This is a genomic window from Streptomyces sp. NPDC090022, from assembly GCF_044748145.1.
Taxonomy (GTDB): domain Bacteria; phylum Actinomycetota; class Actinomycetes; order Streptomycetales; family Streptomycetaceae; genus Streptomyces.
Genome location: NZ_JBIVFN010000004.1, coordinates 54,585 through 110,287, shown reverse-complemented (window position 1 = coordinate 110,287; position 55,703 = coordinate 54,585). Strand labels below are relative to the sequence as shown.

The 55,703-nt window shown below is 73.5% G+C and carries 52 protein-coding genes and 1 riboswitch (2 of these 53 cut by a window edge); of the genes, 29 read left to right on the top strand and 23 right to left on the bottom strand.

The window, feature by feature from the left end; translation table 11 throughout:
* Positions 1–1,029, top strand: the 3' portion of a protein-coding gene (locus ACIPXB_RS10920; RefSeq protein WP_401447408.1) for an amidohydrolase family protein. Its footprint begins 126 nt before the window's first position; the window shows 1,029 of its 1,155 coding nt (coding positions 127–1,155); the start codon falls outside the window, past its left edge; the stop codon is at positions 1,027–1,029.
* 33 nt (positions 1,030–1,062) lie between these two features.
* On the opposite strand, the gene ACIPXB_RS10915 is transcribed toward ACIPXB_RS10920, so the two are convergent.
* The 4 genes from ACIPXB_RS10915 to ACIPXB_RS10900 form a co-directional block, all read right to left on the bottom strand.
* Positions 1,063–2,022, bottom strand: a complete 960-nt coding sequence (locus ACIPXB_RS10915) for a heme A synthase (protein ID WP_401447406.1) — start codon at positions 2,020–2,022, stop codon at positions 1,063–1,065.
* A gap of 33 nt (positions 2,023–2,055) precedes the next feature.
* The gene (locus ACIPXB_RS10910; protein ID WP_401447404.1) at positions 2,056–3,204 is read right to left on the bottom strand and encodes a hypothetical protein; all 1,149 of its coding nucleotides are present in this window, start codon (positions 3,202–3,204) and stop codon (positions 2,056–2,058) included.
* A gap of 72 nt (positions 3,205–3,276) precedes the next feature.
* A complete protein-coding gene (locus ACIPXB_RS10905) occupies positions 3,277–4,044 on the bottom strand; it encodes an ABC transporter permease (protein ID WP_401447401.1) in 768 nt (255 codons plus the stop codon).
* Complete coding sequence (locus ACIPXB_RS10900) at positions 4,041–4,967, bottom strand: ABC transporter ATP-binding protein (protein WP_401447398.1); 927 nt, start codon at positions 4,965–4,967, stop codon at positions 4,041–4,043. Before ACIPXB_RS10900 ends, ACIPXB_RS10905 begins: the two co-directional genes overlap by 4 nt.
* Positions 4,968–5,306: 339 nt before the next feature.
* On the opposite strand from ACIPXB_RS10900, the gene ACIPXB_RS10895 reads away from it, so the two are divergent.
* From ACIPXB_RS10895 to ACIPXB_RS10850, 10 genes are all read left to right on the top strand, one after another.
* The gene (locus tag ACIPXB_RS10895; protein ID WP_401447396.1) at positions 5,307–6,065 is read left to right on the top strand and encodes a helix-turn-helix transcriptional regulator; all 759 of its coding nucleotides are present in this window, start codon (positions 5,307–5,309) and stop codon (positions 6,063–6,065) included.
* Positions 6,062–7,477 (top strand): Fe-S cluster assembly protein SufB, encoded by a 1,416-nt coding sequence (gene sufB, locus ACIPXB_RS10890; RefSeq protein WP_401447394.1) that lies wholly within the window; start codon positions 6,062–6,064, stop codon positions 7,475–7,477. The genes ACIPXB_RS10895 and sufB overlap by 4 nt, the downstream gene beginning before the upstream one ends.
* Before the next feature lie 75 nt (positions 7,478–7,552).
* Positions 7,553–8,731: a Fe-S cluster assembly protein SufD gene (gene sufD, locus ACIPXB_RS10885; RefSeq protein WP_401447392.1), complete on the top strand. Its 1,179-nt coding sequence runs from the start codon at positions 7,553–7,555 to the stop codon at positions 8,729–8,731.
* On the top strand, positions 8,731–9,048 hold the full coding sequence (locus tag ACIPXB_RS10880) for a bifunctional 3-phenylpropionate/cinnamic acid dioxygenase ferredoxin subunit (RefSeq protein WP_401447390.1): 318 nt from the start codon (positions 8,731–8,733) through the stop codon (positions 9,046–9,048). The genes sufD and ACIPXB_RS10880 overlap by 1 nt, the downstream gene beginning before the upstream one ends.
* A 7-nt stretch (positions 9,049–9,055) precedes the next feature.
* The gene (gene sufC, locus ACIPXB_RS10875) at positions 9,056–9,820 is read left to right on the top strand and encodes a Fe-S cluster assembly ATPase SufC (RefSeq protein ID WP_401447388.1); all 765 of its coding nucleotides are present in this window, start codon (positions 9,056–9,058) and stop codon (positions 9,818–9,820) included.
* Entirely contained in the window at positions 9,817–11,073 is a 1,257-nt protein-coding gene (locus ACIPXB_RS10870) for a cysteine desulfurase (protein WP_401447386.1), read from the top strand. Before sufC ends, ACIPXB_RS10870 begins: the two co-directional genes overlap by 4 nt.
* 27 nt (positions 11,074–11,100) lie before the next feature.
* The gene (gene sufU / locus ACIPXB_RS10865) at positions 11,101–11,562 is read left to right on the top strand and encodes a Fe-S cluster assembly sulfur transfer protein SufU (protein ID WP_401447384.1); all 462 of its coding nucleotides are present in this window, start codon (positions 11,101–11,103) and stop codon (positions 11,560–11,562) included.
* Positions 11,559–11,930 carry a metal-sulfur cluster assembly factor gene (locus ACIPXB_RS10860; RefSeq protein WP_401447382.1) on the top strand — a complete coding sequence of 124 codons (372 nt, stop codon included), beginning with the start codon at positions 11,559–11,561 and terminating at the stop codon, positions 11,928–11,930. The genes sufU and ACIPXB_RS10860 overlap by 4 nt, the downstream gene beginning before the upstream one ends.
* A 114-nt stretch (positions 11,931–12,044) precedes the next feature.
* Positions 12,045–12,365: a DMT family transporter gene (locus ACIPXB_RS10855; RefSeq protein ID WP_401447380.1), complete on the top strand. Its 321-nt coding sequence runs from the start codon at positions 12,045–12,047 to the stop codon at positions 12,363–12,365.
* Positions 12,365–12,919 (top strand): TetR/AcrR family transcriptional regulator, encoded by a 555-nt coding sequence (locus ACIPXB_RS10850; RefSeq protein ID WP_401447378.1) that lies wholly within the window; start codon positions 12,365–12,367, stop codon positions 12,917–12,919. Before ACIPXB_RS10855 ends, ACIPXB_RS10850 begins: the two co-directional genes overlap by 1 nt.
* A 3-nt stretch (positions 12,920–12,922) precedes the next feature.
* On the opposite strand, the gene ACIPXB_RS10845 is transcribed toward ACIPXB_RS10850, so the two are convergent.
* Complete coding sequence (locus ACIPXB_RS10845; protein WP_401447376.1) at positions 12,923–13,810, bottom strand: winged helix-turn-helix transcriptional regulator; 888 nt, start codon at positions 13,808–13,810, stop codon at positions 12,923–12,925.
* A 94-nt stretch (positions 13,811–13,904) separates the two neighbouring features.
* On the opposite strand from ACIPXB_RS10845, the gene ACIPXB_RS10840 reads away from it, so the two are divergent.
* Positions 13,905–15,131, top strand: coding sequence for an MFS transporter (locus tag ACIPXB_RS10840; RefSeq protein WP_401448237.1), 1,227 nt, complete (start codon positions 13,905–13,907; stop codon positions 15,129–15,131).
* A 9-nt stretch (positions 15,132–15,140) separates the two neighbouring features.
* Positions 15,141–16,121, top strand: a complete 981-nt coding sequence (gene dapD / locus ACIPXB_RS10835) for a 2,3,4,5-tetrahydropyridine-2,6-dicarboxylate N-succinyltransferase (protein ID WP_401447374.1) — start codon at positions 15,141–15,143, stop codon at positions 16,119–16,121.
* 120 nt (positions 16,122–16,241) lie between these two features.
* Here the strand turns inward: dapD and ACIPXB_RS10830 are convergent, their stop codons facing one another.
* Both ACIPXB_RS10830 and ACIPXB_RS10825 read right to left on the bottom strand, forming a co-directional pair.
* Positions 16,242–16,499, bottom strand: a complete 258-nt coding sequence (locus ACIPXB_RS10830) for a hypothetical protein (protein WP_401447372.1) — start codon at positions 16,497–16,499, stop codon at positions 16,242–16,244.
* 213 nt (positions 16,500–16,712) lie between these two features.
* Entirely contained in the window at positions 16,713–18,557 is a 1,845-nt protein-coding gene (locus ACIPXB_RS10825) for an endonuclease/exonuclease/phosphatase family protein (protein ID WP_401447369.1), read from the bottom strand.
* 202 nt (positions 18,558–18,759) lie between these two features.
* Between ACIPXB_RS10825 and ACIPXB_RS10820 the strand changes: the two genes are divergently transcribed.
* Both ACIPXB_RS10820 and ACIPXB_RS10815 read left to right on the top strand, forming a co-directional pair.
* Positions 18,760–20,316, top strand: a complete 1,557-nt coding sequence (locus ACIPXB_RS10820) for a hypothetical protein (protein WP_401447367.1) — start codon at positions 18,760–18,762, stop codon at positions 20,314–20,316.
* Between the two features lie 147 nt (positions 20,317–20,463).
* Complete coding sequence (locus tag ACIPXB_RS10815; RefSeq protein WP_401447365.1) at positions 20,464–21,906, top strand: alkaline phosphatase PhoX; 1,443 nt, start codon at positions 20,464–20,466, stop codon at positions 21,904–21,906.
* Between the two features lie 30 nt (positions 21,907–21,936).
* On the opposite strand, the gene ACIPXB_RS10810 is transcribed toward ACIPXB_RS10815, so the two are convergent.
* From ACIPXB_RS10810 to ACIPXB_RS10795, 4 genes are all read right to left on the bottom strand, one after another.
* Positions 21,937–22,122 (bottom strand): hypothetical protein, encoded by a 186-nt coding sequence (locus ACIPXB_RS10810; RefSeq protein WP_401447363.1) that lies wholly within the window; start codon positions 22,120–22,122, stop codon positions 21,937–21,939.
* 103 nt (positions 22,123–22,225) lie between these two features.
* The gene (locus ACIPXB_RS10805) at positions 22,226–23,422 is read right to left on the bottom strand and encodes a TerD family protein (protein ID WP_401447360.1); all 1,197 of its coding nucleotides are present in this window, start codon (positions 23,420–23,422) and stop codon (positions 22,226–22,228) included.
* A 61-nt stretch (positions 23,423–23,483) separates the two neighbouring features.
* The gene (locus ACIPXB_RS10800; protein ID WP_401447357.1) at positions 23,484–23,711 is read right to left on the bottom strand and encodes a hypothetical protein; all 228 of its coding nucleotides are present in this window, start codon (positions 23,709–23,711) and stop codon (positions 23,484–23,486) included.
* Positions 23,712–23,885: 174 nt separating this feature from the next.
* Positions 23,886–25,409: an aldehyde dehydrogenase (NADP(+)) gene (locus ACIPXB_RS10795; RefSeq protein ID WP_401447354.1), complete on the bottom strand. Its 1,524-nt coding sequence runs from the start codon at positions 25,407–25,409 to the stop codon at positions 23,886–23,888.
* A gap of 126 nt (positions 25,410–25,535) precedes the next feature.
* Between ACIPXB_RS10795 and ACIPXB_RS10790 the strand changes: the two genes are divergently transcribed.
* The 7 genes from ACIPXB_RS10790 to ACIPXB_RS10760 all read left to right on the top strand — a co-directional run bounded on the left by ACIPXB_RS10790 (position 25,536) and on the right by ACIPXB_RS10760 (position 33,241).
* Positions 25,536–26,438: an IclR family transcriptional regulator gene (locus tag ACIPXB_RS10790; protein WP_401447351.1), complete on the top strand. Its 903-nt coding sequence runs from the start codon at positions 25,536–25,538 to the stop codon at positions 26,436–26,438.
* Between the two features lie 97 nt (positions 26,439–26,535).
* Positions 26,536–27,654, top strand: a complete 1,119-nt coding sequence (locus ACIPXB_RS10785) for a hypothetical protein (protein WP_401447348.1) — start codon at positions 26,536–26,538, stop codon at positions 27,652–27,654.
* 65 nt (positions 27,655–27,719) lie between these two features.
* Positions 27,720–28,961: a sensor histidine kinase gene (locus ACIPXB_RS10780; protein ID WP_401448235.1), complete on the top strand. Its 1,242-nt coding sequence runs from the start codon at positions 27,720–27,722 to the stop codon at positions 28,959–28,961.
* The gene (locus ACIPXB_RS10775) at positions 28,958–29,623 is read left to right on the top strand and encodes a response regulator (RefSeq protein ID WP_401447346.1); all 666 of its coding nucleotides are present in this window, start codon (positions 28,958–28,960) and stop codon (positions 29,621–29,623) included. Before ACIPXB_RS10780 ends, ACIPXB_RS10775 begins: the two co-directional genes overlap by 4 nt.
* Before the next feature lie 62 nt (positions 29,624–29,685).
* Positions 29,686–31,137, top strand: coding sequence for a peptidoglycan D,D-transpeptidase FtsI family protein (locus ACIPXB_RS10770; RefSeq protein WP_401447343.1), 1,452 nt, complete (start codon positions 29,686–29,688; stop codon positions 31,135–31,137).
* A gap of 241 nt (positions 31,138–31,378) precedes the next feature.
* A complete protein-coding gene (locus ACIPXB_RS10765) occupies positions 31,379–32,086 on the top strand; it encodes a DsbA family oxidoreductase (RefSeq protein WP_401447342.1) in 708 nt (235 codons plus the stop codon).
* Between the two features lie 102 nt (positions 32,087–32,188).
* Positions 32,189–33,241 (top strand): aminotransferase class V-fold PLP-dependent enzyme, encoded by a 1,053-nt coding sequence (locus ACIPXB_RS10760; protein WP_401447340.1) that lies wholly within the window; start codon positions 32,189–32,191, stop codon positions 33,239–33,241.
* Here ACIPXB_RS10760 and ACIPXB_RS10755 read toward each other — a convergent pair.
* Positions 33,238–34,371, bottom strand: coding sequence for a pyridoxal-phosphate-dependent aminotransferase family protein (locus ACIPXB_RS10755; RefSeq protein ID WP_401447338.1), 1,134 nt, complete (start codon positions 34,369–34,371; stop codon positions 33,238–33,240). The genes ACIPXB_RS10760 and ACIPXB_RS10755 overlap by 4 nt on opposite strands.
* A gap of 53 nt (positions 34,372–34,424) precedes the next feature.
* On the opposite strand from ACIPXB_RS10755, the gene ACIPXB_RS10750 reads away from it, so the two are divergent.
* Positions 34,425–35,510, top strand: coding sequence for an amidohydrolase family protein (locus ACIPXB_RS10750; protein WP_401447336.1), 1,086 nt, complete (start codon positions 34,425–34,427; stop codon positions 35,508–35,510).
* Positions 35,511–35,807: 297 nt separating this feature from the next.
* The gene (locus ACIPXB_RS10745) at positions 35,808–36,773 is read left to right on the top strand and encodes an SCO1860 family LAETG-anchored protein (RefSeq protein WP_401447333.1); all 966 of its coding nucleotides are present in this window, start codon (positions 35,808–35,810) and stop codon (positions 36,771–36,773) included.
* A gap of 88 nt (positions 36,774–36,861) precedes the next feature.
* Here the strand turns inward: ACIPXB_RS10745 and ACIPXB_RS10740 are convergent, their stop codons facing one another.
* The 9 genes from ACIPXB_RS10740 to ACIPXB_RS10700 all read right to left on the bottom strand — a co-directional run bounded on the left by ACIPXB_RS10740 (position 36,862) and on the right by ACIPXB_RS10700 (position 48,515).
* Entirely contained in the window at positions 36,862–38,079 is a 1,218-nt protein-coding gene (locus ACIPXB_RS10740; protein ID WP_401447330.1) for a CapA family protein, read from the bottom strand.
* Positions 38,080–38,299: 220 nt separating this feature from the next.
* A complete protein-coding gene (cobC, locus tag ACIPXB_RS10735; RefSeq protein WP_401447327.1) occupies positions 38,300–39,748 on the bottom strand; it encodes an Rv2231c family pyridoxal phosphate-dependent protein CobC in 1,449 nt (482 codons plus the stop codon).
* A 97-nt stretch (positions 39,749–39,845) separates the two neighbouring features.
* Positions 39,846–41,258, bottom strand: a complete 1,413-nt coding sequence (locus ACIPXB_RS10730; protein WP_401447325.1) for a cobyrinate a,c-diamide synthase — start codon at positions 41,256–41,258, stop codon at positions 39,846–39,848.
* Between the two features lie 5 nt (positions 41,259–41,263).
* Positions 41,264–41,863, bottom strand: coding sequence for a cob(I)yrinic acid a,c-diamide adenosyltransferase (cobO, locus tag ACIPXB_RS10725; RefSeq protein WP_401447323.1), 600 nt, complete (start codon positions 41,861–41,863; stop codon positions 41,264–41,266).
* Positions 41,863–44,004: a putative cobaltochelatase gene (locus ACIPXB_RS10720; protein ID WP_401447320.1), complete on the bottom strand. Its 2,142-nt coding sequence runs from the start codon at positions 44,002–44,004 to the stop codon at positions 41,863–41,865. Before ACIPXB_RS10720 ends, cobO begins: the two co-directional genes overlap by 1 nt.
* Before the next feature lie 187 nt (positions 44,005–44,191).
* Positions 44,192–45,730, bottom strand: coding sequence for a cobyric acid synthase (locus ACIPXB_RS10715; RefSeq protein WP_401447317.1), 1,539 nt, complete (start codon positions 45,728–45,730; stop codon positions 44,192–44,194).
* Positions 45,727–46,692, bottom strand: a complete 966-nt coding sequence (locus tag ACIPXB_RS10710) for a cobalamin biosynthesis protein (protein WP_401447315.1) — start codon at positions 46,690–46,692, stop codon at positions 45,727–45,729. The genes ACIPXB_RS10715 and ACIPXB_RS10710 overlap by 4 nt, the downstream gene beginning before the upstream one ends.
* Before the next feature lie 56 nt (positions 46,693–46,748).
* Positions 46,749–46,860, bottom strand: a riboswitch (cobalamin riboswitch).
* Positions 46,861–46,998: 138 nt separating this feature from the next.
* A complete protein-coding gene (locus ACIPXB_RS10705; RefSeq protein ID WP_401447313.1) occupies positions 46,999–47,220 on the bottom strand; it encodes a hypothetical protein in 222 nt (73 codons plus the stop codon).
* A gap of 29 nt (positions 47,221–47,249) precedes the next feature.
* Positions 47,250–48,515, bottom strand: a complete 1,266-nt coding sequence (locus tag ACIPXB_RS10700; protein ID WP_401447311.1) for an anion permease — start codon at positions 48,513–48,515, stop codon at positions 47,250–47,252.
* Between the two features lie 349 nt (positions 48,516–48,864).
* Between ACIPXB_RS10700 and ACIPXB_RS10695 the strand changes: the two genes are divergently transcribed.
* Positions 48,865–49,995 (top strand): alpha/beta hydrolase family protein, encoded by a 1,131-nt coding sequence (locus ACIPXB_RS10695; RefSeq protein ID WP_401447308.1) that lies wholly within the window; start codon positions 48,865–48,867, stop codon positions 49,993–49,995.
* 160 nt (positions 49,996–50,155) lie between these two features.
* Complete coding sequence (locus ACIPXB_RS10690) at positions 50,156–51,568, top strand: hypothetical protein (protein ID WP_401447306.1); 1,413 nt, start codon at positions 50,156–50,158, stop codon at positions 51,566–51,568.
* A gap of 45 nt (positions 51,569–51,613) precedes the next feature.
* On the opposite strand, the gene ACIPXB_RS10685 is transcribed toward ACIPXB_RS10690, so the two are convergent.
* Both ACIPXB_RS10685 and ACIPXB_RS10680 read right to left on the bottom strand, forming a co-directional pair.
* Positions 51,614–52,018: a VOC family protein gene (locus ACIPXB_RS10685; RefSeq protein ID WP_401447304.1), complete on the bottom strand. Its 405-nt coding sequence runs from the start codon at positions 52,016–52,018 to the stop codon at positions 51,614–51,616.
* Between the two features lie 80 nt (positions 52,019–52,098).
* The gene (locus tag ACIPXB_RS10680; RefSeq protein WP_401447302.1) at positions 52,099–52,989 is read right to left on the bottom strand and encodes a neutral zinc metallopeptidase; all 891 of its coding nucleotides are present in this window, start codon (positions 52,987–52,989) and stop codon (positions 52,099–52,101) included.
* 306 nt (positions 52,990–53,295) lie between these two features.
* On the opposite strand from ACIPXB_RS10680, the gene ACIPXB_RS10675 reads away from it, so the two are divergent.
* From ACIPXB_RS10675 to ACIPXB_RS10665, 3 genes are all read left to right on the top strand, one after another.
* Positions 53,296–54,894, top strand: coding sequence for an ABC-F family ATP-binding cassette domain-containing protein (locus ACIPXB_RS10675; RefSeq protein WP_401447300.1), 1,599 nt, complete (start codon positions 53,296–53,298; stop codon positions 54,892–54,894).
* 407 nt (positions 54,895–55,301) lie between these two features.
* Complete coding sequence (locus tag ACIPXB_RS10670) at positions 55,302–55,523, top strand: helix-turn-helix domain-containing protein (RefSeq protein ID WP_030233427.1); 222 nt, start codon at positions 55,302–55,304, stop codon at positions 55,521–55,523.
* 142 nt (positions 55,524–55,665) lie between these two features.
* Positions 55,666–55,703 carry the start of an enoyl-CoA hydratase/isomerase family protein gene (locus tag ACIPXB_RS10665; protein WP_401447297.1) on the top strand. Its footprint extends 742 nt past the window's final position, so only the first 38 of its 780 coding nucleotides appear in the window; it begins with the start codon at positions 55,666–55,668; its stop codon lies beyond the right edge, outside the window.

Here is a 55,703-nt window from a genome sequence, read left to right as displayed (position 1 = left end):
TTCGACACCCAGACCGGCTTCGCCGTGCGCCGCTGGTGCCCGCCGCTGCTGGGCCTGGAGCCGCACTGCCCGCCCGCCCGCTATCTGGCCCGGCGCCGTGAACTCGGCGTCGCCGAGACCGGTCGCCGGCTGCTGCGCGGCTCCGGCATCTCCACCTATCTGGTCGACACCGGCCCGCCGGGCGACCTCACCGGGCCGCGCGAGCTGGCACTGGCCGGGGACGCCGAGGCGCACGAGATCGTACGGCTGGAGCTGCTGGCCGAACAGGTCGCCGACACCTCCGGCACGGCCGGGGCCTTCCTCACCAACCTCGCCGAGGCCCTGCACCACGCGGCCGCCGAGGCGGTGGCCTTCACCTGCGGAGCGGACGCCGGGTACGGCGCCGCGCTCGCGCTCGCCCCCGAGCCGCCCGGCCCCGGCGAGGTGCGCGGCGCGGCCGGCCGGTGGCTGGCGCGGCGGGCCAAGGGGGACGCCGTACGGGATCCGGTGCTCCTGCGGCACCTGCTGTGGAGCGCGGTGGCCTCCGGGCTGCCGCTGCAACTGCACGCCGGCGCCGGGGATCCGGTCGAGCGCATCGACCGTACCGATCCGCTGCTGCTGACGGACTTCGTACGGGCGACCGCGGGTCTCGGCACGGACCTGGTCCTGCTGCACGGATATCCGTACCACCGGCACGCGGCGCACCTGGCGGCGGCCTTCCCGCACGTGTACGCCGACCTCGGACCGGCGCTCGCGCACACCGGGGCGCGGGCCGCCGAGGTGCTGGCGGAGCTGCTGGAGCTCGCGCCGTTCGGCAAGCTGCTCTTCTCCAGCGGCGGGCGGCACCTGCCCGAACTGCACGTGGTGGGCGCCCGGGTGTTCCGGGAGGCGCTGGGCCGGGTGCTGGGCGGCTGGGTCGGCGAGGGCGCCTGGTCGCTGCGGGACGCCGAGCGGGTGGCCGCCATGATCGCGGCGGGCAACGCCCGGCGCGTCTACCGGCTGGACCGGCGCGCGGCGGCGCGTGCGGTCCAGCCGGTTCCGCTCGGGTGAGCGGGGAGCGGGTAGTGGCGCGACAGGCCCTGGCTAGGCGGCCGAGAGGGCCGGGTCGGCCTGGGCCGGGATCTCCGCCTGCTCCCGCGGCCGCTCGCGCAGGCTCAGTACGACGCGCAGCACCGCGATCCACACCAGGCAGGAGCCGAGCATGTGGGCCGCGACCAGGACCTCGGGCAGCGCGGTGAAGAACTGCACGTAGCCGATGGCGCCCTGCGCCAGCAGCACGATCAGCAGGTCGCGGGCGCGGGCCCGGGTGTCGTCCGGCGCGTCCACCACCCGCAGCACCAGCCACATCGCCACGGCCAGCGCGCACACGACCCACGCCGCGACGGCGTGCACGTGCGCGGTGGTCTCCCAGTCGAAGGGCATCCGGGGCACGTCGCTGCTGTCACCGGCGTGCGGACCCGAACCGGTCACCACCGTTCCGGCGGCGATCAGCACCAGCGTGGTGGCCACCAGCGCCCAGGACAGCTTGCGCACCGGTCCCGGCACCCGGGGCCGGGGGGCGGCGTCGCCCTCGCGGCTGCGCTGCCAGGTGAGCGTGGTCACCGTGATGAGCGCGGTGGCGAGCAGGAAGTGCCCGGCCACGCTCCACGGGTTGAGCTTGGTGTGGACGGTGATGCCGCCGAGCACCGCGTTGGCGCAGACGATCCAGAACTGCGCCCAGCCGAGCCGGGTCAGCGAGCGGCGCCACGGCTTGGCGCAGCGGGACGCGAGGATGCACCAGCCCACGGCCGCGCTGACGACGTACGTCAGCATGCGGTTGCCGAACTCGATGGCGCCGTGGATGCCCTGGTCCTGAGTCGTGATCAGGCTGTCTTCGGTGCACTTGGGCCACGTGTCGCAGCCGAGGCCGGAGCCGGTCAGCCGGACCGCCCCGCCGGTGATGACGATGACGACGGTCATGACGAGGGCGGCGAGTGCGGCCCGCTGGACGATCCGGGGTGACGGGGTCCAGCGCGCGGCGAGGTAGGCGAAGGGGTTAAACACGCCCCTATCGTAGGCGGCCCCTTGTGCAAACTTTCACGAGGGGGTGTCCAGTGGCGCCGCCGTCGTCGGTTCCGGCCCGACGACCAGCCGGAACCTGGCCCCGGCCGGGTCGCCCTCCTCCTGCCACCAGACATGGACGCGCCAATAGCCGTGGGATCCGGGGTAGTCGGCGGACTCCAGGAAACCGGCCATGAGTTCGTCCGCTACGTCCGCAGCTGTCCGGTTTCGTACCTCGGCGGCGCCGTGCCAGGGCGCGGGGAGCGCGGACCAGGTGCCGTCGGGGCCGCGGACCTCGAAGCGCCACACCGCCAGCCAGGGGGTGACGTCGAGCATGGTCTCCACGTTCTCGGGGTCCAGCCCCAGCCGGGTGGCCATCGCCCCGGGCTCCACGCCCTGGATCCGCGCGGCCACCACGGCCTGGGGCAGCAGCGGTTCGGGCAGCAGGCCCTGGGCGCGCAGGGAGACCAGGGCCTCGAAGCCGAGGAAGCGCAGCCGCAGTTGCAGCTGCCGGCCGAGGTGCTCCAGCGCCTCCTCGGCCTCCTGCCGGGCCTGGGGGTCCTCGCCGGTCACCAGCAGCCGGCGGAAGTCGCCCTCGGCGTGCACCGCCCACGCCACGGCCTCGGCCACGCTGCCCAGCTCCGCGAGCCGGTCGCCGAGGAAGACCTTGGCCTGCGCGAGTCCCCGGTGGTTGACCGGGTCCTGCTGGTCCAGGCCCGCCCAGACGTCCACGGCCGCGCGGGTCAGGTCGCGGGCCCGTTCGCCGGACGCGCGTTCCATGGGGTCCGGGCCCTCGGTGGCGGCCGCGCCCAGCGGGTACCGGGGCAGCCGCAGCCCGTCGCTGAGCGGCCAGGCCAGCCAGACCCCCTGGTTGATCAGGCCGCGGGCGTACCAGCGGGCGTACTCGGGGTGGTGGCCGGCGGCCTGCTGGGCGTGGCGCAGGCCCTCCTCGATCGCGGAGAGGGCGCCCGCCCGGTCCCCGGCCGCGAAGCGCCGGGCCGCGAGATCGCCCAGGCGCAGGCCGAGGCGGGCGGCGCACTCCGGGTCGGTCCGGGCGGGTTCGCGCAAGGCGGCGATCAGCTCGTCCAGGAGCTTCTCGCGCTCGGCCGGATCGGCCTCCTCGTCCCCCGACCGGATCCTCGCCCACCGTTCGTCCAGCCGCAGAGCGGCCTCTCGCTGCGCCATGCCCGCCCCCCGGCGTCACGTCATGTGGTCAGGCGTACATCCTCCCGGCCGGGTGGCCCCGGCGGAAGGGATTCACTCCCAGCGGAAGAAGCGCGCGGCCGCGCCCAGGCCCAGCGCCGCCCACCCGGTGAGCACCGCGACGTCGCCCCACGGCAGGGCGGCCCCGTGCTGGAGCACCTCGCGCAGCCCCTCGGACAGCGCCGAGATCGGCAGCAGGCCGAGGACGGACTGCACCGCCGACGGGAACTTCTCCAGCGGAACGATCACCCCGCCGCCGACCAGCAGCAGCAGGAAGACCAGGTTCGCCGCGGCCAGGGTCACCTCGGCCTTCAGGGTCCCGGCCATCAGCAGTCCGAGCCCCGAGAAGGCCGCCGTACCCAGCAGCAGCAGGACGGCCACGGCGAGCGGGGACCCCTGCGGCGACCAGCCCAGCCCCAGGGCGATCGCCGTCAGCAGGGCGATCTGGAGCACCTCTGTGACCAGCACCGACAGCGTCTTGGCGGTCAGCAGCGCCCAGCGCGGCAGCGGGGAGGCGCCCAGCCGCTTCAGTACGCCGTAGCGGCGGTCGAAACCGGTGGCGATGGCCTGGCCGGTGAAGGCCGTGGACATCACCGCGAGCGCCAGGACGCCGGGGGCCAGGAAGTCCACCGGCTCGCCCGCGCCGGTGTCGACGATGTCGACGGCGGAGAAAAGGGTCAGCAGCAGCGCCGGGATGATCACCGTCAGCAGCAGCTGCTCCCCGTTGCGCAGCAGCATCCGGGTCTCCAGCGCCGTCTGCGCGGCGATCATCCGGGACACGGGCGCGGCCCCCGGGCGGGGGGTGAACGTACCGGCGCTCATGCGCGCAGCTCCTTACCGGTGAGCTCCAGGAAGACGTCCTCCAGGGTGTGCCGCGCCACGGAGAGGCTGTCCGGCAGGACGCCGTTCTGGGCGCACCAGGAGGCGACGGTGGCCAGCATCTGAGGGTCGACGTCGCCGGTGATCCGGTAGACGCCCGGGGTCGGCTCGGCGGCCTGGGTGCCGTCGGGCAGCGCCTTGAGCAGGGAGGCGAGGTCGAGGGCGGGGCGGCCGGTGAAACGCAGGGTGTTCTCGGCGCCGCCGCGGCACAGCTGCTCGGGGCTGCCATGGGCGATCACCCGGCCCGCGTCCACGATGGCGACCCGGTCGGCGAGCTGCTCGGCCTCGTCCATGTGGTGCGTGGTGAGCACGACGGTGACGCCGTCGGCGCGCAGCTCCCGTACCAGCTCCCAGGTGGCCCGGCGGGCCTGCGGGTCCAGTCCGGCGGTCGGCTCGTCCAGGAAGACCAGCTCGGGGCGGCCGACCACGGCCATGGCCAGGGAGAGCCGCTGCTGCTGGCCGCCGGAGAGCCGGCGGTAGGGGGTGCGGCCGCAGTCGCCCAGCCCGAGCCGCTCCACCAGGGGGTCCACGTCGAGCGGGTCGGCGTACAGGGAGGCCATGTGGCGCAGCATCTCGACGGCGCGGGCGCCGGAGTGGACGCCGCCGGACTGGAGCATCACACCGACCCGCGGGCGCAGGGCGGCGGCGTCGGCGACGGGGTCGAGGCCCAGGACGCGGACGGTGCCGGCGTCGGGGCGGCGGTAGCCCTCGCAGGTCTCCACCGTGGTCGTCTTGCCCGCGCCGTTGGGGCCGAGGACCGCCGTGACCGAGGACCCCGGTACGTCGAGGTCCAGGCCGTCCACCGCGGTCTTGGCGCCGTACCGCTTCACCAGTCCGCGGATCACCACGGCGGGGTCGTTGCTCATGCGGGTGAGTCTACGGAGCGGTAGGAGGGCCTCCGGGGCCCGGGGCGGAGCCCCTGTCCGTCACTCGGACGCCGTAGTTCTCTCGCGGAGATCTTTCTCCGGAACGGAAGGTGACGGGTCCGGGACGTCCCGCGGGCGGCCGCGGGACGGCGGGGGAGGACGTACGCGCTCGTCGGAGGGGCTCCGCGGGGGCCGCGCGAGGCCCCTCCGCTGAGCCGGCACCCCTCGCGCACCGTCACTCTGCGTCGACAGATTAGGTAACCCTTAGTGATGGATGACACCAGGAGTGGCCTCGGTCACGGCTTGTCGGGCCTCGCGTAATTACGCAACAATGGTGTTGTGAAAAACGGCGAACGGCAGAACGAGACCCCTCAGGGGGAGCTCGCGCCCGGGGAGCGGTCCACCCGCAACCGGGTCGCGCGCTCCATCCTGGACCACGGTCCGTCCACCGTCGCCGACCTCGCCCAGCGTCTCGGCCTCACCCAGGCCGCCGTCCGCCGCCATCTCGACACGCTCGTCGCCGACGACGTGGTCGCACCCCGTGAGCAGCGCGTGTACGGAGCGCGTACCCGGGGCCGGCCCGCCAAGGTGTTCGCGCTGACCGACTGCGGCCGCGACGCCTTCGACCAGTCGTACGACACGCTCGCCGCCGACGCCCTGCGCTGGATCGCGCAGGCCGCGGGCGGCGGGGAGCGGGGCGAGGCCGCGGTGGCGGCGTTCGCCCGGGCGCGACTGGCGGCGCCGGCCGAGACCTACCGGGAAGCGGTCGAGGCGGCGGACCCCGCGCAGCGCACCGAGGCCCTTGCCAAGGCGTTGACCGCGGACGGGTACGCTGCTACGGCGAAGAGCGCTCCCGGTCCGCACAGCGGTGAACAGCTCTGCCAGCACCACTGCCCGGTCGCCCATGTCGCCGAGCAGTTTCCGCAGCTCTGCGAGGCGGAGACCGAGGTCTTCTCCCGCCTGCTCGGGACCCATGTGCAGCGTCTCGCCACGATCGCCCACGGCGACGGGGTGTGCACGACCTTCATCCCGCGAAGCGCCGCACCACAGACCAACACATCAGCATCTGCAAGCACGGCCGGGAGGAACCCCGCATGACCACGGAGACTGCTCACCCTGAGCTCGAGGGTCTGGGCAACTACGAGTACGGCTGGGCCGACTCCGACGCGGCCGGTGCCGCTGCCAAGCGCGGTCTGAGCGAGGACGTCGTCCGCGACATCTCCGCGAAGAAGAACGAGCCCGAGTGGATGCTGAAGCTCCGCCTCAAGGGCCTGAAGCTCTTCGACAAGAAGCCCATGCCCACCTGGGGCTCGGACCTCTCGGGCATCGACTTCGACAACATCAAGTACTTCGTGCGGTCCACCGAGAAGCAGGCCGAGTCCTGGGAGGACCTGCCGGAGGACATCAAGAACACGTACGACAAGCTCGGCATCCCGGAGGCGGAGAAGCAGCGCCTCGTCGCCGGTGTCGCGGCCCAGTACGAGTCCGAGGTCGTCTACCACCAGATCCGCGAGGACCTGGAGCAGCAGGGCGTCATCTTCCTGGACACCGACACCGCGCTCAAGGAGCACCCGGAGCTGTTCCAGGAGTACTTCGGCACGGTCATCCCGGTCGGCGACAACAAGTTCGCCTCGCTGAACACCGCCGTGTGGTCGGGCGGCTCCTTCATCTACGTCCCCAAGGGTGTCCACGTGGACATCCCGCTCCAGGCCTACTTCCGTATCAACACGGAGAACATGGGCCAGTTCGAGCGGACGCTGATCATCGTCGACGAGGACGCCTACGTCCACTACGTCGAGGGCTGCACCGCCCCGATCTACTCCTCGGACTCGCTGCACTCCGCCGTGGTCGAGATCATCGTGAAGAAGGGCGGCCGCTGCCGCTACACGACGATCCAGAACTGGTCGAACAACGTCTACAACCTGGTCACCAAGCGCGCCGTGGCGTACGAGGGCGCGACCATGGAGTGGATCGACGGCAACATCGGTTCCAAGGTCACCATGAAGTACCCGGCCGTCTACCTGATGGGCGAGCACGCCAAGGGCGAGACCCTGTCCATCGCCTTCGCGGGCGAGGGCCAGCACCAGGACGCCGGCTCCAAGATGGTCCACATGGCGCCGAACACCTCCTCGAACATCGTCTCCAAGTCGGTGGCGCGGGGCGGCGGCCGCACCTCGTACCGCGGTCTGGTCGAGATCGGCGAGGGTGCCGCGGGCTCGAAGAGCAACGTGCTGTGCGACGCCCTGCTCGTCGACACCATCTCCCGCTCGGACACCTACCCCTACGTCGACGTCCGCGAGGACGACGTGACGATGGGCCACGAGGCGACCGTCTCCAAGGTCTCCGACGACCAGCTCTTCTACCTGATGGCCCGCGGCCTCTCGGAGTTCGAGGCCATGGCCATGATCGTGCGCGGCTTCGTCGAGCCGATCGCGAAGGAGCTGCCCATGGAGTACGCGCTGGAGCTCAACCGGCTGATCGAGCTGCAGATGGAGGGCTCGGTCGGCTAGTCCGCCCGCCTCCGTTCCGCAGCGCATTCTTTGACGTAGACGTGTTCTTTTAAGAGAGCGAGCAAGACGACAGCCATGGCTGAGGCTCAGAACATCCCGACGGGTTCCACCACCGCCGGCTCGATCGCGGTGGCCGCGGAGTCCACCGTCGCCACCCGGATGAGCGCGCCCCCGTCCTTCGACGTGGCCGACTTCCCCGTGCCGCACGGCCGCGAGGAGGAGTGGCGCTTCACCCCGCTGGAGCGGCTGCGCGGCCTCGCCGACGGCACCGCGGTCACGGACGGCACGATGAAGGCCCAGATCGACGCGCCCGACGGCGTGACGGTCGAGTCCGTCGACCGCGGCGACGAGCGCCTCGGCAAGGCGGGCACCCCTGTCGACCGGGTCTCCGCGCAGGCGTTCTCGTCGTTCGCCAAGGCCACGGTCGTCACGGTGCCCAAGGAGACCGTGCTCGCCGAGCCGATCCGCGTCGCCCTGCACGGCGAGGGCGGCACGACCTTCGGTCACACCGTCTTCGACATCAAGCCGTTCGCCGAGGCGATCATCGTGATCGACCACACCGGTGACGGCGTGCGCGCCGCCAACGTCGACGTCCTCGTCGGCGACGGCGCCAAGGTCACCTTCGTGTCCGTGCAGGACTGGGACGACACCGCCGTCCACACCTCCCAGCACAACGCGCTGCTCGGCCGCGACGCCAGCTTCAAGTCCGTCGTGGTCACCTTCGGCGGCGACCTCGTCCGCATCCACCCGCGCGTGCGCTACGCCGGCCCCGGCGGCGAGGCCGAGATGCTCGGCCTCTACTTCACCGACGCGGGCCAGCACCAGGAGCACCGCCTCCTGGTCACCCACGACGCACCGCACTGCAAGTCCCACGTGGTCTACAAGGGCGCGCTGCAGGGCGAGGGCGCGCACGCGGTCTGGATCGGCGACGTCCTGATCGAGAAGTCCGCCGAGGGCACCGACACCTACGAGATGAACCGCAACCTCGTCCTGACGGACGGCGCCCGGGTCGACTCGGTGCCGAACCTGGAGATCGAGACCGGCGAGATCGTCGGCGCCGGCCACGCCTCGGCGACCGGCCGCTTCGACGACGAGCAGCTCTTCTACCTGCAGGCCCGTGGTATCCCGGCCGACGAGGCCCGCCGGCTGGTCGTGCGCGGCTTCTTCGCCGAGCTCGTCCAGCAGATCGGCGTCGAGGACATCGAGGAGCGCCTGATCGCCAGGATCGAGTCCGAGCTCGAGGCGTCCGTCTGATGTCCTACGTCAAGGCCTGCGCGCTGAGCGAGCTGGAGGAGAACACCCCCAAGCGGGTGGAGATCGACGGCACGCCGGTGTCCATCGTCCACACCGAGGGCGAGGTGTTCGCGATCAACGACATCTGCTCGCACGCGAACGTGTCGCTCTCGGAGGGCGAGGTCGACGACTGTGCGATCGAGTGCTGGCTGCACGGCTCGGCGTTCGACCTGCGTACCGGCAAGCCGTCCGGGCTCCCCGCGACGCGCCCCGTACCCGTATACCCCGTAAAGATCGAAGGGGACGATGTGCTCGTCTCCCTCACCCAGGAGTCCTGAGGCACCCATGGCAACGCTTGAAATCCACGACCTGCACGTCTCCGTCGAGGCCGAGAACGGAGCCCGCGAGATCCTCAAGGGCGTCGACCTCACCGTCAAGCAGGGTGAGACGCACGCCATCATGGGCCCCAACGGCTCGGGCAAGTCCACCCTGGCGTACTCGCTGGCCGGTCACCCGAAGTACACCATCACCGGTGGCACCGTGACCCTCGACGGCGAGGACGTCCTGGAGATGTCCGTCGACGAGCGCGCCCGTGCCGGTGTCTTCCTCGCCATGCAGTACCCGGTCGAGGTCCCCGGTGTCTCGGTCTCCAACTTCCTGCGCACCTCCGCCACGGCGATCCGCGGCGAGGCCCCCAAGCTGCGCACCTGGGTGAAGGAGGTCAAGGAGGCCATGGCGCGTCTCCAGATGGACCCGGCCTTCGCCGAGCGCAACGTCAACGAGGGCTTCTCCGGCGGTGAGAAGAAGCGCCACGAGATCCTCCAGCTGGAGCTCCTCAAGCCGAAGATCGCGATCCTCGACGAGACCGACTCCGGCCTGGACGTCGACGCCCTGCGCATCGTCTCCGAGGGCGTCAACCGCGTCCGCGAGACCGGTGAGGTCGGCACCCTGCTGATCACCCACTACACGCGCATCCTGCGCTACATCAAGCCTGACTTCGTGCACGTGTTCGCGAACGGCCGCATCGCCGAGTCCGGCGGCGCCGAGCTCGCCGACCAGCTGGAGGCCGAGGGCTACGACAAGTACGTGAAGGGTGGCGCGACCGCGTGACACAGCTGCCTGGCCTCCTCGACATCGAGGCGATCCGCAAGGACTTCCCCCTGCTGGATCGTGTGGTCCACGACGGGAAGAAGATCGTTTATCTGGACAACGCGGCGACCTCCCAGAAGCCGCGCCAGGTGCTCGACGCGCTGAACGAGTACTACGAGCGGCACAACGCCAACGTCCACCGCGGCGTGCACGTGCTCGCCGAGGAGGCCACGGCGCTGTACGAGGGCGCCCGCGACAAGGTCGCCGCCTTCATCAACGCGCCGAGCCGCGACGAGGTGATCTTCACCAAGAACGCCTCGGAGTCGCTCAACCTGGTCGCGAACATGCTCGGCTGGGCGGACGACCCCTACCGGGTCGACCGCGAGACCGAGATCGCCATCACGGAGATGGAGCACCACTCCAACATCGTCCCCTGGCAGCTGCTCTCGCAGCGCACCGGCGCGAAGCTGAAGTGGTTCGGCCTCACCGACGACGGCCGCCTCGACCTGTCCGACATCGAAGAGGTCATCACGGAGAAGACGAAGATCGTCTCCTTCACGCTGGTCTCCAACATCATGGGCACGATCAACCCGGTCGAGGCGATCGTCCGGCGCGCGCAGGAGGTCGGCGCGCTGGTGCTGATCGACGCCTCGCAGGCCGCTCCGCACATGCCGCTGGACGTGCAGGAGCTCGGCGCCGACTTCGTGGCCTTCACCGGCCACAAGATGTGCGGCCCGACCGGCATCGGCGTGCTCTGGGGCCGCCAGGAGCTCCTGGAGGACCTGCCTCCGTTCCTCGGCGGCGGCGAGATGATCGAGACCGTGTCGATGCACGCCTCGACGTACGCGCCGGCGCCCCACAAGTTCGAGGCGGGTACGCCCCCGATCGCCCAGGCCGTCGGCCTCGGCGCGGCCGTGGACTACCTGACCGCGATCGGCATGGACAAGATCGCCGCGCACGAGCACGCGATCACCGAGTACGCGGTCAGGCGCCTCCAGGAGGTTCCCGACCTGCGGATCATCGGCCCCACCACGGCCGAGGACCGCGGCGCCGCGATCTCCTTCGTGCTCGGTGACATCCACCCGCACGACGTCGGCCAGGTCCTGGACGAGCAGGGCATCGCGGTCCGCGTGGGCCACCACTGCGCCCGCCCGGTCTGCCTGCGGTACGGAATTCCCGCGACCACGCGAGCGTCGTTCTACCTGTACTCCTCTCCGGCCGACGTCGACGCACTGGTCGACGGGCTGGAGCACGTACGGAACTTCTTCGGATAACGAGGGCGACGAGGCGACGAGGCCGCTGTGAAGCTGGATTCGATGTACCAGGAGCTGATCCTGGACCACTACAAGCACCCGCACGGGCGTGGCCTGCGCGACGGCGACGCCGAGGTGCACCACGTCAACCCGACGTGTGGTGACGAGATCACGCTGCGCGTGAAGTACGACGGCCAGAAGCTGACGGACGTCAGCTACGAGGGCCAGGGCTGCTCGATCAGCCAGGCCAGCGCGTCCGTGCTGAACGAGCTGCTGGTCGGCAAGGACCTGTCCGAGGCGCAGAAGATCCAGGCTGTCTTCCTGGAGCTGATGCAGTCCAAGGGCAAGATCGAGCCGGACGAGGCCATGGAGGAGGTGCTGGAGGACGCGGTCGCGTTCGCCGGCGTCTCCAAGTACCCGGCCCGTGTGAAGTGTGCTCTGCTGAGCTGGATGGCGTGGAAGGACGCGACCGCCCAGGCACTGGGTGACGCGGAGAGGAAGACGGCATGACCGAGAACGCGACGCCCGCAGCGGCCGGAGAGCCGGAGGCGGCGGCGGTGGCGCTCAAGCCGGCCACCGAGGAGGAGGTCCGCGAGGCCCTCTACGACGTGGTCGACCCCGAGCTGGGCATCGACGTCGTCAACCTGGGGCTGATCTACGGCATCCACATCGACGACGCCAACATCGCCACCCTGGACATGACCCTCACGTCGGCGGCCTGCCCGCTGACGGACGTGATCGAGGACCAGGCGAAGTCGGCGACGGAGGGCATCGTCAACGAGCTCCGCATCAACTGGGTCTGGATGCCCCCGTGGGGCCCGGACAAGATCACGGATGACGGCCGCGAGCAGCTGCGCGCCCTGGGCTTCAACGTCTGAGCCCGACGGACACCCCGAAGGGGCCCGGCACCCACAGGTGCCGGGCCCCTTCGCGTGCGGGTCGCGCATTCGTTCTGTGTACGGGTGTACGTATCGTTGTGTACGCTCGTACATATGCCCTACGCACTCCTTGCCGCCGCCATAGCCGCCGAGGTCGCCGGGACGACCGCGATGAAGTACAGCGACGGGTTCACCAAGCTGTGGCCCTCGCTGGGGACGCTCCTCGGCTACGTCATCGCCTTCACCCTCCTCGCCCAGACGCTGAAGTCGATGTCCGTCGGCACCGCCTACGCGATCTGGGCCGGCGTCGGCACCGCCGCCATCGCCGCGATCGGGATGGTCTTCCTCGGTGAGGCCGCCACCGCCGCCAAGATCGCCGGGATCGCGCTGGTGATCGCCGGGGTGGTGCTGCTCAACCTCGGCGGGGCGCACTGATGGCCTCCCGCGCGGTGCGGCGCTACGACCCGGACCGGCGCCGGCGCATCATCGACGCGGCGATCCGGGTGGTCGGCGCCAAGGGGATCGCGGGGCTCAGCCACCGCACCGTGGCCGCGGAGGCCGACGTACCGCTGGGCTCGACCACGTACCACTTCACTACCCTCGACGAGCTGCTGGTCGCCGCCCTCCGGCAGGCGAACGCCGCCTTCGCCGAGACCGTCGCCGCCTCGCCCGCCCTCGCGGACGCGGCCGGCGACCTCGCGGGCGCGCTGGCCCGGCTGCTGGGCGAGGTGTTCGAGGCCGACCGGGGGCGGGTGGAACTGGAGTACGAGCTGTACCTGGCCGCCCTGCGCCGGCCGGCCCTGCGCCCCGTCGCGGCCGAGTGGTGCGAGGCCGTGGTCCTGGCCCTGGCCGGCCGCACGGACCCGGTCACCGCCCGCGCCCTGGTGGCGGTCATGGACGGCATCTGCCTCCAGGTCCTGCTCACCGACGCACCGTACGACGAGGCCTACGCGCGGGAGATCCTCGCCCGCGTGCTCAGGGCCCCCTAGGCCCTACGCGTCGCCGGCCGTCGCGGCGCGGACCGCGGCCAGGGCGGTGGCGACGCTCGCCTCGATGTCCTGGACCGGGTAGATCACCTCGCGCACCGTACGGTCCCGCCCGATCACCAGCGTCAGCCGCTTGAGCCGGCTGGTGCCGGCCGCGCGGAACGTCGGCAGCCGCAGGGCCGCCGTCAGGGCGAGGTCGTTGTCCGAGAGGAGGGGGAAGCGCAGGCCTTCCTGCTCGGCGAACTCGCGCTGTTCGTCCGGGCGCTGGGTGGAGACGCCGTGCACCGTCGCGCCCGCCGCCGTGAACGCGGCGAGCTGGTCGCGGTACGTGCACGACTCGAGCGTGCAGCCGCGCGCGCCCGGGATCCGGGCCCACCCCGGCGGGTAGGACTCCGCCCGGGCGTAGGCGCCGGGGAAGCAGTACAGGACGGTGGACGCGGTGTCCGCGACCGGGTCGCGGACCGTGCCGTCGGCCGCCGCGAGCCCGAGCTCCGGCAGTCGCGTCCCCTTCAGCGCGTGCACCCGTTCGGCCTCGCGCGAGGCTTCGGTCGTCGTCGCCGTCATCTCTCCCTCTCCCAGGATCCAGGTGTCACCCCAGTCCTGGAGGGCCACCAGGACCGGGAGCAGTGCCCGCCCGCGCGGGGTCAGCCGGTACGCGTGCCGCACCGGCCGTTCCTGGTACGGCTCGCGCGTGAGCACCCCCGCCTCGACGAGCAGGCGCAGCCGCTCCGCCAGCACCTTGCGGGAGACCCCCAGCTCCCGCTGGAACTCGTCGAACCGGTACAGGCCGCGCGCCGCGTCGCGCACGATCAGCAGCGTCCACCAGTCGCCCACCACGTCGAGTGCCTGGGCGATGGCGCAGTCGGCGTCACCGAGTTGCGTGCGCTGGGCCATGGGAACCGTCCTTACGTCCGTTGACCCGAGGCTGTCATGCTGCCATAGTCAGTTCCCAAAAGAAACTTACTCGCGAGTGCAGGGGGGCGCGGTGCTGCACGCGTTCAAGGACGTACCGAGGGCGGTCTGGCTGCTGGCCGGCGGCGGCTTCGTCAACGCCGTCGTCAGCTTCACCTTCGTCTTCGTCTTCGTGTACCTGACCGGGCCGCGCGGCCTGGGCGTCGCCGAGGCGGGCCTGGTCGTCGGCATCGGCGGCGTCGGCCTGGTCGCCGGGAACTTCACCGGCGGCTGGTACGGCGACCGCTTCGGGCACCGGCGCGTGCTGCTCACCGCCTCCGCGCTCGCCGGCGCGGTCCTGCTCTGCCTGCCCGTCCTGCCGACCGCCCTGCTGTACATCGCCCTGCCCCTGGCCGAGTACGCCTCCGGGGTGATCCGCGCCGCCAACTCCGCGCTGGTCGCCGTCACCGTCCCCGAGGGCTCCCGGCGCCAGGCGTTCGCCGTCATCCGCTGCCTGGCCAACGGCGGGTTCACCGTGGGCCCGCCGCTCGGGGCGCTGGTCGCGACCTGGCTCTCGTACGACTGGCTCTTCGTCGCGGACGGCGTCGGCACCCTCTTCCTGGCCTTCTGGACCGCCCGGGTCGTACCGGCCCGCGGTGCCGGACGCGCCGCGGTCCCGTACGGGGGACGGGACCGCGGCGGGGTCTGGCGCGAGCTGCGCGCGCGGCCCGCCGTCCTGGTGCTGCTGGCCGCGATCGTCGTCATCGACATCGTCTACCGGCAGCAGTACTCCACCTTCCCCGTGTACCTCGCCGACCAGGGCCTGGACACCCGCGCGTACGGCCTGCTCATCGCCGTCAACGGCGGTGTCATCCTGCTGCTGGAGCTGCCCGTCGCCCTCGCCCTGCGCCGGCGCTCCCCGCTGCGCGTCATCGGTTCCGGGCTGCTGCTGGTCGGGACCGGCTACGCGGCGCTGCTGCTGGGCGCCGGCATCGCCACCGCCGTCGCGATGATGGTCCTGCTCAGTCTCGGGGAGATCCTCTACAAGACCACCGCCACCGCGTACGTCGCCGACGAGGCCCCCGAGCACGCGGTGGGCCGCTTCCAGAGCCTGTACGCGGGCGCCTCCGTCACCGGTGTGGTCCTCGCCGCGCCGCTGGGCGGGGCCCTGTACGCGGCGGCGCCCGGCCTGCTGTGGCCGGTGTGCGCGGTCCTCGGCGCGGCGGCGGGCGCAACCGTGCTGGCGACGGGCGCGCGGGCGGTCCGGGAACCCGGGCGACCGGCACATGAGACCGGTTCGCCCGCACCCGCCGTCGTTGGTTAGGTTTCAGGCATGACTGCTACGCGTACCACCGGCGCCGTCGCCGCCGGCCTTGCCACCCTCACCCCCGACGGCACCGTCCTCGACACCTGGTTCCCGGCCCCCGCGCTGGCCGACGAGCCCGGCCCGGCCGGCACCGAGCGCCTGACCGCCGAGCAGGCCGTGGAGCTCCTCGGCCCGGCCGCCGCCAAGGCCCTGCGCACGGACGTGGTCCGCGGCGTCGAGGTCGTGGCCGTCCGTACGGTGATCTCCTCCCTCGAGGACAAGCCGCTGGACGCCCACGACGCGTACCTGCGCCTGCACCTGCTGAGCACCCGCCTGGTCAAGCCGCACGGCCAGAACCTCGACGGCGTCTTCGGCCTGCTCACCAACGTCGCCTGGACCTCGCTGGGCCCGGTCGCCGTCGACCAGGTCGAGACCGTCCGGCTGAACGCCCGCGCCGAGGGCCTGCATCTCCAGGTCACCTCGATCGACAAGTTCCCGCGGATGACCGACTACGTCGTCCCCAAGGGCGTGCGCATCGCCGACGCCGACCGCGTCCGCCTCGGCGCGCACCTCGCCGAGGGCACCACGGTCATGCACGAGGGCTTCGTCAACTTCAACGCCGGCACCCTCGGCGTCTCCATGGTCGAGGGCCGCATCTCCGCGGGCGTCGTCGTGGGCGACGGCTCCGACATCGGCGGCGGCGCCTCCACCATGGGCACCCTGTCCGGCGGCGGCAAGCAGATCATCTCGATCGGCGAGCGCTGCCTGGTGGGCGCCGAGGCGGGCGTCGGCATCGCGCTCGGCGACGAGTGCATCGTCGAGGCCGGCCTGTACGTGACCGCGGGCACCCGGGTCACCCTGCCGGACGGCCAGGTCGTCAAGGCGCTGGAGCTCTCGGGCGCCGGCAACATCCTCTTCCGCCGCAACTCGGTCACCGGCGCCGTCGAGGCCCGCCCGAACAACGCGGTCTGGGGCGGGCTGAACGAGGTCCTGCACAGCCACAACTGACGCCCGCCGGGCCGACGTACGCGAAGGCCCCCGCCCGGGATCCGGGTGGGGGCCTTCGCGTACGTGTGCGGGGTCTTCGCGTGCGTGCGTGTGGTGTCGGCTGCCGTGCGCCGCCCGGCGTCAGTGCGGGGCGATCGTGCGGATGAGGCCCGCGAAGGCGCGTTCCTCGGCCTCCGTCAGTTCCACCGTCTCCATCGGGTGGGAGGCGGCGCCGCGCTGGGCCGGGATGGCCGTGAGGCCCTGCTCGTAGGCACGGGGCTCCGGGCGGTGGGAGCGGTTGCCCCGCATCATGTGGCCGAGGCCGACGAACCAGACGAGAGCGGCGGCCACCAGCACGGCGAGGCCGATCTCCTGGGCGAGGGAGATGGAGGGGAACACGCGGGTCCTCCAAGCGGGAGTACGGGCGATGCGGGCGCGGGCGTGCAGATACTGAAGCACCACATCGGGGGGTTTACGCGCAGATGTGGTGAGGATCACGCAAGCGCCCGCCAGGGCCGAAAGTCCCCTTCTTGGGCGGAAAGGGCCCCGGGAACAGGACAGGGGGCCCGGCCGGGACGGCGGCCGGGCCCCCTGGTGTCCCACCCGTCGTGACTACGGGCGGAAGCGCAGGACCTGCGGGTCGTGGTCGCTGTTCTGGTCGGCGAACTCCGCGTTGATGTGCACGCTGTCGTACGTGAACTTCTTGATCGCCGGGCTGGTCAGGATCTGGTCCAGCACCTGCGAGTTGCCCTGGAAGACGTACGAGTAGCGCTCCGACTTCGGCAGCGAGGTGATCGCCGGGAACAGGGCCCCGCCATCGGCCAGCGCCTTCGTCGTCGCCGAGAACTCGAAGTCGTTGATGTCACCGAGGACGACGACGTTCGCGTTGCTCTGGGCGGCCAGGATCTGCTTGACGAAACCATTCACCGACTGCGCCTGGAGCAGTCGCTTGGCCTCGGAGGAACGCACCGGCGGCTGGTGGTGCGAGGTGAGGCTCTCGTCCCCGCCCTTGGAACCGAAGTGGTTGGCGACGACGAAGACCGTCTTGCCGCGGAAGACGAACTCGCCCGCCAGCGGCTTGCGGCTGTCGTCCCACGCCGGGTTCGCCGGGTCGATGCGGCCGGGGGAGTGGGTGAGGGCGGCCTTGCCGGCCTCCGCGCTCACACCGGTCGCGGTGGTCGCGTCGCCGGCGGCGCGGTCGGTGAAGGAGACCCGGGCCGGGTTGAAGAGGAAGACCTGGCGGATGTTGCCGCCGGGCTGGCCGCCGTCCTTGTTGTTCACCGGGTCGATGGTGCGCCACTGGTAGGCCGGGCCGCCCGCGGCGGCGATGGCGGCGGTGAACTTCGTCAGCGTCTGCTCGGCCGAGACGGTGCCGTCGTTCTTGGCGCCGTTGTCGTCCTGGATCTCCTCCAGGGCGAGGATGTCGGGGGAGGCCAGGTTCTCGACGACCGCCTTGGCGAGCGCGTCGAACTTCTCCTGCGAGTCGCTCGGGTCGAGGTTCTCGACGTTGTACGTCGCGACCGCGAGCTCATGCGCCGCCTGCGGCTTGGTCTTCTCGCGCGCCAGCTCCTTCGACTGCACGGTGCCCAGGGTGCGGGCCACCAGCGTGTAGCCGCCGAACTGGTTGAAGTCCAGCGGGCCCTCGGTGGTGCCGGTCAGCCGGTCGCCGACGTTGGCCACGGGGAACGGCTTCTCGGCGATCGGGGCCAGCTGCTGGATCTGGAGCCGGCCGGTGTTCTGGGACTCGTAGGAGCCGTAGAGCGTGCCGCCGCGCCGGGTGTTGTTCTCCCAGCCCTTCACCGTGACCCACAGCTCCGAGTACGGGTCCGTGGCGCCGACCACCCGCGAGGTGCCGATGGCGACGTTCATGCCCTCCAGGGACTCGTAGTAGTCCAGGGCGTAGCGGGAGGGGTCCAGGGCGAGGCCGTTGATGCTGCCGGCCGCGGCCGGGTCGCCCGCGGGCGCGTACGCGGCGGGCACCGTGTACTCGTTGACGGCGGCCGCCTCGGGCAGCGCGTTGCCCGAGGAGACCACGGTGACGGTCGGCTTGGAGATCTGGGTGACCGACTGGTTGCCCGAGTTCAGCCCGCCGGGCACGTACTCGCCGACCAGGCCCGAGACCTTGACCGAGTCGCCCACGGCGACGGTGGGGACGGAGCTGGTGAAGACGAAGACGCCCTCGCTGGTCGCGGCGTCGTCGTCGGCGTCGGGGTCCTGGATCCAGAAGCCGCGCGAGCCGTAGGTGCGTACGCCGGTCACGATGCCCGCGACGTCGGCGACCTGCTTGCCGACCAGGGGCGATATCCGGGTGGTTCCCTGGATGTCGTGGATGCGTACCGGCTCGGCGGCGGCCGCGTCGTTCTCGGCCGCGCCGGCCGAACCCGCGAGCAGGCCGCCGGCCAGGGCGGTGGCCACGACGGCCGCGACGGCGGCGGAGCGGGGAAGCGAGGAGCGCATGGGCAGGACTCCGGTGTGGTGGTGAGGGGCAGGAAGATCTACGCGCGTCAATCTCCTTCTTTGTCAGCGAAGTTGTCAAGGTCTCCAGGGAATACGGTGAGTGTCTGTGGGATGAACCAAAGACATCGGCTCCTCGGGGGCGGCCCGATTGCGTCTACGCTGGGCCCCGCCGTCCGCTCAAGTCCGCGAGGAGAACCACCCCATGTCGCCTGAGCCGCGCCCCACGCTGCCGCCGGTACGGCTGCACTCCGATGCGGAACTGGCCCGCGACGCGCTCGCCGCCCCGCTGTTCGCGCAGGCCGTCCGGCTGGCGCGCTGGGCCGGGCCGCGGACCCGGGTCGGGGCGGGCGGTGAACTGGCCGCCGAGCAGCTGCCGGAAGCCGCCGCGCTGCTGGGGCTGCCCGCCGACGCGGACGGGGAGGCGAGCGCGAGCGAGGCCTGGCGGGTGGCGCTGGACACCGGCCTGGTGGACGTGACGGACCCGGACGAGGACGAGAACGGGCCGGTGGCGGGCACGGCGGCGGGTGCGGCGTCAAGCGCGGCGGCGGGCACGGCGTCAGGCGCGGCGTCGGGTACCGCAGATGACGCCGACGGCGCGGCGTACGGCACGGCCACGCCGGGCGCCGACCTCGCGCTGGTCACCGGCGGCGCGCCCGGCGACGTACTGGACCTGTGGCTGGCGGCGCTGGACACCGTCCTCGCGGACGCGACCGTGCCCGACCTCGACGACCTCGTCGACGCCCTCGACGCGGGCGGCGAGATCGACTTCGACCAGCTGGACTGGGACCCGCAGCGCGAGGCGGACTTCCTCGACGGGGTGCTCGCCAACCTGTACCTGCTGACCGTCGCCGAGGGCGGGGCCGGCGGGGGCCAGGTGCCGCTGCCGGTGCTGGCCGCCTCGATGGTCGTACCCGACGACATGGGCGACCCGACCGACGAGGTCCTGGAGCGGGTCTCGGACGCGATGATGCGGCTGGACGACCAGTTCCGGCAGCTGGAGCCGATCGGGCTGGTGGAGTTCCGTCCGCTCGACGAGGAACTCATGGCGGAGACGGACGACGAGGAGTTCACCGCGGCGGCCGTCGCCGACGACGAGGACGTCTCCCGGTACGGGCTGGTCCGGCTGACCCCGCTCGGCCTGTACGGGATCCGGGCCCGGATGATGGAGGCGGGCGTCGAGGCCCCGGCCGTCGGCGACCTGGCGGACAAGGGCGCGGAGATGCTGCTCGACGTCGTCTCCGGCTACCCCGAGGCCGCCGCGCAGGGCGAGATCGAGCAGTGGCTGGCCGCCCGCGACCTGCCCGCGGCGGTCGCGGAGCTGCTGGCCGCGGCGCGCGGCGGCGACGAGGGCGGCCCGCTGCGCCGGCTGCGCTGCCAGCAGGCCCTCGCGCTGGCCGGCCCGGCGGCCGAACCCGTGGTCCGAGAGGTGCTGGACGATGCCGAGCTGGGCGGCCTGGCCCGGGTCTGGCTGGCCGAGCACGGCGCGGCGGACGTGCCGCCGCCCGGCGAGACGATGGTGTTCTGGCTGACCGTGGACACCATCGCGGCGCAGCTCGCCGCCGACGGCGAGACCGAGGAACTGCCCGCGCTGATGGAGAGCCTGACCGCCCACCACACCGGCTTCTTCGACACGGCCTGGCGGGTGGAGCACCCCGCGACGGCCTACGTGCTGGAGGCCATGGGCCGGCTGCACCCGGACAAGAAGGCCGCCAAGGAGGCGCGCAAGGCGGCGTTCAAGGCCCGGTCCCGGCATTCCTAACGCGCCGTTTGTTGACAGGAGTTGGCCATTCCGGCCGGACGCAAGCGGTCGGAAGGCGGTCGGGGGGAATTCAGCCGCCGTTCACGTGGGGCCGGGAACCTGTCGGCCGACCCCACTCAGGCAAGACCTCCCCACCCTGGAGAACAGATGCCGCTCAGCCGTAGAGACTTCACCGCCCGCTCCGTCCTGGCCGGAGCGGGCGTCGCGCTCACAGGGACGGTCGGCGCCCTCGCCACCGCGCCGGGGGCGCTCGCGGCGGAGGACACCACGCGGCGGGACGAGCACGGCCGCCCCTGCGAGCCCGGCTACGGCCCGCTGGTCCCGGACCCCGAGGGGATCCTCGCCCTCCCGGCCGGGTTCACGTACCGCGTCATCACCCACAGCGGTGTCACGAAGCTGGACTCGGGCGAGTTCACCCCGTCCAACCACGACGGGACGGCCGCCTTCGAGGGCCACCGCGGCGTCACGCTGCTGGTCAACAACCACGAGCTCAAGGGCGCCCGGGACAAGTGGGAGCACCCGGTTCCGCTCGCCGAGGGCCTGGTCTACGACCCGGCCGCGGCCGGCGGCTGCACGGTCGTCGAGGTCCGCCGCGGCGGCGAGATCGCCGAGTGGGTCGGCATCGCCGGTACGTCGACCAACTGCGCCGGCGGCGCCACCGCCTGGGGCACCTGGCTGACCTGCGAGGAGAACTCCGACCTCGCCGGCAAGAACGGCATGACCAAGGACCACGGCTACGTCTTCGAGGTGGACCCGCACGACCGCCGGGCCAACCGCGACCCCAAGCCGCTCAAGGCGTTCGGCCGCTACGACCACGAGGCCGTCGTCATCGACCCCAGGCAGGGCCACGCCTACCTGACGGAGGACGCCTCCGGCCCCAACGGGCTGCTCTACCGCTGGACGCCGCCGCAGGGCTTCCGGCACGGGCGCGGCAAGCTGCGCACGCTGTCCGACACCGCCGGCACGCTGCACGCCGCCAAGTGCTTCGACAAGGCGGGCCGGTTCGTGGACGACCTCTCGCGCGCGACGAGGATCGGCACGGTGTACGGGGTCGACTGGGTCGAGGTGAGCGATCGCGACGCCCGTACGGTGCCCACGCGCAAGCAGTTCGCCGAGGGCGGCGTCACGCGCGGCCGCAAGCTGGAGGGCATGTGGTGGGCCGACGGGGGCGCGTACTTCGTCTCCTCCTACGCCCGCGAGGAGAGCCCGGGCGCCCCGCACGACGGCGCCGTCTGGTTCTACGACCCCAAGCGGCGCACGATGCGGCTGACCGTGCTCATCGGGGTGAACGCCGACCCGTCGGTGGAGGGCGGCTACGACGGCCCGGACAACATCACGGTCTCCCCGTACGGCGGCCTGATCATCGCCGAGGACGGTTCGGGGCTCCAGCACCTGTTCGGCGCGACCGAGGCGGGCCGCACCTACCCGCTGGCGCGCAACGAGCTGAACATCGGCAGCGCCGAGGAGCCGGAGTACTCGGAGTTCACGGGTGTCTGCTTCTCCCCGGACGGGCGCACGCTGTTCGCCTGCATCCAGAACCCGGGCATCATGCTGGCGATCAAGGGCCCGTGGCGCCGCAAGCACGGCTGACGCACGGCTGACGGGCCCTGAGGCCGGGGCCTACGAGTGGGCGGCGGCCCGGAGTTCTTCCTCCTGGGTCGCCGCGGCCCACTGCCCGAGCAGGAACTCGTACGCCTCGGCGGGCCACTCGCCGTCCACACGGGTCTCGACGAGACGCCGTATCGCCTCGTTCGCCTCGGCGGCGGAGGGGCGGGCGGGACCCGCGAGCGGAAGTGTCTCGGACATAGGTACAAGGCTACGGGCGGGCACGGACAGTCTCCTTCGATTTCAAGGGTGGCCTGGATCACCCGGATAGGAACCGCAGGGCTGTCCCGGCCCGCCCACCTGCTCAGAGAGCCTGGGACGCGGGCTTGACCATGCCGCGCACTGTGCGGGACTTCACAAACTCGCCCATGGCCGTCATCTCCCATTCGCCCGAGAACTGCCTGATCAGCTTCGCCATCATGACGCCCGTCTGCGGCTCGGCACCGGTGAGGTCGAAGCGCACCAGCTCCTCGCCGCTGGCCGCGTCGATCAGACGGCAGTAGGCCTTGGCGACATCGGTGAACTTCTGGCCCGAGAACGAGTTGACGGTGAAGACCAGGCCGGTGGCCTCGGCGGGCAGCCGGCCCAGGTCCACGACGATGACCTCGTCGTCCCCGGCGCCCTCGCCGGTCAGATTGTCGCCCGAGTGCTTGATGGCACCGTTCAGGATGGACAGCTTGCCGAAGTAGCAGCTGTCGATGTGGTTGCGCTGCGGGCCGTACGCGATGACGGAGGCGTCGAGGTCGATGTCCGCGCCGCGGAACGCGGGCTCCCAGCCCAGACCCATCTTGACCTGGGACAGCAGTGGGCGGCCGCCCTTGACCAGGGACACGGTCTGGTTCTTCTGGAGGCTGACCCGGCCCTTGTCCAGGTTGATCTTCCCCGAGGCGGCGGCGGCCGGGGCGGGGGCGGCCGGGGCGGCGACCGGCGCGGGGGTGACCGGGGCCGGGGTGACGGGCGCGGGGGCGACCGGCGTGGGGGCCGGCGCGGGCACGGGCTCCTCCTCCACGCTGACGCCGAAGTCGGTTGCGATGCCGGCCAGCCCGTTGGCGTAGCCCTGGCCGACGGCGCGGACCTTCCACGCGCCGCCGCGCTGGTAGACCTCGACGACGACGAGCGCGGTCTCGGCGCCCAGCTGGGGCGGGGTGAAGGTGGCGATGACCGCCCCGCCGTCCGCGGCGCGCACGGTGGCGGTGGGCTCGATGCCCTGGAAGGTCTGCCCGGCGGCGTCGGGGCTGGCCGTGACGACGATCCGCTCGATGCCCGGGGGCAGCGCGGCGGTGTCCACCGTGATGGAGTCGGGCGCCGTGCCGCCGCCGGACCGGTGGCTGACACCGGGGCCGGACGGCTGGTTGTAGAAGATGAAGTCGTCGTCCGAACGCACCTTGCCGTTCGCCGTGAGCAGCAGTCCCGATACGTCGAGCCGCACCGGAGCGGCCACGTCCACCGTCACGCGCGCGGTGTTGAGCGGCAGGTTCGAACCTGGGGTCATAGCGGTCATGCCAGGTCAACGACCGAGGTGCCATTGCCGTTCCCTTACATTCCGGGACGGCGGGCACCGGTCAGCGGCGGCGGGCGTTGCGGGGGTGGTTCTTCGCGGTGCGCTCGTTCCCGAACTTGTACGAACCGGTCCAGCGCGCCATCACCAGCTGGGCGTCCCCGGATTCCACTTCGGCCAGGAACGCCTCCGCGCGGCCGCCCCGCAGGGTGCCGGCCGCCCGGCCGTGGTGGGTGAGGACGACGCTGCCGTCGGCACGCCGTTCGTAGCTGAATCCATGGGGTCTCGGCATGGGTCGCAGCCTGCCCGGCACGGGACCGGGCGGGCAACGGATTTACGGGCCGGCCGCCGGGTTCCGGGGCCGCCGGGTTCCGGGCCCAGGGCGGCACAGGGCCCGGAGCGGCGTCGGCGGGCCCGGAGCGGCGTCGGCGGGCCCGGAGCGGCGTCGGCGGGCCCGCCCCGGCTGCTACGGCGTGACCCGGCGCGGCAGGCCCAGCGGGTTGGCCTCGCGCAGCTCGGGCGGGAGCAGCGCCTCCGGCACCGACTGGTAGGCCACCGGCCGCAGCCAGCGCTCGATCGCCGTCCCGCCGACGGAGGTGGAGTGCGAGGTCGCGGCCGGGTACGGGCCGCCGTGGTGCTGGGCCGGGGCCACCGCCACCCCGGTCGGCCAGCCGTTGACCACGACCCGGCCCGCCAGCGCCGTGACCGTGCCGATCAGCTCCGCCGCCGGTCCCGGGGCGCCCTCGCCCTCGGCGGCGGACACCTGGAGGGTCGCGCTCAGGTTGCCGGACAGCCGCTCCAGCACGGCGCCGGCCTCCTGCGGGTCCGCGTACCGCGCGACGACCGTCACCGGACCGAAGCACTCCTCCAGCAGCACCTCGTACCGCTCCGGCTCCTCGACCAGGCTGCGTGCGGAGACGGTCAGGAAGCCCGCGCCGACGGTGTGCTCCCCGCCGGCCCCGGGCGTGACGGGCGCGGCGACCCCGGGCAGGGCCGTGCGCTCGCGCACGCCGGCGACGAAGTTCTCGCGCATCCGGTGGTCGAGCAGCACCCCCGGCTCGGTCTCGCCGAGCCCCTTGGCGAGCGCGCCGGTCAGCCGGTCGCCACCGGCACCCTCGGGCACGAGGACCAGGCCGGGCTTGACGCAGAACTGGCCGACGCCGAGCGCGACCGAGCCCGCCAGCCCCGCGCCGATCTCCTCGGCACGCTCGGCGGCGGCGGCCTCGGTGACCACGACGGGGTTGAGGGAGCCGAGTTCGCCGTGGAAGGGGATCGGGACGGGCCGGGCGGCGGCCGCGTCGAACAGGGCCCGCCCGCCGCGGATCGAACCGGTGAATCCGGCGGCGCTCACCAGGGGATGGCGGATCAGCTCCAGGCCCGCGTCGAACCCGTGGACGACGGCGACCACGTCGGCCGGGAGCCCGGACCGCTCGGCGGCCCGGCGCAGCAGCGAGGCGCACAGCTCGGAGGTGGCCGGGTGGTCGGGGTGGGCCTTGACGACGACCGGGCATCCTGCGGCCAGAGCGCTGGCCGTGTCGCCGCCGGGGACCGAGAAGGCGAGCGGGAAGTTGGAGGCGGCGTAGACCGCGACCACGCCCAGCGGGATCTTGTAGCGGCGCAGTTCGGGACGCGGCGGGGTGAGGGCCGGGTCGGCGCGGTCGATGCGGATGTCGAGGTAGGTGCCCTCCTCGACGGCGTCGGCGAAGGCGCGCAGCTGGTAGCCGGTGCGGGCCAGCTCGCCGGTCAGCCGGCCCGGTCCGAGCGCGGTCTCGGCGTCGGCGGCCTCCACCACGGCGCCGGCGGCCTCGTCGAGGAGGGCGGCGGCGGTGCGCAGGAAGGCGATGCGGGCGCCGCGGTCGGCGAGGGCCTCGCGGGTGGCGTGGGCCGCCCGTACGGCACGGTCCACGTCCTGGGGTGTGGCTTCGACCGCAACCTGTTCGCGCTGCTTCCCGGTGCGGGGGTCCACACTCCAGACTGGTGTCGCTGCCATGACCCGATGCCTCCTGGATCGTTCAGTATTCTGAACGCCGTTCCGGTAGATGAATGATCAGTTCTGCTGCGGACTCTATTTCCGGGTCCACCGCGTGAGCAAGAGGCGATCAGAGGGGAAGCGGCGATGACGACAGCCGAGCCGATGGCGGGCGCGGCCGCGGACGCGGACGCGGACGCGGGGCAGGGCGGTCCGGCGGACGCGGGCGCGGGCGCAGACGCGGGCGCGAACGCGGGCGAGGGGCGCGGCGGTCCGGCGGACGCGGCCGCGGGACAGGCGGTGGCGCCGGTCAAGTCGGCGGTGCGCACCGTGCTCCTGCTGGAGCACTTCGCGGCCCGGCCCGGCCTGCACAGCCTGGCCGACATCCAGAGCGACCTGGGCCTGCCCAAGTCCAGCCTCTACATGCTGCTGCGCACCCTGGTGAGCCTGGGCTGGGTGGAGACGGACGCCAGCGGCACCCGCTACGGGATCGGCGTCCGGGCGCTGCTCGTCGGCAGTTCGTACATCGACGGCGACGAGGTCGTGGCCGCCGCCCGGCCCACCCTGGACCGGCTCTCCGACACGACCACCGAGACCATCCACCTCGCCCGGCTCGACGGCACCAGCGTGGTCTACCTGGCGACCCGTCAGTCCCAGCACTACCTGCGCCCCTTCACCCGCGTCGGGCGGCGGCTGCCGGTGCACTCGACGGCGCTCGGCAAGGCACTGCTGGCCACCCACACCGACGACGAGGTACGGCGGCTGCTGCCGGAGCGGCTGGAGGCGGTCACCCAGCACACGGTCACCGACCGCGAGGCGCTGATCGAGGAGCTGGCGCTGGTGCGGGAGCAGGGGTACGCGGTGGACCGTGAGGAGAACACCCTGGGCCTGCGCTGCTTCGGGGTGGCCCTGCCGTACCGGACGCCGGCGCGGGACGCGGTGAGCTGCTCGGTGCCGGTGGCCCGGCTGACGCCGGGACACGCCCAGACGATCAAGGCGGCGCTGTTCGAGGCGCGCGACCGGCTGGCCGTGGTGACGCGGCGCATGTGAGGGGGCCTGTCCGGGGGAGGGGATCTCCCCCGGACGGGGGAGGCGGTTCACCGTCACGGGGGAGGTGGCGGCCGGGCCGGGGCGGGACCGTTGTCCCATGACCACGGGACACGTGAACCTGCCGAACTCGCCCCACCCGCACGAGCCGCCCCACCCGCCCGAGCCTTCCCACCCGCACGAGCCGCCCGAGCCGCCCGAGCCGCACGAGCCGCCCGAGCCGCACGAGCCGCCCGAGCCGTGCCGCCCGGCGCCCCCGGCGCCCTCGTCGCCGGGGCCCGTCCGACGGGCCCTGCGCATCGTCGCCGTCGCCGCCACCCTGCCCTACCTCACGCTGAAGACGATGTGGGTGGCCGGGAGCCACGTCGGCATACCCGAGGGGAGCATCCTGCGCGAGGGCACCCTCTTCTTCGCCGTGGCCAACGGCGCCACCCTCCTCATGGACGCCTTCCTCGTCGTGCTCGTCCTGGCGCTGACCCAGCCCTGGGGCCTGCGCATACCGTCCTGGCTGATGGCCGTGCCGGCGTTCGTCGCCATGGGCCTGCTCACCCCGATCCTCACCGCGTTCCCGCTCCAGCAGCTCCTGCGGCTCTTCGGCACCGCACCGGACGCCGCCGAGCGGGCGGCGCGCGAACCGTTCCTCGACCCCTGGGTGTTCAACGTCGTCTACACCGGCTTCTCCATACAGGCGCTGGCGCTCGCCGCTCTGTTCGTGCCGTATGCGCGGCAGCGCTGGGGGCACCTGTGGCGGCAGGGGGCCGGACCGGTCCGCGGGGCGCGGGCGGTGGCGGTGCCGGCGGCGGCCGGAGCGCTGGCGCTCGCCGCGATACAGACGTACTGGGCCTTCGGCGGCACGGGCGGGATGACCGCGGCGATGCTCGCGCAGCGTTCGGCGGACACCGTGATGATCGGGGCCGTGCACGCGGCGTGCGCCCTCGCGGGCGGGGCCGGGGCGCTGCTGCTGGCCTTCGGCGGCGGTCGGGGCGGTGGCGGTGGCCGGCCCGCCCGGGGACCGCTCGCCCTGGCCTGGGTGGGCGGCGCGGCGGCGGCGAGCTGGGGCGCATGGCTCTCCCTGGCCGTGCTGGCGCCCCCGCCGGGCGGCGATCCGGAAATGGCCCCCACCGGGGTGCTGCAGCTCGCCTACGCTGGCCAGATGATCACCGGACTGCTCGTCGCCGTCGTCGTCACGCGGTTCCTGACCGCCCGCCGCCCGGGGTGAGCCGGTTCCCGGTGCGCCGGGCCGGGCTGCGCTGGGTGCACCTGATCCTCGGCGGAGCCCTGCTGATGCCGTACTTCCTGCTCGCCTCGGTCCTGGTCGGGATGCTGGGGCAGGGGGGCAACTCCTTCTCCTCCCTGCGGCTGCTGCTCCTGGCCTACGCCATCGCCCTGCCGATGGCCGCCGTCAGCGCGCTGCTGTTCCCGCTGGCCCGGCCGATGTCGGCGGCGGCCGTCCGGGCCCTGTGCGGGGTGCCGGGGGAGCGGCTGGCACGGGGACCGGCCCGGACCTGGGCCACGCGGGGGCGGGCCGGGACCTGGTGGACCCTGCACCTGGGGGCCGGGGCGGTGCTCAGCGGGCTGAGCCTGGCGGTACCGCCCATGGCCCTGGTGCTGATGGCGATGCCGTTCCTCGGTGAGCGGCGGCGGGCCGGGCTGGGGATGGAGTGGTTCGCGCGGGGGGCCGGGGTCTACGCGGCCGTCCTCGCCGGTCTCGCGCTGCTGGCCCTGCTCGCCCTGTGCGCGGCCGGGGCCGGGGCGCTGCTGGCCCGGGCGGCACCCCTGCTGCTCGGGCCCAGCACCGCCGACCGGCTGGCGGCGGCCGAGGAGCGGGCCGCCGACCTGGCGGTGCGCAACCGGCTGGCGCGGGAGCTGCACGACGCCGTGGGGCACGCGCTGAGCGCCGTCACCCTCCAGGCGGCGGCCGCCCGGCGGGTGCTGGACGACGATCCCGGATTCGTCCGGGAGGCGCTCGCCGCGATCGAGGACACCACGCGGCGGACGGTGGGCGAGCTGGACGCCGTGCTGGGCCTGCTGCGGGACGGGGACGCCGCCCGGCCGGACGCGGCGCCCGCGCCGACGCTGGCCGCCGACCTGGAGGGGCTGCTCGCCCGGACCCGGGCCGCCGGGACGGTGCTCACCGTGCGGCAGCAGCCGGGGCCCGGCGGCGGCTGGGACCGGCTCCCGGCGATCGTCTCCCGCGAGGCGTACCGGATCGTCCAGGAAGGGCTGAGCAACGCGCTGCGCCACGGAGCGGGCCCGGTGGAGCTGCGGATCGCCGTCCGGGAGGACTCCGGGCCGGGCGAGGAGAAGACACACGAACTGGAGATCGACATGACCAACCCCCGGTCCCCGCAGGGATCCCGGGCCGCACGCACCACCGGCGGGCGCGGGCTGCGCGGCACCGCCGAGCGGGCCGCCCTGCTCGGCGGCAGCGTGGAAGCAGGCCCGGAGGACGGCCCGGACGGCGGCCCGGAAGCGGGCCGGTGGCGGCTGCGGGCCGTCCTGCCGATCGGCGGAGGTGCCCGGTGAGCCGCCCGCCGCTGCGGATCGTCGTCGCCGACGACGAGCGGATGGTGCGCACGGCCCTGCGCGTCATCCTCGCCGCCGAACCGGATCTGGAGGTCGTCGGCGAGGCCGCCACCGGCGCCGAGGCCGTCTCCCTGGTCCGCTCGCTGGAGCCCGACATCGTCCTCATGGACGTCCGGATGCCCGAGATCGACGGGATCCGCGCCACCGAGCAGATCCTGGCGACCATGGCCCGGGCGCCCCGGATCCTGGTGGTCACCACGTTCGACAACGACTCCTACGTCTACGACGCGCTGCGCGCCGGAGCCGCCGGCTTCCTGCTCAAGCGGGCCGACCCCGAGGAGCTGATCGGCGCGGTCCGGCTGGTGGCCCGTGGCGACTGCCTGCTCTTCCCGGCCGCCGTGCGCACCCTGGCGACCGTCCATGCCGCCACCGCCGCGCCCGCCGCCGCGCCCTGGGTGGCCCGGCTCACCGAGCGGGAGGCGGACGTCCTGCGGCTGATGGCCACCGGACTGTCCAACCAGGAGATGAGCGAGCGCCTGGGCGTCGGGCCGCAGACCGTCAAGACCCATGTGGCCGGCGTGCTCGCCAAGACCGGTTCGCGCGACCGCACCCAGGCGGTGATCGCCGCCTACGAGGGAGGTTTCCTCATGAAGAAAAGCTGAGAACTCGGCCACAATCCGGTCAGAAAGGAACGGAAGAGGCGCCTGGGACGTCCTCCAGGGGGATGAACAAAACGATCAGGCGTGCGTCGGTCTTCTGTCTGCTCCTGGTGCTGGCCCTGCTGGTGCGGGTCACCTGGGTGCAGGCATATCAAGGCCAGGCCCTCGCAGACGACAAGAACAACCGACGGAACACGATCGCCAAGTACGCGAACCCGCTCGGGAACATCATCGTGGGCGGTCAGGCCATCACCGGCTCGGTCGCGACCGGCGGCAAGGACTTCGCGTACAAGCGGACGTACACCGACGGGCCGCTGTACGCGCCGATCACCGGGTACAGCTCGCAGGCCTTCGGCGCGAAGGGACTGGAGGGTGTCTACGAGGACATCCTCAACGGCAGCGACAGCCGGCTGAAGACGTTCATGGACATGATCACGGACAAGCGGGCCGAGCCCGGCAACGTGCTGACCACGATCGACAAGGACGTCCAGAAGGCCGGCTACGACGCGCTCCAGGGCAAGCAGGGCGCGGCCGCCGCCCTCGACCCGGCCACGGGGGAGATCCTCGCCCTCGTCAACAACCCGTCCTTCGACCCGGGCCGCATCACCGGCGCCAACGACAAGGACGCCTGGCAGGAGCTCTCCGCCGACCAGGGCAAGGCCATGGACAACGTGGCACTGCGCAAGCCGCAGGCACCGGGCTCCACGTTCAAGCTGGTCACCATGGCGGCGGCGCTGGAGAACGGGATGTTCTCGTCCATCGACACCCCCACAGGCGTCAAGGACCCGTACATCATCCCCGGCACCACGACCCCGCTGAGGAGCGAGGCGCCGACGCCGGCCTGCGACAACGTCTCGCTGCGCACCGCGCTGCGGCTGTCGTGCAACAACGTGTTCGCGGACCTCGCCTACCGGCTGGGCCAGGACAAGATGCGGGCGATGGCCGAGAAGTTCGGCTTCAACATGAAGATCGACACCCCGGTCCGCACCGACCCGCCGAGCCGCTACCCGTCCAAGAAGATGTCGATCGACCAGGTCGCGCAGACGGGTATCGGCCAGTTCGACGTCCAGGCCACCCCGCTCCAGATGGCCATGGTCTCCGCCGCCATCCAGAACGGCGGCAAGCTCGTCGCCCCGCACATGGTCTCCGACGTCACCGACTCGGCCGGCAACGTGCTGGAGAGCATGCGCAATCCCGACTCCAAGCAGGTCGTCAGCGAGCGCACGGCCTCGATGCTGCGCGACGCGATGCGGACGGTGGCCACCGAGGGCGGCGGCAAGCCCGCCCAGGTCAGCGGCGCGGAGGTGGGCGGAAAGACCGGTACCGCGCAGCGCGGAGTCAACAACAGCCTGCCGCCGCTCGCCTGGTTCACCTCCTACGGTCAGGTGAAGGGCAAGCAGATCGTGGTGGCCGTCGTGATCGAGAACTCGGACACCGACCGCTCCGAGATCGGCGGCGGCAAGCTGGCCGCGCCGGTCGCCCAGAAGATGATGGAGACGTGGCTGAAGAAGAAGTAGCCGCCCCCAGCCGCGCCCGCACCGCCGACGCGCCGGGAACCCCGCACGGGGCCCGGCGCGTTTGCCTTCCCGTGATCCGGACCGCGCTCCCGGCCGATCCCGGCGCCCTCGCCGCCCCGCCCGTCGGGGGAATGACACACTCCGGCCCGGTGTTGTGCACGGAACCGTCCCCGAACCGGCCCGACCCGAACCGTTCCCGAACCGTTCCCGAACCCCCCGAACCCGCTGAGAAAGAAGGATCATGCGCGTAGAGATCTGGAGCGACATAGCCTGTCCGTGGTGCTACATCGGCAAGGCCCGCTTCACCAAGGGACTGGCCGCCTTCGCGCACCGCGACGAGGTCGAGGTCGTCTTCCGGTCGTTCGAGCTCGACCCCCACAGCGCCAAGGGCGACGCGGTGCCGGTCGTGGAGATGCTGGCCAGGAAGTACGGCCGCACGCTCGAGCAAGCGCGCGGCATGGAGGCGCACGTCGCGGTCAACGCCCGCTCCGAGGGTCTCGCGTACCGCACCGAGGGACGGCTGCACGGCAACACCTTCGACATCCACCGGCTGCTGCACCTGGCCGCCGCGCGCGGGCGCCAGGAGGAACTGCTCGACCTCGCCTTCCGCGCCAACTTCGCCGAGGACCGCTCCGTCTTCGACCCCGAGACGCTGGTCGCGCTCGCCGTCGAGGCCGGCCTGGACGAGGCCGAGGCCCGCGAGGTCGTCGCCGACGGCACCGCCTATGCCGACGCCGTACGGGCCGACGAGCGCGAGGCGTCCGAACTGGGCGTCAACGCCGTGCCGTTCTTCGTTCTCGACCGCCGCTACGGCATCTCCGGCGGCCAGCCCGCCGAGGTGTTCACCCAGGCGCTGGAGCAGGCGTGGGCCGGCCGCGAGACCGACCTTCCGGCGCCCGCCGCGGACGCGTGCGAGCCCGACGGGACGTGCGCGGCGCCCCGGGCGTAGCCCGCGGGGCGGCTCCGGCGCCCCACATATAAGTCATCCTTGGATTCGGCATGTAAAACTACTCAATAGACTTTGGGTTCTCGTTGAGTCAGAGTGGACGGCATGGATCTTCTTGCCGATATCGCACGTGCCGAGTTCACCCACACCAGCACCTACGCCAACACCGCCACCTGCGGCATCCTCCCGCGCGGCGCGGCGGCCGCCGTACGGGAGCTGATCGACGCAGCCGGGGCCGGAGCCCCGGCCGGCTTCGGCGACTTCGCGCGCGTCGAGCACGTGCGCGAGCGCTTCGCCCGCCTCGTGTCGGTGGCGCCGGCGCGGGTGGCGGTCGGTTCCGCCGTGGCCACCCACGTCGGGCTGATCGCCGCGAGCCTGCCCGCCGGCGCGGAAGTCCTGTGCCCCGAAGGCGAGTTCGCCTCCGTGATCAACCCCTTCGTGGTCCGCGGCGACCTCAAGGTGCGGTTCGCCCCGCTGGAGGCCCTGGCCGAGGCGGTCGGCCCGGCCACCGCGCTGGTGGCCGTCTCGGCCGTCCAGTCCGCCGACGGCCGGGCCGTGGACCTGGCGGCGGTGCGCGCGGCGGCGTCCTCGGCCGGGGCCCGGATGCTGGTCGACGCGACCCAGGCCGCCGGCTGGCTCCCCTTCGACGCGACGCCCTACGACTACACGGTCACCGCGGGCTACAAGTGGCTGCTCGCCCTGCGCGGGGTCTCGTTCCTGACGGTGTCCGAGGAGGCCCAGGAACACCTGGTCCCGCTGCACGCCGGCTGGGTGGCCGCCGAGTCGATGTGGGACGCCACGTACGGCCCGATGCGGCAACTGGCCCACGACGCCCGCCGGTTCGACGAGTCTCCGGCCTTCGTCGCCTACCATGCCGCCGAGTTCTCCCTCGGCCTCCTGGAACGGGCCGGCATCGACGCCGTCCACGCCCACGACACCGCGCTCGCCGCCCGCTACCGCGCGGGCCTGGCCCGCCTCGGCCTCGACCCCGTCCCGGGCACGGCCCCCATCGTCTCCGTCCCCGGGCTCGCCCACCGCCAGCCGGCCCTCGCGGCGGCCGGCGTCCACACCGCCGCCCGCGCGGGCTCCCTGCGGGCCTCGTTCCACCTGTACAACACCGAGGCGGACGTCGACCGCCTCCTCGACGCCCTCACCTAGGCCCCTTCTCGGCCCTGGTCACCGGAGGCCGCCCACGCCGCGTCCGCCGCCGCGAGGGCGGCGGCCGTGGTGTCGGCGTCCGTGTCCAGGGCCGTGGCCAGGGCGGAGAGGGCCGCGGCGACCGCGGCCGGCGAGGCCGCCGGTCCGTAGTGGTTGACGCGGACCATCTCGCGGGCCAGCGCGCCACCGCCCGCCGCCAGTACGGCCGCCGGGTCGGCGGCGAGCGCCTTGGCGACGACCAGGGAGGCGTCCGCGACGCGCAGGGTGGTCGCCACCGGGGCCGCCTCCGCCGCGCGCGGCACGTACGCGGCGGCACCCAGCACCGCCGCGCCCGCCCGGGTGGCGGCCGCGGCCGCCGCGTGCCGCGCCATGACCGCCGCGGGCCCCTCGGCCGCGATCCGGTCCAGGCAGGCCTCGAGCGCCAGCATCTCCAGCTGGGCCGGGGCGTGCGGCAGCGCCGCGCGCCCGCCGTCGATCCAGCGTTCCTTCCAGTCCAGGAGGGAGAGGTACGAGCGCCTCGGCGCGGCCGGGTTCGCGGCGAAGCGGTCCCACGCCCGCCCCGACACCGAGACCGCCGAGACCCCCGCCGGGCCGCCCATCGCCTTCTGCGCCCCGATCACGCACAGGTCCACGCCCCACGCGTCCGGCAGCAGCGGTTCCGCGCCCACCGACGCCACCGCGTCGAGCATGAACAGCGCGCCGTGCGCCCGGACGACCTCGCCGATCTCCGCCACCGGGTTGGTGTTGCCCGTCGACGCCTCCGCGTGCACCAGCGAGACGAAGTCGATCCCGGGGTGGCGGGCCAGCGCGTCGGCGACCGCGCCGGCGGTGACCGCCGTGTCGAAGGGCACCGCCAGGTCGACCACCCGCGCGCCGCAGTTCCGCAGCCAGTCGCCGAACGTGGTCCCGTACGGGCCCGTCACGATGTTCAGCGCCGTCGAGCCGGGCCGCGCCCCCGAGCGGATGCAGCCCTCCAGCGGCAGCAGCGCCTCGCCCTGCGTGATCACCACGTCGTGCCGGGTGCCGAGCAGCTCCGCGACCCCCCGTTCGATCGACGCGAACCGCTCCGCCGTGAGCGGTGGCAGGTCGAGCAGGGGATGGGGCGCGGGCTGGGTCACGGTGGTGCTCACTTCGTCCGGAGGTAGGGGGCCGAGCCTACCGATCACGTCAGTACAGTGCGGGCATGAGCGATGTGCTGCATGTGAGGGGCCGCATCCTGGTCGGCCCGGACGACGTCCGCGACGAGCTGTGGGTGGTCGGCGGCCGGGTCTCGTACGAGCGCCCGCGCGCCGCCGGGGACATCACCACCGTGTCCGGCTGGGCCCTGCCCGGTCTCGTCGACGCGCACTGTCACGTGGGACTCGACGCCCACGGCCCGGTCGACGCCGCCACCAGCGAGAAGCAGGCGCTCACCGACCGCGACGCCGGCACGCTGCTGATCCGGGACGCCGGTTCGCCGTCCGACACCCGCTGGATCGACGACCGCGAGGACCTCCCGAGGATCATCCGGGCCGGGCGGCACATCGCCCGCACCCGGCGCTACATCCGCAACTACGCCCACGAGATCGAGCCCGACGAGCTCGTCGCGTACGTCGGCCGCGAAGCGCGCCGCGGCGACGGCTGGGTGAAGCTGGTCGGCGACTGGATCGAGCGCGGGGCGGGCGACCTCACCCCCTGCTGGCCGCGCGAGGCGGTCGAGGCCGCCATCACCGAGGCCCACCGGCTCGGTGCCCGTGTCACCGCCCACTGCTTCGCCGAGGACTCGCTGCGCGACCTCGTCGAGGCCGGGATCGACTGCATCGAGCACGCCACCGGCCTGACCGAGGACACCATTCCGCTCTTCGCCGAGCGGGGCGTGGCGATCGTGCCGACGCTCGTGAACATCGCCACCTTCCCCCGGCTCGCGGCGGGCGGCGAGGCCAAGTTCCCCCGCTGGTCGGCGCACATGCGGCGGCTGTACGAGCGGCGCTACGACACGGTCCGCTCGGCCTACGACGCGGGCGTGCCCGTGTACGTCGGCACGGACGCCGGCGGCTCGCTGCCGCACGGGCTGGTCGCGCAGGAGGTCGCGGAACTGGTGAAGGCCGGCATCCCGGTGCTCGACGCGCTGTCCGCGACGGCGTGGGGTGCGCGCCGGTGGCTGGGCCGGCCGGGCCTGGAGGAGGGGGCCCCGGCGGACCTCGTGGTCTACGCCGAGGACCCGCGCGCGGACGTCCGCGCGCTGGCCGATCCGCTCCGGGTGGTGCTGCGCGGCCGGGTCCTCGCCTGACGCGGCGCGGGATTGACGCCCCGTGACACCGGGGCCCGGCCGCTCGTTGTCCTGCGCTCCTGTCGTCGGAGTACCGCCCCGCGGGCGTCCCGGGTGGGGCGTGGGGCAACTCCCGTTCCCCGTGGGGCGAGGCGATTCGAATAGGTGCGCGGAAATCCCTCTTTGGGGTGAACTCACCCCGGGTTGCTGCCCGTTCACTCTCAGTGCGTAAAGATTCCGGGGTCGAGGCCGTCGGCGCGCGCCATGTCCCCCATGGGCGGCGCGGCGGTCACCCTTCTCCCTGGGGGTTCCACCACCTTGAACAGCAACACCTTCCGCATGCCCGCGGCCGCCCTGCTCGCCACGGGAGCGGTGGCCCTGCTCGGCGCGCCGCCCGCCCACGCCACCCCCGGCCCGGGCGGCGGCGCCGGCGGCCCCGACGGCCGGGCGAGCGCGGTCGTCCTGCGCACGGGCCTGGACGTCGGCCTGCTCAACAAGGCCGTCCACGTCCCGCTCAAGGCCACCCTGAACGAGGTCAGCGCCCCCGCCGACGCCGCGAAGACGGCCCTGACCGTCACCCTGGACGGCGTGGACCAGGGCAGGCCGGTCAGCGTGCTGCGCGCCGACGTGGCCACCTCGAAGGCGACGGCCGACGCGGCGCGCGCGCAGGCGGAGGCCAAGCTGGTCAACGCGAAGGTCCACGTCCCCGGACTGCCGCTGCTCTCGCTGATCCAGGTCGAGAACGTCACCTCCAAGGCCGTCTGCGAGGCCGGCCGGAAGCCCGTGGCCGACGCCAACGTGCTGGGCGCGGTGACCGTCCTGGGCAAGAAGGTCACCCTGACGCCCGGCGGCCCCACCCGCGTCGCCGTCCCGGGCGTCGGCGAGGTGAACCTGGAGCTCTCCGGTACGGAGACCACCTCGACCACCGCCGCCGCGGCCGCCCTGCGCCTGAAGGTGACGGTGAACCCGCTCGACCTGAACGTCGCCCAGGTCGAGGGCGAGGTGGTCCTGGCCGAGTCGCGGTGCACGTCACCCGTGGCACCCTCCGCCGCGCCGGCGCCGAAGCCGGACGCCAAGCCGCAGTCCGGCGGCGCCGCGACCACCACGAACACCGGCACCGGCACCGGCACGAACACCACCGCCACCAGGGCGAGTTCCACGCAGGGCGGTCTGGCCGAGACCGGCGGCAGCTCGACGACCCCGTACGTCGCGGGCGGCGGGCTGCTGCTGCTCGGCATCGGCGGGTGCGCGCTCTACCTCGGCCGCGGCCGCGGCCGGGCCTGAATCCGGCACCGGAAGGCCTGAATCCGGCACCGGAAGGCGCCGGGGCCCGGCTCCCCCGCGGTCAGGGCACGGGCGCCGGGGCCCGCGGTCAGGGCGCGGTGGCCTTCACCAGCCCCTGCTCGCCCGCCTTCCGCGTCAGCACGGCCTCGCCGACCTGCTTGTCGACGGCGGCGTACTCGCTCTTCTTGCCGGCCGGCAAGGAGCCGTCCGAGGCGGCGCACGACGCGCACACCACGCGGAACGGCGGTCCCATGTCGGAGTACTGCGTGAAGTACTCCGCCTTCACCACCTCCCAGCGGCCCGGACGCGCGGCCGACGGACCGAAGGTGAAGCGGGGGACGGAGGACATGTTGCCGCGTTTCTTGTCCGCGGGCACGAAGCTGGCGACCTGGTCGCCCATCCCGAAGACCACCCAGGTGCCGTTGATCTTCTCGTAGGGCTGCGGCACGTGGTTGTGCGTGCCGATGATCAGGTCGATGTCGGGCAGCCCGTCGGTCTGCGACGCGGTCAGCGCCTGGGCCAGCTCGAGCTGCTGCTGGTCGGGCGCGGTCTGCCACTCGGTGCCCCAGTGGACGCTGAGGACGACGACGTTCGCGCCGGCCTTCCGGGCGGCGCGGGCGTCGGCGATGATCCGGTCCCGGTCGGTGAGGTTGACCGACCAGGGCTTGTCCTTGGGCAGCGGTATCCCGTTGGTGCCGTACGTGTACGACAGCTGCGCGATCTTCGCGCCACCGGCCGTCAGCAGCGCCGGGGCCTTGGCCTCCTCGGCGCTGCGGGCCGAGCCCACGTGCTCGATGCCGACGCGGTCGAGGTGTTCGAGGGTGTGGACGAGGCCGTCGTACCCGGCGTCCAGCGTGTGGTTCGACGCCGTCGAGCAGCCGTCGTACCCGGCGTCCTTCAGGGCGTCGGCCAGTTGGTGCGGGGCCTTGAAGGTCGGGTAGCCCGTGTAGGGGCCACCGGCGGGGCCGTACGGTATCTCGTGGTGGCAGATCGCCACGTCGGCCGCGGAGACGATGGGCTTGACGCCCGCGAGTATCTTGCGGAAGTCGTGGCCCTTGCCGCCCGCGTCGTCCGCCGCCCGCTGGATGATCGACGGGTACGGGATGATGTCGCCGGTCGCGACCAGGGTGAACGGACGGGCGTCGGCGGGCGCCGTCGCCCCGCCGGGGGTGGCCGAGGAGCCGCCCCCGAGCCGCTGCTCGCCGGCCTGGCCGACGTTGTCCAGCAGCCGTGGCGCGGCGTAGACGCCGCCCGCGACCACCGCCAGCACCGCCACGGCCACACCTGTCCTCGCCGGTGTCCTCATGCCGGTCCCCCCTGGCCTCGTATGTCCTCGAACCTGTTGACGCCGGGATACTTTCGCACGTCACAGCGGTGCGGCGGCCGGCGGTCCACCTGAGGGACGCGGAGCCGGGGCCCGCCGGTTTCACGGACCACCGCCCGGCGACGGTCCGCGACACCGGCCGGTGGTCCGCGACACCGGCCGACGGTCCGCGACACCGGCCGGTGGTCGGCGGGCGCGGTGGTCAGCGGGCGGTCAGGGCCAGCGCGTGGTCCAGCGCCTGGAGCAGCCGTCCCGTCGTCGCCCGGTCCCGTACCGCCAGCCGCAGCCAGGAGCGGTCCAGACCCGGGAAGGTGTCCCCGCGCCGCACCGCGAAGCCCAGCGCGCGCAGCCGGGTGCGTACCTCCGCCGCGCCCTCCACCCGGATCAGCACGAACGGCCCCTCCGCCACCCCGGCCACCGAGATCTCCTCGAACTCGGCCAGCCCGGCCAGCAGATGGGCCCGGTCCACCGCGATCTGCCGGGCCGCCGCCTCCGCCTCCGCCAGCGCCGCCGGCGCCACGCACGCCTCGGCCGCCGCCAGCGCCGGCGCCGACACCGGCCACAGCGGCTGCGCCGCCGCCAGCTTCGCGATCACCTCCGGCTCCGCCAGCACGTACCCGATCCGCAGCCCCGCCAGCCCCCACGTCTTCGTCAGGCTGCGCAGCACCACGAGCCCCGGCACGTCCGTCCGCCCGGCCAGCGCCTCGCGCTCGCCCGGCACCGCGTCCATGAAGGCCTCGTCCACCACCAGCGTCCGCCCTGGCCGGGCCAGCGCGGCCAGCGCCGCCGCCGGGTGCAGCACGGAGGTCGGGTTGGTCGGATTGCCGACGATCACCAGGTCGGCGTCGTGCGGTACGGCCGCCGGGTCCAGCCGGAAGCCGTCCGCCGCCCGCAGCAGCACCCGCTCCACCCGGTGCCCGGCATCGCGCAGCGCCGCCTCCGGCTCGGTGAACTGCGGGTGCACCACCACCGGCCGTACGGCGCCCAGCGCCCGCGCGATCAGGACGAACGCCTCCGCGGCCCCGGCCGTCAGCAGCACCCGCTCCACCGGCAGGCCGTGCCGCGCCGCGACCGCCGCCCGGGCCGCGCGCCCGTCCGGATAGGCGGCCAGGGAGTCCAGACCGGCCGCGATCCGCTCCTTGAGCCAGGCCGGCGGGGTGCCGGAGCGGACGTTGACGGCGAGGTCCACCAGGCCGGCCCCGGCACCGGCCACCTCGGCGTCCCCGTGGTGGCGCAGATCGTGCTCGCACGCCGCCGTCACGGCCACCGCGCAGGTCGCGGCCGCCGACTTCCGCTTGGGGACGAGGAGGGTGCCGCCACCCGCCGGCGCCGCTTCGGCCACCCCCGCCAGCGCCGCCGCCTCGGCCACCGACGGGGTACCGGCCGCCTCCCGTACCGACTCGACGGGATGCGGGACGGGAACCCGCGCCAACTCCTCGGCGGTGTAGGTGCGCACGGGTACGCCGAAACGTTCCGCCAGCTCCGCGATCCCCGCCTCGCCGGCCTTCGACTCCACCGTGGCCAGCGCCGTCACCGCCCCCGGCGCCAGCCCGGCCAGGGCCAGCGTCTCCTCGACCAGCGCGCGGACCTCCGCGACGGACACGCCCGCGCGGGCGCCGACGCCGACCACCACCTGCTCGTACTCGCCCATCCGGGAGCCTTCCTCAGTCGTCAACGTGTGCCACCGGTCCGCCCCGCGCACGGGGTGGAACGGCTGCCGACGATACGGCGAGCCGGGCACGGTGAGCTCATGGGGCGCCCGCGAACCCCCGGGCCGCCTCGGTGAAGCGGGCGGCGACGGACGGCTGCGCCGCCCAGTGGGTGTGCAGGTAGCTGGCGTGCACACCGCCCCGTACGAACCCCTCGACGCGCCGCTCGGGATGCGTGAACCCCCAGGCGGGGCTCGCCCCGGCGCCGGGCTCGACCACCGTGCGGTGGAACTCGTGCCCGCGCAGCCGCGTGCCGGCGGCCGCGAGCGCACTGTCCGACACGGCGACCGCCTCGCGGTAGCCGAGCGTGAGCCGCTCCGACATCCGCGCGTCGGCGTCCAGCACCCCGCACATGGGCCGGCCGTCGAGGGACCGGGCCAGGTAGAGCAGCCCGGCGCACTCGGCGGCGACCGGCGCCCCCGCCGCCGCGAGCCCGGCGACGGCCTTGCGCAGCGGTTCGTTGGCGGCCAGCTCGGGGGCGTACACCTCGGGGAACCCGCCGCCGATGACGAGCCCGGCGGTCCGGTCGGGGAGCGCCTCGTCGTGCAGCGGGTCGAAGGGAACCACGTCGGCGCCGGCCGCGGTCAGCAGCTCGGCGTGCTCGGCGTAGGAGAAGGTGAACGCGGGCCCGCCGGCGACGGCGACCACCGGCCGCAGGCCGGGCCCCGCCGGCCCCTCCGGCGCCCGGGCGCCGGACGAGCCGGCGGGGCCGACGCCCGCCAGGGCGGCCTGCGGCGACCACGGTTCGCAGTCCAGCGCCGGGGCGGTCCGCGCCAGGGCCAGCAGCCCGTCCAGGTCGCAGCCGGCCCGGACCTGCTCGGCCAGCGCGGCCACGGCCTCGACCGCGTCCGCGCGCCGCTCGGCCACCGGCACCAGCCCCAGGTGCCGCGACGGCGCCGACACCTGCGGCACCCGCCGCAGCACGCCGAGGACCGGCATCCCGGCCTCCTCCAGCGCCTCCCGCAGCATCGCCTCGTGCCGGTCCGAGCCGACCTTGTTCAGGATCACGCCACCGAGGCGCACCTGCGGATCGAACGATGCGAAACCGTGCACCAGCGCCGCCACCGACCGTGACTGCGAGGACGCGTCCACGACCAGCACCACCGGCGCCCGCAGCAGCTTCGCCACGTGCGCCGTCGAAGCCAGCTCGCCGCGTCCGGCCGCACCGTCGTACAGGCCCATCACGCCCTCGACCACGGCCAGGTCGCACCCGGCGGACCCGTGCGCGAACAGCGGGGCCACCAGTTCCGGACCGCACAGGAACGCGTCCAGGTTCCGGCCCGGCCGGCCGGTCGCCAGCGCGTGGTAGCCGGGGTCGATGTAGTCGGGCCCGGCCTTGTGCGGGGACACGGCCAGCCCGCGCCCGGCGAAGGCCGCCATCAGGCCGGTCGCGACCGTGGTCTTGCCACTGCCCGACGACGGCGCCGCGACGACCAGGCGCGGGATGCGCACGGATGTCACCACTCGATGCCCTTCTGGCCCTTCTGGCCGCTGTCCATGGGGTGTTTGACCTTGGTCATCTCGGTGACCAGGTCCGCGAACCCGATCAGCTTCTCCGGCGCGTTGCGACCGGTGATCACCACGTGCTGGGTGCCGGGACGCTCCCGCAGCACCTCGATCACCTCGTCCACGTCGATCCAGCCCCAGTGCATCGGGTACGCGAACTCGTCCAGCACGTACAGCCGGTGGGTCTGCGCCGCGAGGTCCCGCTTGACCTGCTCCCAGCCCTCCTTGGCGGCCTGCTCGTTGTCGAGCTGCGCGTCGCGCTGGACCCAGGACCAGCCCTCGCCCATCTTGTGCCAGGCGACCGGGCCGCCCTCGCCCGAGGCGCCGAGCACCTTGAGCGCGTTCTCCTCGCCGACCTTCCACTTCGCCGACTTCACGAACTGGAACACCCCGATCGACCAGCCCTGGTTCCAGGCGCGCAGCGCCAGGCCGAAGGCGGCGGTCGACTTGCCCTTGCCGGGGCCGGTGTGGACGAAGACCAGCGGGCGGTTGCGGCGCTGGCGGGTGGTGAGTCCGTCGTCCGGAACGACGGACGGCTGTCCCTGAGGCATTACGCGACCCTCCTGTGGGTGTGGTGCGACGGGGAAGCCGTCGCCGCGGTACGTACGTCCTTCACGAGCCCGGCCAGTGAGTCGGCCCGCAGCCCGTCGAGCGTCACGGCGGGCCCGCCGAGGTCGGCGGCGAGCCCGGCCGCCAGGCCCAGCCGGACGTGGCCCGACTCGCAGTCCACGACCACCGAGGCGACGCCCTCGCCGCGCAGCAGCCGGGCGGCGCGCGCCGCCAGGGCGCGCGGGTCCCCGCCGTCGGTACCGGCCGGGGCGGTCCGGCCGCCGGTGCCCGCCGAGGTGGCCCGGCCGTCGGTGACCACGACCAGCAGCGGCCGCCGCGAGGGGTCCCGCAGCCGTTCGACGCGCAGCACCTCGTGGGCCTTGAGCAGGCCGGCGGCCAGCGGCGTGCGGCCGCCGGTCGGCAACTGCTCCAGCCGGGCGGCGGCGGTGTCCACCGACGAGGTCGGGGGCAGGGCGAGGTCGGCGGCGGCACCGCGGAAGGTGATCAGCCCGACCTTGTCGCGCCGCTGGTAGGCGTCCAGCAGCAGCGACAGCACGGCGCCCTTGACGGCGCTCATGCGGCGGCGCGCCGCCATCGACCCGGAGGCGTCGACGACGAAGAGGACCAGATTGCCCTCGCGGCCCTCCCGGACCGCCTGGCGCAGGTCGTCCTTGCGGATCACCAGCCCGCGCCCCGTGCGCCCGCGAGCCTTCTGGTGCGGGGCGGCCGCCCCGATCGTCGCCGCGAGGTGCAGCTTGGTCAGGTGCCCGCGGGGGCGCTGGGCGGCGGTGGTCCGGCCGTGGGCGCTGCGGGCGCGCGAGCGGCGGCCGCTCGCGCCCTCGCCGAGGCCGGGCACGCTGAGCGTCTTGGTGCGGAAGGGGTCGGCGGCGGCGACGGCGGCCTGTTCGGGGGCGTCGGAGCCGGCGGCCGGAGCGGGTTCGCCCGCGCCGGGCGCCTCCTGGGGGCCGCCCTCGGGCGCGGGGTCCGGCGGCGTCTCCCGCTGTCCGTCGGGCTGCCGCGGCCCGTCGCCCTGCGGGGGCACGCCACCGCCGTCGGGGCCGTCACCGTCGGGCCCGGGCTCGGGGTCCGGGTCAGTGTCGGGCTCGGGGTCGGGCTCCGGTTCCGGCTCGTCGTCCGGGAACCGGTCCAGGATCTCGTCGAGCCGGTCCTCGTCCAGGCCGGGCGCGTCGAAGGGGTTGCGGCGCCGGCGGTGGGGGAGGGCCAGCAGCGCGGCCCGGCGCACGTCCTCCTTGCGTACGTCCGTACGGCCGGCCCACGCGGCCAGCGCCGTCGCGGTGCGGGCCATCACGATGTCGGCCCGCATCCCGTCGACCTCGAACCCGGCGCAGGCCGCGGCGATCTGGAGCAGCGCGACGTCGCCGAGCACGACCTGGGGCAGCAGGGCGCGCGCGGCGACGATCCGGGCGCGGACGTCGGTCTCCTCACGGGCCCAGCGGGCGGCGAAGGCGGCGGCGTCGTCCTCGTACGCGAGCCGGCGGCGCACCACCTCGACGCGCTGCTCCGGCTCGCGGGAGGCGGCGACCTCGACGGTGAGCCCGAACCGGTCGAGCAACTGCGGGCGCAGCTCGCCCTCTTCGGGGTTCATGGTGCCGACGAGGAGGAACCGGGCGGCGTGCCGGACGGAGACGCCCTCGCGCTCGACGTACGAGGCGCCCATCGCGGCGGCGTCGAGGAGCACGTCCACCAGGTGGTCGTGGAGGAGGTTCACCTCGTCGACGTAGAGGATGCCGCGGTGGGCGTCGGCCAGCAGGCCGGGCTCGAAGGCCTTCACGCCTTCGGCGAGGGCCCGTTCGATGTCCAGAGCACCGACGAGCCGGTCCTCGGAGGCTCCGACGGGCAGTTCGACCATGCGGGCGGGCCGGTCGGCGCCGGGGCCCGGCTCGTGCGGGCCGTCGGGGCAGACCGGGTCGGGCGCGGCGGGCGCGCACGAGAACCGGCAGCCGGGGACGACGTCGACGGCCGGCAGCAGTGCGGACAGCGCGCGCACGGCGGTGGACTTGGCGGTCCCCTTCTCGCCGCGCACGAGCACACCGCCGACCGCGGGGCTCACGGCGTTGAGCAGCAGCGCCAGCCGGAGGTCGGTCTGGCCGACCACTGCGGTGAACGGGTAGGGCGTGCTCATGCGTTGCTGACTCCTTCGTGTCGTGCTGTCGGCTGCGGGGTGCCGGCGCGGGGGCCGCTGTGCGGCACTTCCAGCCCGCGCGGCGTTTGAGCGCACGGGCGCGCCGCGCACGTACGGGGGTCCGGGGGCTCGCCCTCGGTCACGGGAAGGGGCGGGGTGGGGGAACAGCCCCGCAGGGCCGGCGCCGTCACGGCGCACCCGGGGGCAGGAACGGCAGGCCCGCGGGGGCGCCGCCTTCGATCAGGCGCAGCAGGGCGTCGGTGTCCGCGTGTTCCTCGATCAGGTCGCCCAGCAGGTCCAGCTGCTCCTCGCGCAGGGCGCCGAACGAGGTGTCCGGGGCCGGGACGAAGCGGCGGCCCGAGGCCGCGGCCACCTCACGCAGGAACGCCCGGCGGAAGGCGTCCGACTCCAGCGAGCCGTGCCAGTGCGTGCCCCACACCGCACCCACCCGGCACCCGTCCAGGAACGGCTCACCGCCGTCCACCTCGGCCACGCCGTGGTGGATCTCGTACCCCGTGACCGGTTCGCCCAGCGCCGTGCCGGCCGGCCGCGCCAGGGTCTTCTCGCGCGCGAAGCGGACGCGTACGGGCAGCAGCCCGAGGCCGTCCACCACCCCCGCCCGCGACTCGACCTCGTCCTCGATCCGCTCGCCCAGCGCCTGGAAGCCGCCGCAGATGCCCAGCACCGGACGGCCCTGTGCCGCCCGCCGGGCCAGCGCGTCCGCCAGCCCCCGCTCCCGCAGCCACGCGAGGGCGTTCACCGTGCCGCGGGTGCCGGGTACGACGACCAGGTCCGCGTCGGCCAGTTCCTCGGCCCGGTCCACGAACCGCACCACCACGCCCGGCTCCGCCGCCAGCGCGTCGACGTCCGTGAAGTTGGACATCAGCGGCACCGCGCACACCGCGACCCGCAGCACGTCCTCGCCCACCGGGGGCGCCACCACCGACTCGCGGACCGCGCCGCGCAGCGAGACCCGCAGGCCGTCCTCCTCGTCGATGCCCAGCCCGTGCTGGAAGGGCAGCACCCCGTACGTCGCCCGGCCGGTGATCGAGCGCAGCATCTCCATGCCCGGCTCCAGCAGCGAGACGTCGCCGCGGAACTTGTTGACCAGGTAGCCGGCGATCAGGGACTGGTCCTCGGGGCTCAGCAGCGCCGTCGTACCGAAGAAGGACGCGAAGACCCCGCCCCGGTCGATGTCGCCGACCACGACGACGGGGAACCGCGCGGCGCGCGCGATGCCCATGTTCACGATGTCGGTCCGGCGCAGGTTGATCTCGGCCGGACTGCCCGCCCCCTCGCAGATCACGGCGTCATACGTGCCCCGCAGCTGCTCCAGGCAGTCCGTGACCACGCCCAGCAGCTGCTCCTGCCGGCCGCCGTGGTAGCCGCGCGCGCTCATCTCGCCGACCGGCCTGCCCAGCAGCACCACCTGGCTGCTGCGGTCGCTGCCGGGCTTGAGGAGCACCGGGTTCATCAGGGCCGTCGGCTCGACGCGCGCCGCCTGGGCCTGCATGGCCTGGGCGCGGCCGATCTCGGCGCCCTCGCGGGTGACGAAGGAGTTCAGGGACATGTTCTGTGCCTTGAACGGCGCCACCTTCACGCCCTGCCGGGCCAGCCACCGGCAGATGCCCGCCGTGACCACGCTCTTGCCGGCGTCCGAGGTCGTCCCCGCGACCAGCAGACCGCCGCCCGGACCGCCGCCCGGCCCCCTGCCCGGACCGCTCATCCGCGCCCACCCCTTCCGATGCCCGCGTGTGACATCGCGTACCGCAACGCCACACATGACCCCAGTGCCAGCCATGTCACCTGCCGCGACAGCCGCACCGCCCGCTCGATGTCGCCGACCGCCACCGGCCGCCCCCGTTCCCCGTTCAGCACGGCCCGGTGCTCGACCCGGCCGCCGTAGGCCAGGGTGCCGCCGAGCCGGACGCCCATCGCCCCCGCGAAGGCGGCCTCCACCGGGCCCGCGTTGGGGCTCGGGTGGGCGGCGGCGTCGGCGCGCCAGGCCCGCAGCGCGCCGCGCCGGTCCGGGCCGGCCAGGACCGCGGCGAGCGCCGTCAGCCGGGCGCCGGGCCAGCCGGCGACGTCGTCGAGGCGGGCGGAGGCCCAGCCGTAGCGCAGATGGCGCGGAGACTTGTGGCCGACCATCGCGTCCAGGGTGTTCACCGCGCGGAACGCCACCAGCCCCGGTACCCCGGCCACGGCCCCCCAGACCAGGGCGCCCACCACGGCGTCGGAGGTGTTCTCGGCGACCGACTCGACCACCGCCCGCGCGATCTGCTGGTCGTCCAGGGCCTGCGGGTCGCGGCCGCACAGGTGCGGGAGCCGCTCCCGGGCCACCTCGGTGTCCCCGGCCGCGAGCGCGCCGCCGATGGCGCGCGCCTCCCGGCCCAGGGAGGTCCCGCCCACCACGGTCCAGGTGGCGGCGGCGGTCAGGGCGATCCGTACGGCGGCGGGGCGGGTGCGCACGGCGCGCGCCGCCAGGGCGCCGAGCGCGGCGGCGCCGCCCACGCAGACGGCGGTGTGCAGGGCGCCGCGGCGCCGGCTGTCGCGCCAGAGGGCGCGTTCGACGGCGGCGGCGGCCCGTCCGAAGGCGGCCACGGGGTGCCCACGGCGCGGATCACCGAGGATCCGGTCGCCGATCAGGCCCGCCGCGGCGCCGTACGCGAAGACGCGATCGGCACGCATGGGACAGGTAGGTCCTCACTCAGGGTCCGCGCCCTGGTTGACGTGTCCGGCGGCGAGAGTTCCTGGCTCCCGGCGGCTGACGTCCGTCTCGCTCGTACCGCTCGACGACCACGTCCGCGCGCCGGTGACAGTGGCGGGACCGCGCCGGATTCGCACCGGACTTCCTCTCCATGCCGCCGTGCTGGCCCGGGCAGTCCACCACGCACCGCGAACGCCCGTCAACTCGCCGTTGACCTGCCCAAACGAAGAACTCCCCCGGGGCGTTGCCCGGGGGAGTCCTCGGTGGTGCATGCGGTGCGTGCCGGCTCAGGCGACGATCAGGTAGATCCCGTACGAGACGGCCGCCGCGCACAGCGCGAAGCAGACGTACGCGCCGCTGCGCGCCAGGGTGGCGGCGCCGCCGCGGGCGGTGGCGGCCTCGTGCTTGGAGAGGCCGACGATGCCCAGGACGAACAGGGTCACGAGGGCGACGGTCGCGGAGAGACTGACGCCGAAGACGGTGCCGAGTGCTGCCCAGTCGATCTTCATACTGCTGAATCCTCTGTGGTATTCGCTCGTCAGACCGCGGGCGCCGGAGCGGCCGGGGTCTCGCCGGACGCGTGCGCCGGGGCCGGGATGGTGGCCTTGAGGTCCTCGTCGGTGACGGCGGCGGTGGTGCCCGCCGGCGGCACGGCGACGGCCGCGATGGCGGTGGTGACCACGCCGGGCGTCTCGGCGGCCGGCTCGAGGTCGTTGACGTTGTGGTGGTCGACGACCTGGCGGCGCGAGATCAGCCAGATGGCGAGGCAGGAGCCCACCAGGAAGACGGTGACGGCGGCGATGCCGATGTCACCGGTGCGCATGACGTACTCGGCGGCGGCGGAGACCAGCGCGGCGGCCGGCAGGGTCAGGCCCCAGGCCACGAACATGCGGGTCGCGGTGGACCAGCGGACCACACCGCCCTTGCGGCCCAGACCCGCACCCATGACCGCGCCGGAGCACGAGTGGGTGGTGGACAGCGAGAAGCCGAGGTTGGAGGAGGCGAGGATGACGGACGCGGCCGAGGTCTGGGCGGCGAAGCCCTGCTGCGGCTGCAGGTCGGTCAGGCCCTTGCCCATGGTGCGGATGATGCGCCAGCCGCCCAGGTAGGTGCCGAGCGCGATGGCCACGCCGGCGGAGACGATGACCCACACCGGCGGGTTGGCGCTGGCGGGCAGGGCGCCGCCGGCGACCAGGGCCAGGGTGATGATGCCCATCGTCTTCTGGGCGTCGTTGGTGCCGTGCGCGAGGGAGACCAGACCGGCGGAGGCGATCTGACCGGCCCGGTAGCCCTTGGCGGAGGTCTTCTCGCCGACGTTCTTGCCGAGCTTGTACGTGACCTTCGTGGCGAGCATCGCGGCGACACCGGCGACGATCGGGGCCGCGATGGCCGGCAGGAGCACCTTGGTGACGAGCGTGCCGCCGTTGACCGCGCCGAGACCGGCGGAGGCGACCGCGGCGCCGACCAGACCGCCCATGAGGGCGTGCGAGGAGCTGGAGGGGAGCCCGACCAGCCAGGTCACGAGGTTCCAGAGGATCGCGCCGACCAGGGCGGCGTAGATCACTTCTGGCTGGATGCCCTCTTCGTTGACCAGGCCCTTGGAGATCGTCTTGGCGACCTCCACGGACATGAAGGCGCCGACGAGGTTGAGCACGGCGGACATGGCCACCGCCGTCTTGGGCTTGAGGGCGCCGGTCGAGATGGTGGTCGCCATCGCGTTGGCTGTGTCGTGGAAACCGTTCGTGAAGTCGAACACGAGAGCGGTGATGATCACGATCCCGAGGAGAAGCGTTATGTGCTCCATTTACCCAGGCTTCTGTGGGACGTCAGTGGCTCGCCGACCGTAGGCAACCTGGGTGAACGGAAAGTGAACTGACTCGGGCGTGGTGGTGTATCGGCCAGGCGTGAGTTCGGGCCCCTGGTCCCGATTCTGTCGTAGTTATGTCGATTTATGCACGTCAGGGACGGGTGAACGCGGGCGAACGCGCCCGTTTCCGGCCGCCCCGGCCGGTTCGCCCAAGGTCCCGAAGAGACTCAGATCACGCGCAAGCGGAACCCCGCGGCGGCCGCCCCGCGCCCCCGCCCGCCCCCCGCCCGGCCGCGCCGCCCGTCCTCCACTGGCCGCGCCGCCCGTACCGTCCGACACTGGAGCGGTGCGCACCGCTACCGTGACGGCAGCCACCGTCACCGCCACCTTCGTCGGGGCCGCGGCGGCCGCCGTCACGGCCGGCCGGTTCGCCGCCGACGCGGCCCTGCGGCACGCCCCCGGCCGCCCGCTGCCCGGCGGACCCCGCCTCAGCGTCCACTCCACCGCCGCCGGCCGGGTCGCCCTGACCCGCTCGCTGGCCTCGCTGCGCCCCGGTACGTACGGACTGGACGCCCCCGGCGTGCACGCGATCGCCGGCCCCGTCCTGCCCGACGCCCCGCACCACCCCGACACCGTCGTACGGCGCCTGGTCGCGGTCACCCACGGCAGCCTCGAACCCGGCGTACGGGTCGACCTCACCCCCCAGGTCCACCTCGGCAACCCGCGCACCGCGCTCGGCCTGGACCACGCCGACGTGGACGTCCCCGGGGAGCTGGGCGGCCTGCCCGCCTGGTTCGTGCCCGCCGCCCGCGACACCTGGGTGATCACCGTGCACGGGCTGGGAGCGAGCCGCGAGCACCCGATGGTGGTGATGCCCTTCCTCCACCGCCACCAGCTGCCGGTCCTCGACCTCGCCTACCGCGGCGACCTCGGCGCCCCCGCCTCCCCGGACGGCCTCGGCCACCTCGGCGAGTCGGAGTGGCGCGACGTCGACGCCGCCATCCGCTACGCCCTGCGCTTCGGCGCCCGCCGCGTCGTCCTGCACGGCTGGTCCACCGGCGCCGCCATGGCCCTGCGCACCCTGGAGCGCTCGGGGGTGGCCGACCGGATCGCCGGGCTGGTCCTGGACTCCCCGGTGCTCGACTGGCACGCCACCCTGCGGGCGCTGCTCGTCGCCCGCCGCACCCCGGCCCCGCTGCTGCCGCTGGCCGTCCGTGCCGCCGAGAGCCGCGCGGGACTGCGAGCCGACCACCGGCCGCCGGGCGCCGACCCCGCCGCGCTGCGGATCCCCGTCCTGATCTTCCACGGACCCGACGACACCATCGCCCCCTGGGAGCCCTCCCGGGCGCTGGCCGCCGCCCGCCCCGACCTCGTCACCCTGCGCACCGTCCGGGACGCACCCCATGGGGCGATGTGGAACGCCGACCCCGCCGGGTACGAGGAGGCCCTGCGCCGCTTCCTCACCTCCCTGGTGTGAACACCGCCGCCGGCGCCCCCAGGGGGTGTCCGGCCGGGGCCGCCGGTGCCCGGCGCCGCACGGCGAACGGGGCGTTTTGTGGTGATATCAACTCCTGTTCATCAGCGGTAACGGCCCCTTCCGTTTGGGCTTTCGGCCGGTGACGGGCGAGACTGCTTCCGTGACGTCCCGAAAGCCTGATGAGCAGTTGGCTCGCGACTCCAGACTCCGACTCGTCTCCGCGCGTTCGGTCGCCACCGCCCGCAAGGCGGTCACCGACCGGCGTACCCGGCCCGCGCCCCGGCCGCCCGCGGGCACCCCCGCCCCGGCCGACCTCGCGAACCGGGCCCGGGCCTCACTCGACGACGCGGTACGCCTCGCCCGTTGGGCCGAGCGCCACCTCGGCACGGCGGACGGCTCGCGCCCCGCGCCCGCCGGGGCGCTGCCCGCCCAGGACGTCGAACGGGCCGCCGGGGACCTGGCCCTGACGCACGGCCAGATCCGGGCCGGCTGGGACCGCGCCCGGCTCGCCGGCCTCGTCGAGGTGCACGGCGGAGCCGCCCGCCCCGGCTGGCGGCTGAGCGCCTGGGACCGTGACGACACGGCCGTACTGCGCGGCTGGGTGGCCCTGTTCGACGCCTGGTCGCTGGTGCACCCCGCCCCGGCCGACATCGCCCCCGCGGTCGTCGCCGAGGTCGTCGAGGCCATGCCCCAGGTGCTCTCTCTGCTCCAGCTGTCCGCCGGGCCCGTCACCGTCCCCGTCCTGCTCGACCTCCTCGGCCAGCGCGTCGCCGAACTGCGCGACGAGCGCTGCGAGGTGCCCTACGACCTCCAGGACCCGGCGCCCGCCCCCGACGCCGCCGACCGGCCCGTGCCGCTGGCCCGGCTGCTGCGCTGGGCGCTCGGCGGGCTCGCCGCCGTCGACGCCGTCACCCTCGGTCCGGCGCAGGCCACCCTGACCCCGCTGGGCAGTTGGGCGGTCTGGGTCAAGCTGGAGCAGATCTGCGTGGCCGCGCAGAGCCCCGCCGGCAACATCGAGCAGTCCGCCGCCGCCATGCTGCACGGCTGTGCCCGGCTCACCCCCGGCCCGGCCCGCGCCGAGTACCGGGCCTGGCTCGCCGCCCGGCCCGTCGGACACGCCGTCAGCGAGCTGCTGCACGCCGCCCGAGGCGAGGACGCCCTGCTGCGCGGGCTCGCCTTCGAAGCACTGCGCGTGGTCGGCGCGCCCGCCGAGCCCGAGGTCCGCGCCGCCGCCCGTGAGGCCGGGCTGCGCCCGTACGCCCTGCTCTGGCTCGCCGAGCACGACGGGCTGGACCCCGAGGACGCCCAGGACGTGCTCACCGCGGAGGAGTCGACCTGGCTCTGGGTGGACACCGCCGCCGCCATCGCCGACCACGGCGAGGCCGAACTGCTCGCCCGGCACCTGGACTCGGCCGTGCGCACCACCGTCCCCCGGCTGCTCGACGAGGTCCGCGCGGTCGGCCACCCCCGCACCGTGCAGGTCCTGGTCGCCCTCGCCGCCGCCCACCCCGACCCGGCCCTGGCCAAGGCCGTGCGCCGGGCCGCCTTCCAGGTCCACACCGGCGGCGCCTGATCCCGGCGCCCGGTCGCGCGGCCGGGCCTCACCCCGGCGGCACCCTCACTCCGAGGTGGTCGCCGGGGCGTACGTCCCGAAGCTCCAGATGTTGCCCTCGCCGTCGCGCGCCATGTAGTCCCGCGACCCGTAGTCCTGGTCGGTCGGCTCCATCAGGATCTCCACCCCGTGCTCCACCGCCCGCCGGTGGTGGGCGTCCACGTCCTCCACCACCACGTACACCCCCGAGGGGCCCCCGCCGGTCATCGCCTTGTCGAAGACGCCGCCGGTGCCCTTGCTGCCCAGCATCACCACGCCGTTGCCGTACGCCAGCTCCGCGTGGACCACCGAGCCGTTCTCCCCCTCGTACACCGCGACCCGGGTGAACCCGAAGGCCTCCGTCAGCAGCTTGATCGCCGCCTGCGCGTCGCTGTAGACCAGCGTCGGACTGATGGACGGGTTGCCTGCCATGACGATCACTCCCTTTCGTGAATGTGACCCACGGCACAGTCTGGCAGGCGGCAGTGACAGGAGGCCCGACCGGCGCCGGCTCACCGGAAGGTGTTGCACTGCGCCATGTCACCCGTCCGGTACCCCTGGTAGAACCACTGCTGACGCTGCTCGGCCGAGCCGTGCGTCCAGGACTCCGGCGTCACCCGGCCCTGGATCTTCTCCTGGATGCGGTCGTCGCCGACGGCCGCCGCCGCGTCCAGCCCGTCCCGGATGTCCTCGTCGGTCAGCGAGGTGATCAGCGGCCGCCCGGTGGACTCGTCCGGGGTCCGTGTCGCGTGGTGCGCCCACACCCCGGCGTAGCAGTCGGCCTGCAGTTCCACCTTGACGGCGTTGCTGCCGGCGCCCTGCCGCCCGTCCTGCGCCCGCTGGAGGGTGCCGATCAGGTTCTGGATGTGGTGGCCGTACTCGTGGGCCACCACGTACGCCTGGGCGAACGGGCCGCCGGTGGCCCCGAACTGCGTCCGCAGCTCGTTGAAGAACCCCAGGTCCAGGTAGACCCGCTGGTCGGCCGGGCAGTAGAAGGGGCCGACCGCCGAGGTGGCCGCGCCGCACGCGGTGTTCACCCGGCCGGTGAAGAAGACCGTCTGCGCCGGGCGGTAGGTGCCGCCGCGGCGCGCGAACTCCTGGCGCCAGAAGTCCTGGGTGCTGTTGACCACCGCCACCAGCCGGCAGTCCTCGCGCGCGTTCGCGTCCCGGCCCGTCCGGCAGGCCTGCTGCACCTGGGCGACGGAGGAGGCGCCCACCGAGGGCTCCTGGTCGCCCGACGACAGCCCCAGGTTCTCCGGTCCGACGCCGAACAGCAGGCCCAGCACCAGCGCGATGATGCCCGCGATGCCGCCACCGATGGTGGCCCGGCCGCCCGGGATGCGGCTGCCGCGCACGTCCTGGACCTCGGACGTGTCCAGCTGGGCGTCGTCGTCGAACTGCATGCCGCACCGCCTCGGTCTCCGCTTGTCCGCCGGCGCGGCCCACTGTCCGCTCCTGCGGTGAGTATCAGCCCATTCGTCCTGGTACGCGCCCCGGCCGACGGGCGGGGCCCGTACACCGCACGGGGAGCGGGGGAGGCGTGGGCCGTAAGGGGCTCACAGGGTGCTCGACCCCACACCCGCGGCCCGAAAACTCCTTGCACACCCCCGCTAGAATGGGTCCCATGGCAAATCTCCTCGCGGATTAGCGGCGTCGAAGCGACGCGTCCCGCCCCCCTTCCGCCGTACCCACCGCCCTGGAGTATTTCCGTGATCACCGCCACCGGCATCGAGTTGCGCGCCGGCGCCCGCATCCTCATCGAGGCCGCCTCCTTCCGCGTCGCCAAGGGTGACCGCATCGGCCTCGTCGGCCGCAACGGAGCGGGCAAGACCACCCTCACCAAGTGCCTGGCCGGCGAGGGCCAGCCCGCGGCCGGCAGCATCACCCGCTCGGGTGAGGTCGGCTACCTGCCGCAGGACCCCCGCACCGGCGACCTGGACGTCCTCGCCCGCGACCGCATCCTCTCCGCGCGCGGTCTGGACACCCTGCTCAAGAAGATGCGCGCCAACGAGGACCGCATCGCCAACGGCTCCGGCGCCACCCGCGAGAAGGCGCTCAAGCAGTACGAGCGCCAGGAGACCGAGTTCCTCACCAAGGGCGGGTACGCTGCCGAGGCCGAGGCCGCCACCATCTCGGCCGCCCTGGGACTGCCCGACCGCGTCCTGGGCCAGCCCCTGCACACCCTCTCGGGTGGTCAGCGCCGCCGCGTCGAGCTGTCCCGGATCCTCTTCTCGGACGCCGACACCCTGCTGCTCGACGAGCCGACCAACCACCTCGACGCCGACTCGATCGTGTGGCTGCGGGACTACCTCAAGACCTACCGCGGCGGCTTCATCGTCATCTCCCACGACGTCGACCTGGTCGAGACGGTCGTGAACAAGGTGTTCTACCTGGACGCCAACCGCTCGGTGATCGACGTCTACAACATGGGCTGGAAGCTCTACCAGCAGCAGCGCGAGGCCGACGAGAAGCGCCGCAAGCGCGAGCGCCAGAACGCCGAGAAGAAGGCCGCGGCCCTCAACTCGCAGGCCGACAAGATGCGCGCCAAGGCCACCAAGACCGTCGCCGCCCAGAACATGGCCAAGCGCGCCGAGCGCCTGCTGTCCGGCCTGGAGGCCGTGCGCGTCTCCGACAAGGTCGCCAAGCTGCGCTTCCCCGACCCCGCGCCCTGCGGCAAGACCCCGCTGACCGCCGAGGGCCTGTCGAAGTCGTACGGCTCGCTGGAGATCTTCACCGACGTCGACCTGGCCATCGACAAGGGCTCCCGCGTGGTCATCCTCGGCCTCAACGGCGCCGGCAAGACCACCCTGCTGCGGCTGCTGGCGGGCGCCGAGAAGCCGGACACCGGCGAGGTCACCCCCGGTCACGGCCTCAAGCTCGGTTACTACGCCCAGGAGCACGAGACCCTCGACCCCGAGCGCACGGTCCTGGAGAACATGCGCTCCGCGGCCCCCGACCTGGACCTCGTCCAGGTGCGCAAGACGCTGGGCTCCTTCCTCTTCTCCGGCGACGACGTCGACAAGCCGGCCGGGGTGCTCTCCGGTGGCGAGAAGACCCGGCTGGCCCTGGCCACGCTGGTGGTCTCGTCCGCCAACGTCCTGCTGCTCGACGAGCCCACCAACAACCTCGACCCGGCCAGCCGCGAGGAGATCCTCGGCGCGCTGCGCACGTACAAGGGCGCGGTCATCCTCGTCACGCACGACGAGGGCGCGGTCGAGGCGCTGGAGCCGGAGCGGATCATCCTGCTCCCGGACGGCGTCGAGGACCTGTGGGGCCCGGACTACCGGGACCTGGTCGCCCTGGCCTGACCGGCCCGGTGGCCCGGCCCGACCGGCCGGGTCGCCCCGGCCCGACCGGCGTCAGCCCAGGTTGACCCGTTGATCGAAGCCCTTCTGGATCATTCGGCTCACCGGCGATCCATCATCTGAGTGAGACGGTCTCGTACCCCCGCTCGCTCTGTGTCGGCCCCGGTCGCACCCTCCGTGGTGATGCGGCCGGGGCGGATTTATTCCCACCGCCGCCCCTGACCTGGACGTTCCCCGTGGCGGTTGCGGAGCGTGATCGAGGCCTTGCGGCGGAAGAGAAGATTCCGTTCTGCTCGGGCGTCCACGGAGCGGGAAATGGCGTCGTACCGACCTTGCTGAATGGGTGGCCAGGAAGCCCGGGAGGGGTGATCATGAGAAGTCCAGAGCGCACTTCCCATGAGGAGGCACGGGTGGCCGAGACTCTGAAGAAGGGCAGCCGGGTGACCGGCGCCGCGCGCGACAAGCTCGCGGCAGACCTGAAGAAGAAGTACGACTCCGGTGCGAGTATCCGGGCGCTGGCCGAGGAGACCGGCCGGTCCTACGGGTTCGTCCACCGGATGCTCAGCGAGTCCGGAGTCATTCTGCGCGGTCGCGGCGGCGCGACCCGCGGCAAGAAGGCGGCCTCGGTCTGACCGGCGCCGCCGCCTGATCCACCGAAACCGGTACCTTCGGTGACCCCCCGGTCGGCCATCCGGCCCACCGGGTGGTTACTGTGCAGTCACTTATCGCCGACGGCCGATCCCTACGGCCCGACTGCACACCGGAGGCACCCTGATGGCTCTGCTCGACAAGGACGGCGTACGGCTCACCGT

Excerpts from the sequence above, each read along its gene's own strand:
- ACIPXB_RS10795 (WP_401447354.1), bottom strand. The coding sequence starts at position 25,409 with ATGGCAGCGACACCAGTCTGGAGTGTGGACCCCCGCACCGGGAAGCAG.
- cobO (WP_401447323.1), bottom strand. The coding sequence starts at position 41,863 with ATGCCTCAGGGACAGCCGTCCGTCGTTCCGGACGACGGACTCACCACC.
- ACIPXB_RS10825 (WP_401447369.1), bottom strand. The coding sequence starts at position 18,557 with ATGCGCTCCTCGCTTCCCCGCTCCGCCGCCGTCGCGGCCGTCGTGGCC.
- ACIPXB_RS10850 (WP_401447378.1), top strand. The coding sequence starts at position 12,365 with ATGGCCTCCCGCGCGGTGCGGCGCTACGACCCGGACCGGCGCCGGCGC.
- ACIPXB_RS10810 (WP_401447363.1), bottom strand. The coding sequence starts at position 22,122 with ATGTCCGAGACACTTCCGCTCGCGGGTCCCGCCCGCCCCTCCGCCGCC.
- ACIPXB_RS10760 (WP_401447340.1), top strand. The coding sequence starts at position 32,189 with ATGGATCTTCTTGCCGATATCGCACGTGCCGAGTTCACCCACACCAGC.
- ACIPXB_RS10705 (WP_401447313.1), bottom strand. The coding sequence starts at position 47,220 with ATGAAGATCGACTGGGCAGCACTCGGCACCGTCTTCGGCGTCAGTCTC.
- sufC (WP_401447388.1), top strand. The coding sequence starts at position 9,056 with ATGGCAACGCTTGAAATCCACGACCTGCACGTCTCCGTCGAGGCCGAG.
- ACIPXB_RS10750 (WP_401447336.1), top strand. The coding sequence starts at position 34,425 with ATGAGCGATGTGCTGCATGTGAGGGGCCGCATCCTGGTCGGCCCGGAC.
- ACIPXB_RS10710 (WP_401447315.1), bottom strand. The coding sequence starts at position 46,692 with ATGCGTGCCGATCGCGTCTTCGCGTACGGCGCCGCGGCGGGCCTGATC.
- ACIPXB_RS10805 (WP_401447360.1), bottom strand. The coding sequence starts at position 23,422 with ATGACCGCTATGACCCCAGGTTCGAACCTGCCGCTCAACACCGCGCGC.
- ACIPXB_RS10790 (WP_401447351.1), top strand. The coding sequence starts at position 25,536 with ATGACGACAGCCGAGCCGATGGCGGGCGCGGCCGCGGACGCGGACGCG.
- ACIPXB_RS10855 (WP_401447380.1), top strand. The coding sequence starts at position 12,045 with ATGCCCTACGCACTCCTTGCCGCCGCCATAGCCGCCGAGGTCGCCGGG.
- ACIPXB_RS10770 (WP_401447343.1), top strand. The coding sequence starts at position 29,686 with ATGAACAAAACGATCAGGCGTGCGTCGGTCTTCTGTCTGCTCCTGGTG.
- ACIPXB_RS10785 (WP_401447348.1), top strand. The coding sequence starts at position 26,536 with ATGACCACGGGACACGTGAACCTGCCGAACTCGCCCCACCCGCACGAG.
- ACIPXB_RS10900 (WP_401447398.1), bottom strand. The coding sequence starts at position 4,967 with ATGAGCAACGACCCCGCCGTGGTGATCCGCGGACTGGTGAAGCGGTAC.
- ACIPXB_RS10820 (WP_401447367.1), top strand. The coding sequence starts at position 18,760 with ATGTCGCCTGAGCCGCGCCCCACGCTGCCGCCGGTACGGCTGCACTCC.
- ACIPXB_RS10720 (WP_401447320.1), bottom strand. The coding sequence starts at position 44,004 with ATGAGCACGCCCTACCCGTTCACCGCAGTGGTCGGCCAGACCGACCTC.
- ACIPXB_RS10740 (WP_401447330.1), bottom strand. The coding sequence starts at position 38,079 with ATGAGGACACCGGCGAGGACAGGTGTGGCCGTGGCGGTGCTGGCGGTG.
- ACIPXB_RS10815 (WP_401447365.1), top strand. The coding sequence starts at position 20,464 with ATGCCGCTCAGCCGTAGAGACTTCACCGCCCGCTCCGTCCTGGCCGGA.
- ACIPXB_RS10700 (WP_401447311.1), bottom strand. The coding sequence starts at position 48,515 with ATGGAGCACATAACGCTTCTCCTCGGGATCGTGATCATCACCGCTCTC.
- ACIPXB_RS10800 (WP_401447357.1), bottom strand. The coding sequence starts at position 23,711 with ATGCCGAGACCCCATGGATTCAGCTACGAACGGCGTGCCGACGGCAGC.
- ACIPXB_RS10780 (WP_401448235.1), top strand. The coding sequence starts at position 27,720 with ATGCCGTACTTCCTGCTCGCCTCGGTCCTGGTCGGGATGCTGGGGCAG.
- ACIPXB_RS10860 (WP_401447382.1), top strand. The coding sequence starts at position 11,559 with ATGACCGAGAACGCGACGCCCGCAGCGGCCGGAGAGCCGGAGGCGGCG.
- ACIPXB_RS10715 (WP_401447317.1), bottom strand. The coding sequence starts at position 45,730 with ATGAGCGGTCCGGGCAGGGGGCCGGGCGGCGGTCCGGGCGGCGGTCTG.
- ACIPXB_RS10905 (WP_401447401.1), bottom strand. The coding sequence starts at position 4,044 with ATGAGCGCCGGTACGTTCACCCCCCGCCCGGGGGCCGCGCCCGTGTCC.
- cobC (WP_401447327.1), bottom strand. The coding sequence starts at position 39,748 with ATGGGCGAGTACGAGCAGGTGGTGGTCGGCGTCGGCGCCCGCGCGGGC.
- dapD (WP_401447374.1), top strand. The coding sequence starts at position 15,141 with ATGACTGCTACGCGTACCACCGGCGCCGTCGCCGCCGGCCTTGCCACC.
- ACIPXB_RS10680 (WP_401447302.1), bottom strand. The coding sequence starts at position 52,989 with ATGCAGTTCGACGACGACGCCCAGCTGGACACGTCCGAGGTCCAGGAC.
- ACIPXB_RS10880 (WP_401447390.1), top strand. The coding sequence starts at position 8,731 with ATGTCCTACGTCAAGGCCTGCGCGCTGAGCGAGCTGGAGGAGAACACC.
- ACIPXB_RS10910 (WP_401447404.1), bottom strand. The coding sequence starts at position 3,204 with ATGGCGCAGCGAGAGGCCGCTCTGCGGCTGGACGAACGGTGGGCGAGG.
- sufD (WP_401447392.1), top strand. The coding sequence starts at position 7,553 with ATGGCTGAGGCTCAGAACATCCCGACGGGTTCCACCACCGCCGGCTCG.
- ACIPXB_RS10845 (WP_401447376.1), bottom strand. The coding sequence starts at position 13,810 with ATGGCCCAGCGCACGCAACTCGGTGACGCCGACTGCGCCATCGCCCAG.
- ACIPXB_RS10765 (WP_401447342.1), top strand. The coding sequence starts at position 31,379 with ATGCGCGTAGAGATCTGGAGCGACATAGCCTGTCCGTGGTGCTACATC.
- ACIPXB_RS10685 (WP_401447304.1), bottom strand. The coding sequence starts at position 52,018 with ATGGCAGGCAACCCGTCCATCAGTCCGACGCTGGTCTACAGCGACGCG.
- sufB (WP_401447394.1), top strand. The coding sequence starts at position 6,062 with ATGACCACGGAGACTGCTCACCCTGAGCTCGAGGGTCTGGGCAACTAC.